The organism is Butyrivibrio hungatei, assembly GCF_900101605.1.
GTDB lineage: Bacteria > Bacillota > Clostridia > Lachnospirales > Lachnospiraceae > Butyrivibrio > Butyrivibrio hungatei_B.
The window spans coordinates 57,672-115,342 of sequence record NZ_FMUR01000010.1 but is presented as its reverse complement, the minus strand read 5'-3'; the positions used below and the strand labels follow the sequence as shown (position 1 = coordinate 115,342).

The 57,671-nt window shown below is 42.4% G+C and carries 43 protein-coding genes and 1 riboswitch (1 of these 44 only partly in view); of the genes, 13 read left to right on the top strand and 30 right to left on the bottom strand.

What is annotated here, in order from left to right:
• The 9 genes from BLP87_RS09130 to pfkA all read right to left on the bottom strand — a co-directional run.
• Nucleotides 1–1,118, bottom strand: partial view of a cell wall hydrolase gene (locus BLP87_RS09130; RefSeq protein WP_074462424.1) — the 5' portion only. The gene continues 43 nt to the left of window position 1, outside the view; 1,118 of the gene's 1,161 nt are visible here — the first part of the coding sequence; it begins with the start codon at nucleotides 1,116–1,118; its stop codon lies beyond the left edge, outside the window.
• Nucleotides 1,119–1,267: 149 nt separating this feature from the next.
• On the bottom strand, nucleotides 1,268–2,062 hold the full coding sequence (proC, locus tag BLP87_RS09125; RefSeq protein WP_074462423.1) for a pyrroline-5-carboxylate reductase: 795 nt from the start codon (nucleotides 2,060–2,062) through the stop codon (nucleotides 1,268–1,270).
• Nucleotides 2,063–2,067: 5 nt separating this feature from the next.
• Nucleotides 2,068–2,868, bottom strand: a complete 801-nt coding sequence (locus BLP87_RS09120) for a TrmH family RNA methyltransferase (protein WP_074462422.1) — start codon at nucleotides 2,866–2,868, stop codon at nucleotides 2,068–2,070.
• Nucleotides 2,869–2,943: 75 nt separating this feature from the next.
• Nucleotides 2,944–4,248, bottom strand: a complete 1,305-nt coding sequence (locus BLP87_RS09115; RefSeq protein WP_074462421.1) for a sensor histidine kinase — start codon at nucleotides 4,246–4,248, stop codon at nucleotides 2,944–2,946.
• Nucleotides 4,245–4,961 carry a LytR/AlgR family response regulator transcription factor gene (locus BLP87_RS09110; RefSeq protein ID WP_074462420.1) on the bottom strand — a complete coding sequence of 239 codons (717 nt, stop codon included), beginning with the start codon at nucleotides 4,959–4,961 and terminating at the stop codon, nucleotides 4,245–4,247. The genes BLP87_RS09115 and BLP87_RS09110 overlap by 4 nt, the downstream gene beginning before the upstream one ends.
• Nucleotides 4,962–5,312: 351 nt before the next feature.
• Complete coding sequence (folK, locus tag BLP87_RS09105; RefSeq protein ID WP_074462419.1) at nucleotides 5,313–6,173, bottom strand: 2-amino-4-hydroxy-6-hydroxymethyldihydropteridine diphosphokinase; 861 nt, start codon at nucleotides 6,171–6,173, stop codon at nucleotides 5,313–5,315.
• Between the two features lie 20 nt (nucleotides 6,174–6,193).
• Complete coding sequence (gene folP / locus BLP87_RS09100) at nucleotides 6,194–7,024, bottom strand: dihydropteroate synthase (RefSeq protein ID WP_074462418.1); 831 nt, start codon at nucleotides 7,022–7,024, stop codon at nucleotides 6,194–6,196.
• 21 nt (nucleotides 7,025–7,045) lie between these two features.
• Nucleotides 7,046–7,600: a GTP cyclohydrolase I FolE gene (gene folE / locus BLP87_RS09095; protein WP_074462417.1), complete on the bottom strand. Its 555-nt coding sequence runs from the start codon at nucleotides 7,598–7,600 to the stop codon at nucleotides 7,046–7,048.
• A 199-nt stretch (nucleotides 7,601–7,799) separates the two neighbouring features.
• A complete protein-coding gene (gene pfkA, locus BLP87_RS09090; protein WP_026656114.1) occupies nucleotides 7,800–8,768 on the bottom strand; it encodes a 6-phosphofructokinase in 969 nt (322 codons plus the stop codon).
• Between the two features lie 225 nt (nucleotides 8,769–8,993).
• Here pfkA and BLP87_RS09085 point away from each other — a divergent pair, with 225 nt between their 5' ends.
• Nucleotides 8,994–12,533: a DNA polymerase III subunit alpha gene (locus tag BLP87_RS09085; protein WP_074462416.1), complete on the top strand. Its 3,540-nt coding sequence runs from the start codon at nucleotides 8,994–8,996 to the stop codon at nucleotides 12,531–12,533.
• A gap of 172 nt (nucleotides 12,534–12,705) precedes the next feature.
• On the opposite strand, the gene metK is transcribed toward BLP87_RS09085, so the two are convergent.
• From metK to BLP87_RS09060, 5 genes are all read right to left on the bottom strand, one after another.
• Nucleotides 12,706–13,896 (bottom strand): methionine adenosyltransferase, encoded by a 1,191-nt coding sequence (gene metK, locus BLP87_RS09080; protein WP_026513558.1) that lies wholly within the window; start codon nucleotides 13,894–13,896, stop codon nucleotides 12,706–12,708.
• A 210-nt stretch (nucleotides 13,897–14,106) separates the two neighbouring features.
• Nucleotides 14,107–14,227, bottom strand: a riboswitch (SAM riboswitch).
• A 148-nt stretch (nucleotides 14,228–14,375) separates the two neighbouring features.
• Nucleotides 14,376–15,554, bottom strand: coding sequence for a CapA family protein (locus BLP87_RS09075; protein ID WP_074462415.1), 1,179 nt, complete (start codon nucleotides 15,552–15,554; stop codon nucleotides 14,376–14,378).
• A gap of 282 nt (nucleotides 15,555–15,836) precedes the next feature.
• A complete protein-coding gene (gene xylB / locus BLP87_RS09070; protein ID WP_074462414.1) occupies nucleotides 15,837–17,306 on the bottom strand; it encodes a xylulokinase in 1,470 nt (489 codons plus the stop codon).
• 383 nt (nucleotides 17,307–17,689) lie between these two features.
• Entirely contained in the window at nucleotides 17,690–18,532 is an 843-nt protein-coding gene (locus BLP87_RS09065; RefSeq protein ID WP_074462413.1) for a hypothetical protein, read from the bottom strand.
• Between the two features lie 695 nt (nucleotides 18,533–19,227).
• Nucleotides 19,228–22,023: a Tex family protein gene (locus BLP87_RS09060; RefSeq protein ID WP_074462412.1), complete on the bottom strand. Its 2,796-nt coding sequence runs from the start codon at nucleotides 22,021–22,023 to the stop codon at nucleotides 19,228–19,230.
• A 217-nt stretch (nucleotides 22,024–22,240) separates the two neighbouring features.
• Here BLP87_RS09060 and BLP87_RS09055 point away from each other — a divergent pair, with 217 nt between their 5' ends.
• The 6 genes from BLP87_RS09055 (at nucleotide 22,241) to clpX (ending at nucleotide 28,435) form a co-directional block, all read left to right on the top strand.
• Nucleotides 22,241–22,639: a hypothetical protein gene (locus BLP87_RS09055; protein WP_074462411.1), complete on the top strand. Its 399-nt coding sequence runs from the start codon at nucleotides 22,241–22,243 to the stop codon at nucleotides 22,637–22,639.
• A gap of 9 nt (nucleotides 22,640–22,648) precedes the next feature.
• Nucleotides 22,649–23,143, top strand: a complete 495-nt coding sequence (locus BLP87_RS09050; protein WP_074462410.1) for a hypothetical protein — start codon at nucleotides 22,649–22,651, stop codon at nucleotides 23,141–23,143.
• Between the two features lie 17 nt (nucleotides 23,144–23,160).
• A complete protein-coding gene (locus BLP87_RS09045; protein ID WP_074462409.1) occupies nucleotides 23,161–23,901 on the top strand; it encodes a DUF975 family protein in 741 nt (246 codons plus the stop codon).
• Nucleotides 23,888–25,810: a glycoside hydrolase family 2 protein gene (locus tag BLP87_RS09040; protein ID WP_074462408.1), complete on the top strand. Its 1,923-nt coding sequence runs from the start codon at nucleotides 23,888–23,890 to the stop codon at nucleotides 25,808–25,810. The genes BLP87_RS09045 and BLP87_RS09040 overlap by 14 nt, the downstream gene beginning before the upstream one ends.
• Nucleotides 25,811–25,897: 87 nt before the next feature.
• Complete coding sequence (arcC, locus tag BLP87_RS09035; RefSeq protein ID WP_074462407.1) at nucleotides 25,898–26,836, top strand: carbamate kinase; 939 nt, start codon at nucleotides 25,898–25,900, stop codon at nucleotides 26,834–26,836.
• A 24-nt stretch (nucleotides 26,837–26,860) separates the two neighbouring features.
• Nucleotides 26,861–28,435: an ATP-dependent Clp protease ATP-binding subunit ClpX gene (gene clpX, locus BLP87_RS09030; RefSeq protein ID WP_074462406.1), complete on the top strand. Its 1,575-nt coding sequence runs from the start codon at nucleotides 26,861–26,863 to the stop codon at nucleotides 28,433–28,435.
• An 81-nt stretch (nucleotides 28,436–28,516) separates the two neighbouring features.
• Here clpX and BLP87_RS09025 read toward each other — a convergent pair whose 3' ends face one another.
• From BLP87_RS09025 to BLP87_RS09005, 5 genes are all read right to left on the bottom strand, one after another.
• Nucleotides 28,517–30,040 (bottom strand): S1C family serine protease, encoded by a 1,524-nt coding sequence (locus BLP87_RS09025; RefSeq protein WP_074462405.1) that lies wholly within the window; start codon nucleotides 30,038–30,040, stop codon nucleotides 28,517–28,519.
• Between the two features lie 99 nt (nucleotides 30,041–30,139).
• Nucleotides 30,140–30,409 (bottom strand): hypothetical protein, encoded by a 270-nt coding sequence (locus BLP87_RS09020; protein WP_074462404.1) that lies wholly within the window; start codon nucleotides 30,407–30,409, stop codon nucleotides 30,140–30,142.
• 81 nt (nucleotides 30,410–30,490) lie between these two features.
• Nucleotides 30,491–31,507, bottom strand: coding sequence for a UDP-glucose 4-epimerase GalE (galE, locus tag BLP87_RS09015; protein ID WP_026667862.1), 1,017 nt, complete (start codon nucleotides 31,505–31,507; stop codon nucleotides 30,491–30,493).
• A gap of 39 nt (nucleotides 31,508–31,546) precedes the next feature.
• On the bottom strand, nucleotides 31,547–32,776 hold the full coding sequence (locus BLP87_RS09010; RefSeq protein ID WP_074462403.1) for a UTP--glucose-1-phosphate uridylyltransferase: 1,230 nt from the start codon (nucleotides 32,774–32,776) through the stop codon (nucleotides 31,547–31,549).
• A 79-nt stretch (nucleotides 32,777–32,855) separates the two neighbouring features.
• On the bottom strand, nucleotides 32,856–34,607 hold the full coding sequence (locus tag BLP87_RS09005; protein ID WP_074462402.1) for a GH25 family lysozyme: 1,752 nt from the start codon (nucleotides 34,605–34,607) through the stop codon (nucleotides 32,856–32,858).
• A 422-nt stretch (nucleotides 34,608–35,029) separates the two neighbouring features.
• On the opposite strand from BLP87_RS09005, the gene BLP87_RS09000 reads away from it, so the two are divergent.
• From BLP87_RS09000 to BLP87_RS08990, 3 genes are all read left to right on the top strand, one after another.
• Nucleotides 35,030–36,775: a S41 family peptidase gene (locus tag BLP87_RS09000; protein WP_074462401.1), complete on the top strand. Its 1,746-nt coding sequence runs from the start codon at nucleotides 35,030–35,032 to the stop codon at nucleotides 36,773–36,775.
• 29 nt (nucleotides 36,776–36,804) lie between these two features.
• Nucleotides 36,805–38,442 (top strand): hypothetical protein, encoded by a 1,638-nt coding sequence (locus BLP87_RS08995; protein WP_074462400.1) that lies wholly within the window; start codon nucleotides 36,805–36,807, stop codon nucleotides 38,440–38,442.
• An 86-nt stretch (nucleotides 38,443–38,528) separates the two neighbouring features.
• Nucleotides 38,529–39,467 (top strand): alpha/beta fold hydrolase, encoded by a 939-nt coding sequence (locus BLP87_RS08990; protein ID WP_074462399.1) that lies wholly within the window; start codon nucleotides 38,529–38,531, stop codon nucleotides 39,465–39,467.
• 87 nt (nucleotides 39,468–39,554) lie between these two features.
• Here BLP87_RS08990 and BLP87_RS08985 read toward each other — a convergent pair whose 3' ends face one another.
• Entirely contained in the window at nucleotides 39,555–39,764 is a 210-nt protein-coding gene (locus tag BLP87_RS08985; RefSeq protein ID WP_026656145.1) for a hypothetical protein, read from the bottom strand.
• Nucleotides 39,765–39,932: 168 nt separating this feature from the next.
• Between BLP87_RS08985 and BLP87_RS08980 the strand changes: the two genes are divergently transcribed.
• Nucleotides 39,933–40,481, top strand: a complete 549-nt coding sequence (locus tag BLP87_RS08980) for a histidine phosphatase family protein (RefSeq protein WP_074462398.1) — start codon at nucleotides 39,933–39,935, stop codon at nucleotides 40,479–40,481.
• Between the two features lie 116 nt (nucleotides 40,482–40,597).
• Complete coding sequence (gene xylA / locus BLP87_RS08975; protein WP_074462397.1) at nucleotides 40,598–41,920, top strand: xylose isomerase; 1,323 nt, start codon at nucleotides 40,598–40,600, stop codon at nucleotides 41,918–41,920.
• Between the two features lie 156 nt (nucleotides 41,921–42,076).
• Here the strand turns inward: xylA and tnpC are convergent, their stop codons facing one another.
• The 9 genes from tnpC to BLP87_RS08930 form a co-directional block, all read right to left on the bottom strand.
• Nucleotides 42,077–43,723, bottom strand: coding sequence for an IS66 family transposase (gene tnpC, locus BLP87_RS08970; protein ID WP_074462396.1), 1,647 nt, complete (start codon nucleotides 43,721–43,723; stop codon nucleotides 42,077–42,079).
• A 150-nt stretch (nucleotides 43,724–43,873) separates the two neighbouring features.
• A complete protein-coding gene (gene tnpB / locus BLP87_RS08965; protein ID WP_022750595.1) occupies nucleotides 43,874–44,218 on the bottom strand; it encodes an IS66 family insertion sequence element accessory protein TnpB in 345 nt (114 codons plus the stop codon).
• The gene (gene tnpA, locus BLP87_RS08960; protein ID WP_074462395.1) at nucleotides 44,215–44,631 is read right to left on the bottom strand and encodes an IS66 family insertion sequence element accessory protein TnpA; all 417 of its coding nucleotides are present in this window, start codon (nucleotides 44,629–44,631) and stop codon (nucleotides 44,215–44,217) included. The genes tnpB and tnpA overlap by 4 nt, the downstream gene beginning before the upstream one ends.
• Before the next feature lie 252 nt (nucleotides 44,632–44,883).
• A complete protein-coding gene (locus tag BLP87_RS08955; protein ID WP_074462394.1) occupies nucleotides 44,884–46,362 on the bottom strand; it encodes an L-fucose/L-arabinose isomerase family protein in 1,479 nt (492 codons plus the stop codon).
• A gap of 167 nt (nucleotides 46,363–46,529) precedes the next feature.
• Nucleotides 46,530–48,650, bottom strand: a complete 2,121-nt coding sequence (locus BLP87_RS08950) for a glycoside hydrolase family 3 C-terminal domain-containing protein (RefSeq protein ID WP_074462393.1) — start codon at nucleotides 48,648–48,650, stop codon at nucleotides 46,530–46,532.
• Nucleotides 48,651–48,869: 219 nt separating this feature from the next.
• Nucleotides 48,870–50,537, bottom strand: coding sequence for a type 2 periplasmic-binding domain-containing protein (locus BLP87_RS08945; protein ID WP_074462392.1), 1,668 nt, complete (start codon nucleotides 50,535–50,537; stop codon nucleotides 48,870–48,872).
• Nucleotides 50,538–50,565: 28 nt separating this feature from the next.
• The gene (locus tag BLP87_RS08940) at nucleotides 50,566–51,441 is read right to left on the bottom strand and encodes a carbohydrate ABC transporter permease (RefSeq protein WP_074462391.1); all 876 of its coding nucleotides are present in this window, start codon (nucleotides 51,439–51,441) and stop codon (nucleotides 50,566–50,568) included.
• 17 nt (nucleotides 51,442–51,458) lie between these two features.
• Nucleotides 51,459–52,406, bottom strand: coding sequence for an ABC transporter permease (locus BLP87_RS08935; protein WP_074462390.1), 948 nt, complete (start codon nucleotides 52,404–52,406; stop codon nucleotides 51,459–51,461).
• A 286-nt stretch (nucleotides 52,407–52,692) separates the two neighbouring features.
• A complete protein-coding gene (locus tag BLP87_RS08930; RefSeq protein ID WP_242871841.1) occupies nucleotides 52,693–54,693 on the bottom strand; it encodes an alpha-glucuronidase in 2,001 nt (666 codons plus the stop codon).
• A gap of 86 nt (nucleotides 54,694–54,779) precedes the next feature.
• On the opposite strand from BLP87_RS08930, the gene BLP87_RS08925 reads away from it, so the two are divergent.
• Complete coding sequence (locus tag BLP87_RS08925) at nucleotides 54,780–55,694, top strand: AraC family transcriptional regulator (RefSeq protein WP_074462389.1); 915 nt, start codon at nucleotides 54,780–54,782, stop codon at nucleotides 55,692–55,694.
• Between the two features lie 57 nt (nucleotides 55,695–55,751).
• On the opposite strand, the gene BLP87_RS08920 is transcribed toward BLP87_RS08925, so the two are convergent.
• Nucleotides 55,752–57,638 (bottom strand): sialate O-acetylesterase, encoded by a 1,887-nt coding sequence (locus BLP87_RS08920; RefSeq protein WP_074462388.1) that lies wholly within the window; start codon nucleotides 57,636–57,638, stop codon nucleotides 55,752–55,754.
• Nucleotides 57,639–57,671 lie beyond the last annotated feature (33 nt).

The following is a 57,671-nucleotide window of genomic DNA, read 5'->3' as shown; positions in this document are numbered from 1 at the left end:
TTGACTCTTCTAAAGTGAAGTGCCGATCCGACTGTTGTTTCACCGTTAAGCGCTGCCTGGGCAGCCTGATAATTCATATCATAAATTTTATCGCTGTCGTAAACCTTTGCAACCGTTCCGTTAAGTGCCGGTGTGAACTGTCCTGAAGCATAAATAACATTATAGATGCTGTTAGGATAGGCTCCGCTCTTAACTCTGTTCATAACGACTGCTCCGACCGCAACTCTGCCGTCATATGGCTGGTTACCGGCCTCACACTGGATAAGTGCGGCAAGAAGTTTAAGCTCATCAGCACTTGCATCCACAGCGCCTCTGTTCTCTCGAAGAGACGGCTCCTTGGCTGCCTGCCTGCCCTTCTTGTCGACTTCGCGCATCTTGATCGCTGCCATCGACTTACCCTGGTCAATCTTAAAGTCTGTACTCACATACTCAGACTGAACAAATCCTTTATGATCGTTGTAATCCACAGCTATCCATCCGTTGCCCAGGTCCTCGATCATGTCCACGAAAGACTTTTCACCAAGAACGCCGATAACTTTGGCATCATCTGAATCATCTGCTCTTACTTTAAGCGCACTGCTATGATTGGTTACGATCTGCTTTCCGACTTCGGATGCAAGCTTCTGTGCGTCATCGTCGAACAAAAGATTATCATCTTTGGCCCATCCGATCACATCACCTGAACTAAGCTTGGTCCAGCCGTCTTTTCTTTCTAAGATTTTGCCGCCACAGTCCTTGTAAAGAACACCAACTTTGTTGCCATCTTCTTCCGACATGCTGTCAGGCGATGCCAGAATATACATAGCTTCTGCTCCTTTAGACATTACAAGCTTGCTTTCTTCACTGCTTGAGCTTGAAGACGACGCGCTCATTGCTTCGGAGGATTTGCTGCTATTTCCAAGTACCCTTGCTTCCGTTGAAGTTTTGTCAACACCAAGAGGCGTTACCGGACTGACAATATCTGATATTCCTGCTGAGAGATCCGCACAAGGTTTAGCTCTGTACGAACTTCTCTTAGCCTCTGCTGTTATTCCCTGAGATATAAAAAGTACAATGATCAAAGCCCATGTAAATAGCTGCTTCGAAACCTCCAAGAATAACTTCATAACTCTATTCATTCCGTTTGCTTCCTATAAATTCCTACTAAATAATATTACATTTATGTTTCGACTTGTTAACGTTAGCAAAACACTGTAGTAGAGATATTAGCAAATATATCTTTTTTTGTCAAATTTTATACTTTATCATGTCTGTAAATGCAGATATTTCAAAGGCTTCTGCTCTTTTCTATGCACGCGGTTACCGCGTTCATGACAGTACCTCTGAATCCGTTTTCTTCAAGAACGTGAACTGCATCGATCGTCGTTCCCGCAGGTGAGCATACCATGTCTTTCAATTCACCTGGATGCTTTCCTGTCTCAAGTACCATCTTGGCACTTCCAAGAACCGACTGAGCAGCGAACTCATATGCCTGTTTTCTCGGCATTCCGCCCTCTACAGCCGCATCTGCCATAGCTTCGATAAACATAAATACGTAAGCAGGTGATGAACCGCTTACTCCGACAACGACATCCATGAGAGATTCAGGAACCGTGTAGGCTTTTCCAAAGCTTCCGAGAAGCTCTTTTACAAACTTATAATTGTCGTCATCCACAAGATCGTTTCTGCAGACCGCCGAACATCCCTCAAGTACAAGAGCCGGTGTGTTTGGCATTACTCTTACGATCTTAACCTGCTTCTCAAATTCATTCTGAAGCCAATTTATTGTCTTTCCGGCGGCAATGCTTACGATTACCTTGCTGTCATCGACATTGTCCATGATATCTGCGATAACAACCTTTAAATACTGAGGCTTAACGGCAAGAATTATGATGTCAGCCTCCTTTGCCACGGCAGCATTTGAGCTGAGTGTCTGAATTCCGTATTTTTTGGCAACTTTAGCGCATGTCTCTTCGGTAGCCGCAGTTCCTATGATATCATCCGGTCCCATAAGTCCTTTGGCAATAATTCCGCCGATCATCGCCTTTGCCATGTTTCCAAGTCCGATAAATCCTAATTTCATTTTCTTTATTTCCTCCTCTGTCTGGATGCTTCAAATGTAAGTATAGCCGCTGAAGTCGCAGCATTCATTGATTCAACCTGCCCTTTCATCGGTATCATCACATATTCCGATGCCGCATCAGCCGTCTCTTTGGACAATCCGTTACCTTCATTTCCAATGAGAAAAGCAGTTGGCTTCGTATAATCAAATTTGTCGTAATTTCTTTTTCCCTTAAGATGTGCAGCGTATGTCTTTATCCCTCTTTCCGAAAGTTTTTCCACAAAAGCGGGAAGGTTATCCACATACATAAATGGCATTCTGAATATAGATCCCATGGTTGAGCGAATTACCTTGGGATTATAAACGTCGGCAGAGCCCTTACTCAGTATAACCCCCGTTACACCCGCGCCCTCCGACGATCTCAACATGGTTCCCAGATTTCCGGGATCCTGAATATTCTCAAGTATGAGTAAAAGAGGTTTCTCTATCCCCATCTCTTTATACCCATCCAGTACCTCTTCCTCCGAGTATTGATACATGCTCACAACCGCCAAAACCCCTTGCGGTGTGCGAGTATCCGCCATTTTCTTCATAACTTCGTCCGTCACCGTTTCAGCCCCGTATCTCCAAAGGATCTCTTTGTCTTCCTCCGAAGCACCGTCCAGAAATTTCTCTGTCACGTACGCCTCTCTGACCTGAAGAACAGGCGCTTCCCTAAGCATCTTCATACCTTCTATAACAAATACGTTGCTTTCTTTTCTGGCCTTACTTTTTTGTATATAGCTTACAACCTTACGTACACGTTCGTTGCTTAGACTCTTTATCATATATACCTCTTTCGGTCACTGATTTCACGCTATGTTTATGCGACGTGTATGTATATTATATCACAGTAAAAGAACTTATATCACGATTGTCACTATATAACGTGAGTCAGCGATACGTGCTTCATAGATTCCGTTATGTTTTTGGACGACATCCTTGATATTCTGGATGCCGAATCCATGATTATTCTTATCTTTTTTAGTAGTAAAACGTCTTTCCTTTTCAGTCGGGATTTTATCAAGAAGTGTGTTGTTGCTTATGAGAATGCCCGACTTATCGCCGACATTCTTAACCTCAACACTGACCTCTCTAAGCCCCTCTTCCAAGGCTTTGGATGCCTCTATGGCATTCTGAAGAACGTTGTAAAAAATCGTGCAGAAATCAAAATCCTGAACATCGTCTCTTTCTCGTAATATGCCCTCATATTCGAATCTGATCTTAGATTCTTCCATGTTTTTTACAAGCTCATTTATGACTGCATCTACCGCCCTGTTTCCCGTATAGCTGTTAACTCTTGTATGTGCAAGTTTGCAATCTACGGAACTCAGATAATCAAGGATCTTTTCATTCTTACATTCCGAGGCAAGTTCTGTAATCGCCATCACATGAGCCTTCAGATCGTGCCTGAATTTTCTTATCTCATCATAATCTTTTAAAAGAGCTTCAAAATAAGCCGCCTGGCTCTTAACAACGCAGCGATATCTTATCTCACGTTCTCTCATTCTGAGATTTTTCTTCATAATGTAGCTCTGCCATAGCATTACTCCGATGAAAAGTAACAGAACAAGCATCAGAGAAACGCACATATTCATATACTCTCCGGATGAAAGTATCTCTCCTTCACTCATTCTCTCAAGCGGAGGAACGATCAGCGTAAGTCCCAAAAAGCAAACAAGAATCACAACCCACTGAGAAAAGTGAATCGTGTAGCTTACCTTCTTTCTGATCAGATAATTTACCACGCCGTTATAAACAAAAATAACTAAGATCGTGCAGATCTTGGCGCTCATCGTTTTCCATGCCATTCTGTCGGACAAAAAGATATGTCCAAAACCTGCCATAACCGCGAGCATCCTGATAAGTTCCGTAATCGTGTCCATTATCAGCCATGAAAGAACAACATACAATAATCCCTTAAGTCTTGTTCCTTTTCGGAGCATAAAGGCGATCAGCAGTATACCCAAATTGGGGATAAAAAAGCAAATATCCGCATCTGCAGTCAACATGTAGCATAATCCGCTTGTCAAAGATGTAAATATAAACAGCGCAAAAACAAAACACTTTCTGCATGTCACACGTATATCAAATACATACAACAAACAAAAGTAATATTTAAGCATATCCAATCCACAATAAACTACTGCATTTACGCTCTCATTCATCTTTTCAGCTCACCCAACAGATAATCATTGTATCCTTTTCTTACTTTTTCTCTGTAACTCCTGCCTATCCTTATCGCAGAACCATCCTTAAAGCATACTGTTTCCCCGGTAATATTCTTTATATGATCAAGATTTACTATATATGACCTGTGAACCCTTAAAAAAGGTATTCCACCAAGTTTTTTTTCACATTCTTTCAAAGTGCATGTAATTATCTTTTCGTTGCTTCCGAGGTATAACACCGCATAATTTGAGTCTGACTTAACATAGACAATTTCTGACTTTTTATAAAAAACTGAACCAGTGTAATTTGGAAAATCTATAAAAGAATCATTTTTCTTAATCTCATAAGCCTGATCGAGATATCTGCATATCTTTTTTTCGTCAACAGGTTTAGGAAGAAATCCCTTTGTCTTATAACCAAAAGAATCCCAAACCGCTTCAGAATGTGCGGAAACAAAGACAATGCTATGAATATTCGGCATCTCTTCAGCCTTATGCATAACTTTAAGCCCGTCGATCCCCTCCATCTCAACGTCAAGAAAAAGCAAATCGATGTGATTGTCGTGCTCATTTATCACTTCTTCGCCCGAGTAATAAGAATGAAAATCGCAGGCGCCACCGTTATCGGCAAAATGCTTTTCGCATATTTCCATGATCCTGCGATGACATTTCGGATCGTCGTCGCATATACCAACACTTAAATTCACCATATTGCCACCCCCCAAATTTACTTGAGAAAGCTCATTGGTACAATATTATCATATCGTAAACAGCCTAACAACGTGCATATCCAAAATTATTGACCATTGGTTTTATGTCGTTCACACAAAAAATGTGTCATTTACTAACTCATTCTTTTCATTTTTTCGACAATATTATAATCTAAAATTTAGGAAAAAGTAAATTCTTTGGGGAAAGGAAAGAGGCTAGATAAGACCACAATGAAACATTTAATGGATATCTGGGATTGGATCAGTGGTCACTGATCGTCCCAAAACGCTTGAAGCGCCTGTAAGAACAATCTTACAGGCGCTTCAAGCGTTTTGTTTATTAAATATTTCCTATGCCAGACGCTCACGCGCAGAAGAATCGCAGTTAACTATCTGCTCTGCCTGCACTTCTGTAAGCATCTGCCCGACCGTCTTCCCAAATACAGGATGAACAAGCTGTTCATTTATCTCAGCAAGCGGTTTTAAAACAAATTTTCTGTTATGCATATCAGCATGCGGAATCGTCAGTCTCTCGCTGTTCATTACAAGGCTGTCGTACATGATTATATCGATATCAAGCGTTCGAGGTCCCCAATGAACATCTCTTACTCTTCCAAACATCTTTTCAACATCATGTATCTTATCCAGCAGTTCTTCCGGCGTATAAAGAGTTTTTATCTCAATAGCACCGTTGACAAAGTCGTCCTGCTCCTCATATCCGTAAGGCTTGGTCTCACACAGTTTTGACTTCTTGACAATCCTTATCAGCATATCTTTTGAAAGCTCATCCATAGCTCCATTTAAATTCTTTTCTTTATCACCCATGTTGGAGCCAACCGACAGATATGCCGTATGCCAGCCTCTTGAAATATTCACCGACACATAGCTGAGCGGAAGTCCTATAGGCGCCCATGGTTTCTTTACTTCTATATCAACTTTTTCCAAAAGCGGAAAACTTAACAGTATCTCCTCAGCAAGCTCTTCGCTTACAGTCTCTATTAAGTTATAGGTATTTCCTTTTACATAATCATATATAAGATGACAAACTTCGTTATAATCCACAGAAAATTCCATTACATCGCAGATTCCGGCTCTTCTCGTATCCAAATACAGATTCGCCGAAATAAGAAATTTCTGTCCCAGTGCGTTTTCTTCTCTCAAAAGGCCGTGATTTCCAAAAATCTCGAGATCAACAATCTTAATGCAATCCATATTTCCCCCTCCTGTTCGTATTATCCACAGATACTGTCTGCAACAACAAGTGCTCGTTTGTTCGCCAAAACGTCATGCACTCTGAATATCTTGCCTCCAAATTCTCTTCCCAATACGTTAAGTGCTATTGTCCCCTCTTTTCTCTGATCCACTTCAAGCCCTGTGATGTTTCCTATGAGAGACTTATTCGATATTCCAAGAAGTACGGGATAACCAAGCTTTTTAAGCTGACTTATAAGAGATATACACCACATATTCTCCTCAAAGTTCTTGGCAAATCCGACTCCCGGATCGAGGATAATATTCCAATCATAAATACCGTTATCTTCGGCTATTTTTATCCTCTTTTTCATATCTTCAATAATTTCTCTCTCAAAAGAAATTCTGTCCATGCTTATGATCCTGTCTGCCTTATTGTGCATTATACAGACCGGAATTTCCGCAGCTGCGACTACTTTCGCCATTTTGTGTTCTTTATCTTCGTAATAATCAAGACCCCATATGTCATTGATCATATCTGCGCCGCTTTCGATCACTGCTTCCGCAACTTCCCACTTATACGTATCAACAGAAACAGGTACATCAAATCTCTCTTTTATTGCCTTTACAACCGGATTAATTCTTGCTATCTCGTCCCAACATGAAATCTTCGTATAGCCGGGGCGTGTCGATTCACCTCCCACATCAATTATGTCTGCTCCGTCTCTTATCATCTTTTCCGCCTGAAAGAGAGCACTGTCAACATCTAAGTATTTCCCTCCGTCCGAAAAAGAGTCGGGTGTAACGTTCAAAATTCCCATGATAAGTGATCTGTCCGAATCTAGATCAAAATATTTTTTCCCTATCTTCATCTCTTCTCACCGCCCTCATTTTTAACTGATTAGTTTAAAAAAAGTTTCTCTCAAATTCTGATCGTTCTCAAAGCAGCCTCTTGTCGCGATGGTCACGGTTTTACTTCCGCCTTTCTTTATGCCGCGCATTGAGACGCACATATGCTCAGCTTCGACAAGTACCATAACGCCCTTGGTCTTAAGATTTTTTGCGATGGCATCGGCAATCTGTCCCGTCATCCGTTCCTGAATCTGAAGCCTTCTTGCAAATACCTCTACCGTCCTTGCAAGCTTACTGATGCCAACGACTTCATCTACCGGAATATAGGCGATATGTGCCTTACCAAAAAATGGAAGAAGATGATGTTCACACAATGAATAAAATTGGATATCCTTCTCCAGGATCATTTCGCTTTCCGTGACAGGGAAAGTCTTTTCAAGATGTCTTTCGGCGCTGTCATCATACCCCGAAAGTATCTCCTCATACATTCTGGCCACTCTTTCGGGAGTCTCGATAAGTCCCGGTCTTGTGGCATCTTCCCCAATACCTTCAAGCAAAAGCTTAATAGCTTTCTCAATCTTTTCCTTGTTGATCATCTCTCCACCCGCAAATATATTTTTTAAAAATATAACCACAAACAAGGCTATTACATTACGCTTTAGCGGTCAATCACAATCGAGTAAACAACAGATTTTTTTCGTGAACGGAGCATTTGTTACTTTTTTGCATACAAGAAACCCCTTACCGAATTAACCGGTAAGGGGTAAAGTTTAATTTTCCATTTTATTTTTCAGATTAAAGAATACGAGCGATCTCATACATGTATTCATTGATGTTCTTCTTCATAGCAAGAGCTTCATCGATATCATAATCGACAAACTGTCCGTTTCTGTAACCAACAACTCTGTTAGTCTTGCCGGCAGCGAGGATGTCTGCGGCATAGCAACCCATCATAGATGCATATACACGGTCCTTACATGTAGGGCTTCCGCCTCTCTGCATGTATCCGAGGATTGTTGCTCTTGTCTCAAGTCCTGTTGCAGCCTCAATACGACGGGCCATTGATGTTGAATGACCGATACCCTCAGCATTTACGATGATGTGGTGTGTCTTACCTTTCTTACGATTATCAATGATGTTGTCAATAATGCGCTGCTCATTGTAATCATATTTTTCAGGAAGAAGTATGTCATCCGCGCCGTTGGCAATCGAGCACCAGAGGGCAATATATCCCGCATGACGTCCCATAACCTCAACAACGCTGACTCTCTCGTGAGAAGATGATGTATCTCTGATCTTATCTATAGCACTCATAGCGGTATTGATAGCGGTATCAAAACCTATTGTGTAATCTGTGCATGAAATATCAAGGTCGATTGTTCCGGGAATACCTACAGTATTGATGCCCTGCTGAGAAAGCTTCTGAGCTCCACGATAAGATCCGTCACCTCCGATAACGACAATGCCGTCGATGCCATGCTTTCTGCATATTTCAGCACCCTTTGCCTGTCCCTCGGGAGTTGTAAATTCCATACAACGGGCTGTTCCAAGGATAGTTCCGCCGCGCTGAATAATATCAGACACGCTTCTTCTGTCCATATCCTCAATCTCTTCATTGAGCAGTCCCATGTAACCTTTTTTAATTCCCTTTACCTTGAGACCGTTAGCAAGTGACTTACGTACAACCGCTCTGATAGCTGCGTTCATGCCCGGTGCATCGCCGCCACTGGTAAGTACACCGATTGTTTTGATCTGCTTTGCCATAATTATTTCCTCGATTCTATAGATTAAAACCCTTAAAATCGTCAAACGCTTATATTTGACAATTTATTGACATACTCTTTTCATATATTAGAGCAATTTTTTTTAAAATGCAATGATTGACGAAGCGTTTTCAAAATTTTTTTGATTTTTATTATGGTAGGATATTTTAAATGAATTTGCCTTATATGATATAATTTTTTCATCTGAAAAACAGGGAGTATTTATATGGCTTTTTCGCATCTTCACGTCCATACGGAGTACAGTCTTTTGGACGGTTCCAATAAAATAAAAGAATATGTCAAGCGTTTGAAAGAACTTGGCATGACTTCGGGCGCAATCACCGATCACGGCGTCATGTACGGAGTCATTGACTTCTACAAGGCATGTAAGGAAGCGGGCATCAATCCGATACTCGGCTGTGAAGTGTACGTTGCTCCCGGCTCAAGATTTGACAAAGAAACAGGCAGTATGGACGAGCGCTATTACCATCTCGTTCTGCTTGCCGAGAACAATACGGGATACGCCAATCTGTCGCACATCGTAAGCCGCGGTTTTACCGAAGGTTACTACTACAAGCCGCGAGTTGATATGGAGCTCTTGGAGCAATATCACGAGGGACTTATCTGCCTCAGTGCTTGTCTTGCGGGCGAGATACCGCGCAATATTATTAAAGGCACTCCCGGTAAGGCAAAAGAGGCCGCTTTAAGGCTTGATAAAATATTCGGACACGGTAATTTTTTCTTAGAGCTTCAAGATCACGGAATTCCCGCTCAGAGAACAGTGAACAGTGCCCTACTATCTCTTTCGCAGGAGCTTGATATTCCTCTTGTCGCAACAAACGATTGCCACTACACCTACGAAGATGACGCCGAGGCACACGACCTCCTTCTTTGTATCCAGACGGGTAAAAAAGTCTCCGATGAAGACCGTATGCGCTATGAAGGCGGTCAATACTACGTAAAAAGCGAAGAGGAAATGAGAGCTCTTTTCCCATATGCGCAGCAGGCAATTGATAATACGGCGAAAATCGCTGAAAGATGCCATGTTGAGATTGAATTCGGCGTTACCAAACTGCCTCACTTCGAGGTACCTGAGGGTTACGACTCGTGGACATACCTTAATAAGCTGTGTCTTGACGGACTTAATAAGCGCTACCCCGACGATGACGGCACTCTTAAGAAAAAGCTCGACTATGAGCTTGGCGTCATCAAGCGCATGGGATATGTTGATTACTTCCTTATCGTATGGGATTATATCAACTATTGTCGTGAGAATGGTATCGCGGTCGGTCCGGGAAGAGGCTCGGCTGCGGGAAGTATCGTATCTTACTGCATGCACATCACAAATATAGATCCTATCAAGTACGATCTTCTCTTCGAGCGTTTCCTTAATCCGGAACGTGTATCCATGCCCGATATAGACGTGGATTTCGAGTACGAACGAAGGCAGGACGTAATTGATTATGTCACTGAGAAATACGGTGCCGACAAGGTTGTTCAGATCATAACCTTCGGAACGCTTGCCGCAAAGGGCGTTATAAGAGACGTTGCCAGGGTAATGGACCTTCCTTACAGCTACGGCGATCAGATTTCCAAGATGATACCTAACGAGCTCAACATGACGCTCAACAGAGCTCTTGAGATGAATCCCGAGCTTCGTACGAGTTACGAGACTGACGCGACTGTCCACAAGCTGATCGATATGTGCAAAAAGCTTGAGGGACTTCCGAGACACACTTCAATTCACGCAGCCGGCGTCGTTATATGTCAGGCTCCCGCGGAAGACCTTGTTCCTCTGTCTCGTTCGGCAGAAGGAAATATAACCACTCAGTTTACTATGACGACCATAGAAGAACTGGGCCTTCTTAAGATGGACTTTTTGGGACTGCGCACTCTTACGGTGATAAAAGATGCCGTCTCTTTTGCAAATAAATCGATCGGCGCCTCTAAAGGCGACGCGAACTATATAGATATAGACAAGATAGACTACAACGATCCCGCGGTTCTTGCTCTCATAGGAAGCGGCAAGTGCGACGGTATATTCCAGCTTGAATCAGGCGGAATGCAGGCTTTCATGAAAGAGCTCAAGCCCAAGTCACTGGAAGACATCATAGCCGGGATCTCATTGTACCGTCCCGGTCCGATGGACTTTATTCCAAAGTACATCTCAGGTAAGAACGACGCGGGTTCTATAAGCTACTTAACTCCTGAGCTTGAGCCGATTCTTAAGCCGACTTACGGCTGTATCGTCTATCAGGAGCAGGTTATGCAGATAGTTCAGCAGCTCGGCGGCTATACTCTCGGTCGTGCCGACCTTGTTCGTCGTGCCATGAGTAAAAAGAAGCAGCACGTAATGGAAGTTGAGAGAGCAAACTTTGTAAACGGAAATTCCGAGGAGAATGTTCCGGGCTGTGCTTCAAAAGGTATCTCTCCGGAAATTGCCAATGCGATCTATGATTCCATGATGGACTTTGCAAAGTATGCCTTTAACAAGTCACACGCTGCATGTTATGCGGTTGTCGCACTGCAGACGGCATGGCTTAAATGCTATTATCCCGTGGAATTTATGGCAGCTCTTATGACATCTGTCATTGATAATCCGGGCAAAGTTTCGGGATATATTATGAGCTGTCGAAACATGAATATAACGCTGCTTCCTCCCGACATCAACGAAGGTTTCGAGTGGTTTTCCGTTACCGAGATTGATGACAAGGAAAATAGCAACGCTGTTCCGGCGCCAATTACCGCCGCATCACCCGGAAAGAAAAAGGCAATCCACTACGCTCTTACCGCAATTAAGGGCGTCGGTCATCCGGCTATCGCCGCTATTGTAAAAGAGCGATCTCTGCGCGGAAAGTTTAAGGATATAAACGACTTCCTCTCCCGTATGCAGGGAAAAGATACCGACGTAAACAAAAGAGCCATCGAAAACTTTATAAAAGCAGGCGCTTTTGACTGTTTCCCCGGAACAAGAAAGCAGCTTATGACGGTCTATGCTCAGATTATGGATAGACTTCACAATGCGGGAAGAAACTCGATGGCGGGACAGATGACTCTTTTTGACATCGTAAGTGAAGACGACAAGAAGCAATACGAAATTCCCCTTCCCGATGTCGGAGAATTCCCCGGAGATCTACTTCTTGAATTTGAAAAGGATGTACTTGGTATCTATGTTTCAGGTCATCCCCTCGATGATTATATCGGAATGTGGAAAAAGAGAATCTCCAACACTACTGCGGATTTCTATCTCGACGATGAAACCGGCAAGCCTGCGGTAAAAGACAATGAAAAAGCAATCATCGGCGGTATCATAAGCGATAAGAAGATAAAGTATACAAAGAACGATCAGATCATGGCGTTTCTTACCGTTGAAGACCTTGTGGGAAGCATCGAAGTAATTGTATTTCCCAAAACCTATGAAGCTAATGCCGCAAGGCTTGATGCTGACGCCAAAGTTTTCATTGAAGGTCGTGTTTCCGTTGAGGACGACCGCGACGCCAAGCTCATCGCACAGAAAGTTACTCTTTTTGATGAGATACCAAGGACTGTGTGGCTAAGATTTGACAACAAGAATGCTTATGAAGAAAAAGATCCGGAACTTAAGCGCATCATCGCAGACTCCGACGGACGCGATGAAATCGCGATATTCCTTAAAGACACCAAGCAGATCAAGAAACTCGGGCGCTCCGCTACGGTAAAAGCGGATAAAATGATGATTGAGCGCTTGGAAGAGCTCGCAGGAAAAGACAATGTACAGGTAGTGTAAATAATTAAGGGAATGCCGATTTCAGCATTCCCTTTTTACATCTGATAATATTATTCAGCTACAATAATGGTATAACTCTTCCCTTAAATACAAAAGGAGTCAAGACAGTTATCGCAAAAAACAACTGCTGTCTTGGCCCCTTTATTAGAAAAATATTAAATTCTCTTCTTAATTACTGTACTGCTGCCTTAAGCTCATCAACCTTGTTTGTCTGCTCCCAAGGAAGATTAAGGTCGTTACGTCCGAAGTGGCCGTAAGCTGCCGTCTGCTTGTAGATAGGACGACGAAGGTCGAGCATCTTGATGATTCCTGCCGGACGAAGATCGAATACCTTACGAACTGCCTCTGTAAGCTTCTCATCTGAAACCTTACCTGTTCCGAATGTATCAACAAGGATTGATGTAGGCTGTGCTACACCGATAGCATATGAAAGCTGGATCTCTGCTCTGTCTGCAAGTCCTGCTGCAACGATGTTCTTTGCAACGTATCTTGCTGCATAAGCTGCTGAACGGTCAACCTTTGTGCAGTCTTTTCCTGAGAATGCACCGCCGCCGTGACGAGCTGCTCCGCCGTATGTGTCAACGATGATCTTACGTCCTGTAAGTCCTGCGTCACCCTGAGGTCCGCCGATTACGAAACGTCCTGTAGGATTGATGTAGATCTTTGTGTTGTCATCAACCATCTTAGGATCAACGATAGCGTCGATAACCTGCTTTCTGATGTCCTCGTGAATCTGCTCCTGTGTAACCTTCTCATCATGCTGAGTTGAGATTACGATAGCTTCGAGACGGATAGGCTTTCCGTTCTCATCATACTCTACAGAAACCTGGCTCTTACCGTCTGCCCTGAGGTAAGGAAGAGTTCCGTTCTTTCTAACTTCTGTAAGCTTCTTTGTAAGCTTGTGAGCAAGGCTTACTGCGTAAGGCATATACTCTTCTGTCTCGTTTGTAGCATATCCGAACATCATACCCTGATCGCCGGCACCGATTGCTTCGATCTGCTCATCTGTCATCTGATTCTCTCTAGCCTCAAGAGCCTTATCAACACCCATAGCGATGTCTGCTGACTGCTGATCGAGAGCTACGAATACAGCACATGTATTTCCGTCGAATCCTTTTGCTGAATCATCATAACCGATCTCTTTGATTGTCTCTCTTGCGATCTTAGCATAATCAACGTTAGCCTTTGTTGTGATCTCACCTGTGATAAGAACGAAACCTGTGCAAGTAGCTGTCTCACATGCAACACGGCTCATAGGATCCTCTGCCATGCAAGCATCAAGGATTGCATCTGAGATGTTATCGCAGATTTTATCGGGATGTCCCTCTGTTACTGACTCTGAAGTAAAAATAAATTTATCCATTCTGTTTCCTTTCCTGCGCTCATTGCGCCATCAAATAGTGTATAAATAGAATTTCGCTCGCGAAATTCTCGCGCGAGGCGCGGATGCCTTAGCATCATCTACATATCGCGCCGATGCGCATCCTCGCGGAGCGTTTTTCATGGTGAAACCATGAAAAAACCGCTTGTTTTGCGTGCACAAACAAGCGGAACTGAATAACTGTCTCAGATCCTCTTATTGCTCGTCGTCCGTTAAAACGGAAATGCACGCTCAGGTTGGCACCTTCCTGAATAAATCAAGGGGTTGCCGTGGCTTCACAGGTCCTATGTACCTCCACCACTCTGAATAAGAGAACGTCTTATAAAAATTTAAAACGAACCCATCACTATAATAGATTCGTTTATGATAATACATTATTAGTTTTATAAAAGCAATAGTCCAATTGATAATTGTTATCTAAACTTCATAAACTATTTGTCTTTTTCTCCAATTTTACACTATCATTCCCAACTCTCTCCCCAAATCCTGTTACACAGATCAATACAATATTGCCTAGAAAAAGAGCTGTCATTTAATCTTATCTCATTTTCATTTGCAAAGTCTTCCGAATACTCTGAAAGCGGATAAACAGTAACACCATGTTCTTCGCTGTGATTATGACATACGAGTGCCCTGACCGAGTTATCTTTGATGATAACTTCACCTTCGGGATTTCGCGTAAGAGTAACCTTCGCCATCCCTCCAACGCTTCTGTCCGCTACACCCGATCCTGTTGAAGACGTCCAGCTTACAAAATTCCCGATCGAATAGTATACGAGCATATCTCCGCCAACGTGGTTGTTAGTTATTTCTGCATTTTCGTCTTCTATCATTTCAATAGGTTCGATCACATGCGGATGTGCTCCTATAACAAGATCTGCACCGTTTTCTCTGAATAACTCAGTCCATTTCTTCTGATATTTATCAACACCATGATTGTATTCGGTTCCCCAATGCGGGCAAACAACCGTAAAATCAGCATTTTCTTCCGCATTCTTAAGGTCTTTTACCACCTTTTCCTCATCAAGCATATCAATGGCATGTGGCATATCTTTTGGAAAAGATATCCCATTTGTCCCATATGTGTAATTAAGAAATGCAATTTTAATTCCATTTTTTTCGATTATATCTATATCTTCGTAATCTCTTTCCGTTCTATTTATTCCAAGAACACTTATCTGCGGATAGCGTTGTTTCCAAAATTCATAACAATTTACAACTCCGCTTTTACCTTTATCAAGCGCATGATTTGTTGCGTGACAAACCACATCAAAACCTGTTTCCGCAAGTGCATCGCCCACTTCATATGGCGCATTAAATTCAGGATAACCGGATATCCCAAGTTCTTGTCCACCGATAATGACTTCCTGATTAACTATGGCAATATCTGCCTTTTCTATCTCAGGCTTCATATTCTCGAATATAAATTTATAATTGTAATTACCGTCTGAATCTTTCGCGACTTGCTCAATCCGATCATGAAGAAGAATGTCACCCGCCATTACCAAAGTGACATCTGAAGAACTCTGTGGCTTTTCTGCTTCCAAAGCATACTGTGAAGGTGTAACATACCCACCGAATACCTCCGTTGTCGGCGCCGAATCTACTTCGGGAATATCCGCCCCGGATGCCTCCGACATTCCTTCATCCTCTCGAAAGCCGCATCCACCTATGTACAATATGCATATTATCGAAATAATAAAAGATGTCTGTCTTTTCATACTTATATACCGATAAAAGCAATCACTATTCTACAAACACCATAAAACGACAATTTGTCATAATCCCCAGATTAAAGAAATGAGGGTACTTCTTTCAATTAAGATAAAGGGATGATGCATAATCTCCCCATCCATATCGCCAGATTCATGTTCTGACTTTTGGAAAAAAGCATAAGTGCAACATCCCTTTTTATTTATATATCAGATTATCTTATCAAATGTCTCAGCAAGTGCAGGATAGATAGTCTTGAACTGCTGATATCTTGCTTCGTACTTTGCAACAAGCTCAGGATCGGGCTTCTCAGTCTTATCTACCTTAACGATAGCTGCTGCAGCCTCTTCTACACTCTTGTATGCTCCGCATGCAACCATTGCAAGCATAGCACCGCCCATTCCGGGGCCTTCCTCGCATGAAGGAACATCAACTTCTACATTGAGGATGTTCGCGATCATTCTTCTCCAAAGAGGGCTCTTTGCTCCACCACCGCAGATCATTGTTCTCTTGGGAGCTACACCGATGCTCTTAGCAACTTCGTACATATCTCTTGTAGCAAATGCAACGCCTTCAAGAACTGCCTGTGTCATATCTTCTCTTGTTGTATCCATTGTGATACCTGTGAAAGTAGCACGAGCGTTAGGATTGTTCCAAGGAGATCTCTCACCCATAAGATAAGGAAGGAAGAATACATGGTTCTCACCAAGCTTATCAATTCCCTTCTGCTCATCAGCGTAGTCCTTAGTCTTAAGGATTTCATCCATCCACCACTTGTTGCAGCTTGCTGCACTGAGCATACATCCCATAAGATGGAAATGTCCGTCAGCGTGATCAAATGAATGAAGAGCGTTATTGCTGTCTACAGCAAAGCTGTCTGAAGACATAAAGATTGTTCCGCTTGTTCCAAGTGAAATGTTGCACTTGTTGTTTCCTACTGTTCCTGTTCCAACAGCTGCTGCCGCATTGTCGCCGGCACCTGCAGCGATAACAACACCGTCTCTGAGACCGAGTTCTGCAGCAAGGTCATGCTTTAACTCGCCAACTTTCTCAAAACTGTCAAAGAGCTTGGGAAGCATATCTTCTGTGATTCCGCAGATATCACACATCTCTTTTGACCATTTACGATTCTTAACATCCAAAAGAAGCATTCCTGAAGCATCAGAATAGTCTGTGCAGAATGTTCCTGATAACTTATATGCAAGATAGTCCTTTGGAAGCATGATTTTCTTGATCTTCTTGAAGTTCTCAGGCTCATTCTCTTTTACCCAAAGAATCTTGGGAGCTGTAAATCCTGCAAATGCGATGTTTGCAGTGTATTTTGAAAGAGTTTCTTTTCCAATCTCATTATTGAGATAATCAACCTGTTTCTGAGTTCTTCCGTCATTCCAAAGAATTGCGGGACGGATAACTTCATCGTTCTCATCAAGGATTACAAGTCCGTGCATCTGTCCGCCAAAGCTGATACCTGCAACCTCTGACTTATCAACATCCTTAAGAAGATCCTTAAGTCCTGCAATAGCCTCATTGTACCAGTCAGCAGGATTCTGCTCTGACCAACCGGGCTGAGGGAAGTAAAGTTTATACTCCCTTGATGTTGTTCCGTGAATCTTACCTGTCTCATCCATAAGCACGAGCTTAACCGATGACGTTCCCAAATCTACTCCAATATAAAGCATATGTAACCTCCTATTAAATATATAGCGTTCCGAATATGGTACCAACTGACTTACGATCATTTATCCATCACATCTTGCAACCGATGTGATGTCTCGCCGGCTTTCGATCAATACCGCCGCCGGATCAAACCACGTCAAAGCACTCCATTTGCGGACGCTGACATATTATTTACACTATATGATGCCTTTGAAAAAAAGATTTTTCTTTTACGGCATTATACAAATCAATTATACCCGTTTCCCCCTTACTAATCACGCCATTTTTTGCTGATATCTAATTAAATATTGTTATGCCGAATAATAACCTCTGTTTGCTGATATTTCACTTATAATTTCTAAAGCAATTCTTTTTCCATACTCGAATTTGATAACGGTATTTTCCCCTATTTACAAAACATCCATCTGACACACTTTTCAATTTCTCGTATGTTAAGCGGACATCCGCTTGATTCATAAGTTATAAAAAGATTCTTCCCGGCAAATATCCCGCTTTTCCTGTACTCTTCTATTTTCTGAAGATTATGCATTCTATATTCTTTGTCATCGATAAGCCCCATATGTTCATGATAAATTTCCTGTCTGCTTGCCACATCAAGAACAGTAAAATCAGGATAAGTTATCCTTCCGTTTTTAAGCCGAAGCTCCGCTTCATATCGATAAGGAATCCCCAGCTCATAATACATGTTTGCCAGCATGACTTCAGATTTTGATCTGACCATATCCCCCTTCTTGGTAGAATAGACCTTTTCCTCAGATTTAAAGTTATTATTCTTATATTCCTCTTTTTCCCATTTAGCGGCATATTCATAATTACTCATTAGCATAGGCACAACCAGCTCTTTCTTATCTGCGCTCATCCCGGAATAAACCATGTCGGATTGATATAAGATATCTTTTTTGCTTGATTCCATGACCACAACCTTTCCCAATGCCTTTATTATTCTTTTTATTTCTTCCTTTTCTTCTTTCGCACATTTTATCTGCTTATCAATATATTCTCTCTGAGCAAGATTTCTTATAAGTTCTTTATCACTCTTCCTCAAATATTTTCCACAGGTGTCATTCTTCTCGGTTATCCGATAATACTCAACCACGCCTCTGTTGTGATTTATCCTAAGCCTTCCTTGCGGTAGCTCCTTCTCAACCTTTTTTCCATTGCATATGACTCTTTCGAGCTCTTTTTGCCTTTTCTCCAATGTGTACATTATATCTTGAATCTGTAACATAATTCTCCTCACCTTCCGGAGCCCAGGTTCGCTCCTATCAATTCATCTGAAATATAGTATTTTTTTGGCGCTAAAGTATTCTGCAAACCTTGCCTTTTTCACCTGCAAAAATAGTCATACAGATAAGGCGCCAACATCATTAGTGATTTATCTGTGTTTTTAGCGCTTTTTTAGGGCATTTTCAGCCAAAATCCCAGATAAAAGAACAATATATGCTTGTTCTATCTGTGTTTTTTCTAAAATTCATCGCAAATTCACAGATAATTGCACCCGCTTTTATAATTTCTATCTGTGAATCCTCCTGTTTTCTCTCGTAGAATGAAATTTAAAACTCGTAAATTTAAGCCTCGAAATCTTACACTATCTATGAAATATCCCAAAATCCCATTTTTAAAACATCAAAAGAAATCATGCCGGAGCCGGCAAGATGTACACTTGAAATTGAATCAATCAACTCAAGTTGCAACAAGAAAAGCAAGTAACACAACCTTATTCTGCCGTGTCTGCTCTATAACACGTTTGAAAAACGTCTGAAAAGCATTATATTTCCAACAGGACTCATTGGCAAGTTCAAAATTATAAAAATGTCAGCAAAAAGTCATTTCTTGCCATAAAAACTCCCGACCGGGCAAATCCGGTCGGGAACCATCTAATCAGCACACATGTCTCAAACAAAACGGTGCTTACGTATTTTTTCAATCATTTGCGTTGCCTTTAAAAATGACAATGCCCTTCTTCTTGAATTTCTTTACAGGTGCTGCGCCATCTGCAGATGACGATACCGTAGCGCTAGAAGTAGCCGTCTTAGAACCCTCCGTTTTCGTAACAGTCGCCTTCTTAGCACCCTCCGCCTTCGCAACAGTCGCCTTCTTAGTAACTGTCCTCTTAACGGGAGAAGCGGCTTTTGCTGCCTTCTTGGTTGCTTTAGCTTCTTCATCCTTTGCTTTTGCCTGAGCTGCCTTGGCGGCATTCTGCGCACCGCGCGCTGCTCTTTGAGCTTCAGCCTCAGCCGCAACCTGCGCAGCGTCTCTGATCTTCATTGAAAGAGAGATTCTCTTCTTATCAACTTCGACATCAAGAACCTGAACATCCACGATATCTCCTACGCTCACAGCTTCAAGCGGATGCTTGATAAATCTGTCGGTGATATGTGAAATATGAACAAGTCCGTCCTGATGAACTCCGATATCTACGAAACATCCAAAGTCAATTACATTACGGACAGTTCCCTTAAGCACCATGCCGGGCTTTAAGTCCTTCATATCAAGAACATCACTTCTAAGTATCGGTGCAGGCATGTTTTCACGAGGATCTCTTGAAGGCTTTTCAAGCTCGCTCAAGATATCGGTAAGAGTGATCTCTCCTACGCCAAGTTCCTCTGCAAGCTTTTTCTTGTCACTTTCAGAAATCTTGTGAGAAAGAGAACCTGAGAAATTGCCCTGCGCGCCTGTATCAGAGCCGGCTCCATTCACACCGTTGCCATCTCCGAAAGCCCCGGCGCCTTTGCCACCATTCTTTCCTGCTTCGCTTCCGACATTTGCAGAACCGCCTTTGGCTCCTGAGTTTTTACTCTTAGGATCATCTTCCACAACAGCCAGGTTGCTTCCCGCAAGTGCTGCTGCAAGAGCAGCACCCATAGCTGTATTGGTGTTCTTGATAACAACCTGCTTGGGCTTTTTCTTGGGTGCGGGTTTATTCTCGGGACGTGCTGCGGGCTTTTCAAGAACAGCTTTTGCTGCGTTCTTCTGAGCCGCACGAACATCATCAAATGTTATTCCAAGCTTATCCATAAGCTTGAGTGTTGCATCATATGACTCGGGATGCACACTTGTAGCATCAAGAGGATTCTCTCCGTCGGCAATCCTTAAGAATCCCGCGCACTGCTCATATGCCTTTGGTCCGAGCTTCGGAACTTTGAGAAGTTCTGCTCTGCTCTTAAACTTACCGTTTTCTTCCCTGTAATCAACGATATTCTTGGCAATAGCCTTGGAAATACCCGAAATATACTGAAGTAGCGGCGCAGATGCGGTATTGAGATCAACACCTACTTTATTAACACAGTCCTCGACAACACCTTCAAGTGTCTCTCCGAGTTTCTTCTGATTCATATCATGCTGATACTGACCGACACCGATTGACTTGGGATCGATCTTAACCAATTCTGCAAGTGGATCTTGAAGTCGTCTTGCTATGGATGCCGCGCTTCTCTGACCAACATCGAATTGTGGGAACTCCTCGGTTGCAAGTTTACTTGCAGAATAAACAGAGGCACCCGCCTCATTTACGATCACATACTGAACCGGTCTATCAAGTTCTTTTATAAGCTCAACGATGACCTGTTCCGACTCTCTTGAAGCCGTACCGTTTCCTACAGAAATAAGGTCAACATTGTATTTATCGATAAGTTTCTTGAGGTCAGCCTTGGCTTCCTCAACTTTATTCTGAGGCGCTGTGGGATAAATAACCTTTGTATCAAGTACTTTTCCGGTAGCATCAACTATCGCAAGCTTACATCCCGTCCTGAATGCGGGGTCCCAACCAAGTACGGTCTTTCCGACAATAGGAGGTGCCATAAGTAGCTGAGTCAGGTTCTTTCCAAATACGGTGATCGCGCCATCTTCAGCATTTTCTGTAAGCTCGTTTCTTATATCTCTTTCAATAGCAGGTGCTATCAATCTCTCATATGCATCCCTTGTAATCTCTTCGATGACCGGAGTAGTCACAGGGTTATCTTTTGTAATTATCTTAGTATTAAGATATCTTAATATATCCTCTTCGGGAGCCTGTATCTTAACCACAAGGAACTTCTCGGCCTCACCTCTGTTAAGCGCAAGAACTCTGTGTCCGAGAACTTTTTTCACAGGTTCATCGTAGTTATAATACATCTCATAAACGCTCTGAGCCTTCTCATCCTTAGCTCTTCCAACAAGGATACCGTTCTCCATTGTTGCTTCTCTTATATACTTACGATAGTCGGCATTGTCGGAAATATCTTCGGCAATAATATCCATTGCTCCGCTAATGGCCTCATTCTCGTCATTTACACCTTTTTCGGCGTCAACGAAAGCTTTTGCGGCATCTTCCAGCGAACCTGTGATCTCCTGCGCGAGAATGATCTCGGATAATCCTTCAAGTCCTTTCTCTCTGGCAATACTCGCCCTTGTCTTTCTCTTGGGACGATAAGGAAGATAAAGATCCTCGATTGCAACCATAGTTTCAGCCGCAACGATCTTAGCCTTAAGCTCATCCGTCATCTTGCCCTGCTCTTCGATTGAAGCAAGAACCTGCTCTCTTCTCTCCTCAAGACCTCTTAAATACTTAAGTCTCTCATCAAGATTACGAAGCTGCTCGTCGTTTAATGAGCCCGTTACTTCCTTTCTGTAACGTGAGATAAAGGGAATGGTGTTACCTTCATCAATAAGCTTAATAGCGGCCTCCACCTGCCACTTTTCTACTTTAAGCTCCTCTTTAATCTTTAATACTATATCCATACCTACCTCGCAGTATATATATGCTTTGCGTGCAATAATTATGATAAAAAGAATAATTTTTGATTATATTTTCATAAACCGCACACTTCTGTATTATACCAAGCCTTGCGGCCGTATTTCAAGAGTCCGTGAAATGTCGAAGCATTGTAAAATACGGGGTTTTATACTAAAATTTAAGTAATTAACCACAAAAACACAAGGAGTAACTATTTTATATATGCCCGAAAACAACGACGAAAATTACTATTACAACAACTATAACTACAACAAAGCGCATAACGAGCTGGACAGCCACGTAGCACTTGCTACTTTCGCCAGAATCCTAGGGATGTTTTCAATCCCGCTTTGTCTTATCTTTTATACAGGTATTATTCTCGGAGGCGTAGCGATTGTTCTGGCTATTTTGTCCAAAGGAATTGCAAAGACATTTCTTCCGCAGGCCAAAAAAGCTATCATACTCGGAAGTGTCGGTGTAGTTCTCGGATATTTCATGATGATCACCAGTATTCACACGGTACTTAACGATCCCGAGCAGCGCCAGCAGCTCAACATAATGTCCGAGCAGATGTACGGAACCAGTTTCGACGAGATGTTAAATGATATAAAATTGAGGTAATTTGAAGTTATGAGTATTATCGGTGCGATCGGCAGCGGATATTCACCAAACAGATCAGCCGCCGTCGGCACAAGTGCTGTAGCCGGAACCAAACCAATATTAAATCCCAATGCCTCCACCGCGAAGGCTCCGGGAAGGGTATCATCTCCCGCAGAGTGCAAAACCTGCAAGAACCGCAAGTATCAGGACGGTTCGGACGAGATGGTTTCCTTTAAGAGCGCTCAGCACATCAGTCCGCAGTCCGCTCCTGCGAGAGTACGCGGTCACGAGGCTGAACACGTAAGCAATGCCTACAAGGACGCCGCAATGAATAACGGCAAAGTTCTTCAAGCCTCGGTTTCACTAAAGACCGCAGTTTGTCCCGAATGTGGCAGAACCTACGTCTGTGGCGGCGAAACGACCACCAAGATAAAGTACGAAAACGAAAGTAACCCTTATGAAAAAGAAAGAAAAGCAATGCACCGTCAGGGACTTGTCGGCGCAAATATAGACCTTATGGGTTAAGTTGGGAGCAATTTTTAATGACTAATCTTAAGACAGCGGCAGAATTAAAGGCAATCGCCAAAGAAAGATCACTTGATAAATACGGAATTTTAATACTTGCCAATATTATAATTTTCGTTCTTCAGATGGCTATCTCGAGCATTGTGACAATTTCAGACTCGGGTAGCCTTGTTATATTTACAATAAATGAAATAATCATCCTTATAGTTCAGATATTATTGGGAATTTTGGTCTCGGGAAAAGCTTATCTGTACATGAACCTGATCTATTCACAGACAGTTTCAACAAGCGACATTTTCTTCGGACTAAAACAGCACCCGAACAAAGCGGTCATGATTCAGTCACTCTTTGTACTGGCGGACTTTCTCGCAAGTCTCCCCGCTTCAATCATTTTGTTTATACTGACACCCGATTCACCTTTTTCCCTTCGAATCGCGCTCTTTGTCGCCGTAGCGATCGGAATTGTCGTGAATATCTACGTGTCACTTACATATTCGCAGGCTTTTTATTTATTACATGATTATCCTGACAGATCGGCAAAAGAGCTCCTTGCATACAGCAAATCTCTCATGCAGGGTAACAGGTTAAAGCTCTTTTATCTTCATATAAGCTTCATTCCGCTTATCATATTTGGATGCTTGACCTTTTTCATTCCGCTTTTGTGGATTTCTGTCTACAGATATGCAACACTGACAGCGTTCTATCAAAATCTCATCGCTGCCGGAAATACAGGAAAGGTTGAAAATGGACTTAATTGATGCAATAAAAGCAATCGACAAACCTCACGAGGACGATGTGCTTAACAGATTATACACGGTATGGGGCGAGAACCTTGACAAAGACAACGTTCTTCCGGAATATCCCAGACCACGCTTTGTAAGAGACGAATTTATAAATTTAAACGGTACATGGGAATACAAGATTGTTCAGGATATATCTGCAAACGTTCTCCCCGCAGACATGAACGGCGAGATCCTCGTACCTTTTTCCCCCGAAAGCTTTTTATCGGGTGTTGAAAAAAGACTTCTTCCCGATCAGATTCTCTGGTATAAAAAGGTACTTCCACCACTTAAAAGGAAACATGCAAACTCAAGATTTCTTCTGCATTTCGGCGCTGTCGATCAGTTTGCCGAGATATATGTGAACTCTTCTTTTGTAGGCTCGCACGTCGGCGGATACCTTCCTTTTACACTGGACATAACGGATCATCTCAAGTTTACAGACAATGAAAGTACCGCTCTTAACACTCTTATTCATGTTAAAGTCAGGGATACCAGCGACAGCTCTTACCACAGCAGAGGTAAGCAGACGCTCAGACGAGGCGGAATGTATTACACAGCCCAGAGCGGAATCTGGCAGACCGTCTGGATTGAAGAGGTCCCCGAGACATATATAAGAGAACTTATCGTCACACCCTCACAGGATCTTAAAAGCTTGACCGTCGAGGTTTCTACAAACAAGCCTTGCGACATCAATGTCAGTATTCCGGGATGTGAAACAAAAGAGCCTCAAAAATCCGTAAAACATTTTAACTCCGAGCGCGAAAATCTCTTTTCGTCAGACACATATCCTTCCAACGAAGCCGGCGCAAAAGAATTTGCTCCTTCGGGATATAAATTTTCTTTTACTATAGAAGATGCACATCTGTGGAGCCCCGAAGATCCTTATCTGTATCCGCTTCTCATTGAAGCAGGCGATGACAAGGTTGAGTCCTACTTTGCCATGAGATCTTTCACCATCGAAGAAGATGATGCGGGAACAAAGCGTTTCTATCTTAACCGCAAACCCTACTTCCTCATGGGGGTTCTGGATCAGGGTTATTGGCCGGACGGACTCTACACCGCTCCTTCTGACGAGGCGCTTATATTCGATATAACTGAAATGAAAAGACTTCATTTCAATATGATGAGAAAACACGTAAAGATCGAGGCTGCGCGCTGGTACTACCACTGTGACAGACTCGGAATGATAGTATGGCAGGACATGGTGAGCGGCGGTTCATCCTACGCAAAGCCCATGGTCTCCTATCTCCCGACTCTTTTCCCAAAAGTATTCGGAAGAATGTCGGACGGCCCCGCGTATTACAAGACCTTCTCAAGGCACTCGGCAGAAGGCCGCAGAGAGTGGCTTAACGAGATGCAGAACACGATAAGATACCTCTACAGCGTACCTTCAATAGCAACATGGGTTCTGTTCAACGAAGGCTGGGGACAGTTTAACGCCGCAGGTGCTACCGTTATGGCAAAAGAGCTCGATAAGACGAGGCCTATCGATCAGGCCAGCGGCTGGTTTGATGAAGGAAGCGGTGACTTTAGAAGTGTTCACAACTACTTCAGACCGCTTGCAGTGGAAAAAGATCCAAAGAACAGAGCTTTTGTAATCTCCGAGTACGGCGGATTCACCTGCCACATAGACGGGCATTCAAGTGTCGACAGGGTATTTGGCTACAAGAAATATGACAACCTTGAAGCACTCGGCGTTGCGTATTACAACGTAATAAACGCAAACATTATACCGCTCATCTCAAAAGGACTGTCGGGTGCGGTATATACACAGGTCAGCGACGTTGAAGAAGAAGTAAACGGACTTATGACCTATGACAGAAAGATAACCAAAGTAAACCCCGATCTCGATCCCAACGTATATGCAAGGCTGCACCGTGATTGACGGTGTTTCACTTCCAAAAAAGGCGCAGTTATTGTAAAATAAATTATTATCTTATTAAGCACAGATATGTGCAGAAATGAGGCCAACATGAAAAACAACATAGCAGTAGTTTCTCTCGGACACGAAGCGCTCGGAGTGACTACACACGAACAAAAAAATGCAATGAAGCATACGGCAACGGTACTCGCCGACCTTATAGAAGCAGGCTATCAGCTTGTTATAACTCACAGTAACGGACCTCAGGTCAGCATGATCCACAAAGCAATGACTGAGCTTCACAGAATGTATATCGACTACACCTCCGCTCCTATGTGCGTATGTAATGCAATGAGCCAGGGCTACATAGCCTATGACATTCAGAGTTCTCTTAAAACGGAGCTCTCAAGCAGAGGACTTTCCAAACCTGTAGCTTCAATCCTTACACAGGTTACGGTAGACCCCTATGACGAAGCTTTCTACTCACCGACTAAGGCAATCGGACGCTATATGTCCAAAGAAGATGCCGACATGGAGGTCAAGAAGGGAAACTTTGTAGAGGAAGATCCGGAAAAAGGCTACAGAAGAATTGTTGCCGCTCCTACCCCCATCAAGATTGTTGAGCTTGATTCCATCAAGACTCTTTTAGATGCGGGACAGGAAGTTATCGCATGCGGCGGCGGCGGAATCCCGGTAATCGAGCAGGGGCACGTACTTAAAGGCGCTTCAGCGGTAATCGAAAAAGATGCCATCGCAGGACTACTCGCTTCAGAACTTAGTTCTGACAGACTTATCATTCTCACATCGGTTCCTAATGTATATAAGAATTTCGGCAAGGATGATCAGGAACCCATCCTTAAAATGAACGTTAAAGAAGCAAAAGAGTACATCGAAGCAGGCGAATTCGGTGAAGTTAATATGCTTCCCAAGATCAAGGCTGCAATGAAATTTCTTGAATCAAACCATAACGGTTCGGTTCTTATCACTTCTATTTCATCTGCATCCGATGCACTCAAAGGAAAAGCCGGAACATTCATTACTTTTGAATGATCGGATTTCCTTAATGGAGAAAATATGGTAGATAACAGAGACGATAACTTCGATTTCAGAGAAGTTAAAGATGAAGAATTAAACAATAACGATACTAAAGACACAAACGATAGTCTTTCAGGCGCGTCGGACAATTCGGAGACTGAAAAAAAAGAAACCGATAACAACAACGACAAACCTGAATTTGAAGACGTTTGTTTCGTGTGCAGAAGACCTGAAAGTAAGGCGGGCAAGATGTTCCACCTTCCCAACAACATCTGCATCTGTGAAGACTGTATGCACAAGACAATGGAAACGGTCACACAGTTTGATTATCAAAATCTTCTGAACAACCCCAATCTTATGAATGAACTCAATAAGAATATGGGAACATTTCCGAATGTGAGCTTTTTCAACTTAGGTGATATACCCGGTGATTTCAACATGGGCGGTATCCCTAACTCACAGAGGATCAAGAAAAAAAGCGAAGCAAAATCAAAGCCCGTTATAGACATAAGGAATATTCCCGCTCCTCACAAGATCAAGGCCAAACTTGATGAATTTGTGATTGGACAGGACAAGGCCAAAAAAGTCATGTCTGTTGCGGTTTACAACCACTATAAGAGGGTTGCCACAGACACCATGGATGAGATTGAGATTGAAAAATCAAATATTCTTCTCCTTGGTCCCACAGGTAGCGGTAAGACTTATCTTGTTAAGACTCTTGCCAAACTCCTCGATGTTCCGCTTGCCATCGCAGATGCAACATCACTTACAGAGGCCGGCTACATCGGAGATGATATCGAAAGCGTTGTAAGCAAGCTCCTTGCAGCTTCAGGCAACGATGTTGAAAAGACAGAACACGGCATTATCTTTATCGATGAAATAGATAAGATTGCCAAAAAGAAAAATACAACAGCAAGAGATGTAAGCGGCGAGTCCGTTCAGCAGGGAATGTTAAAGCTACTTGAAGGCTCAAATGTCGAAGTCCCTGTAGGTGCGGGAAGCAAAAATGCCATGGTACCTCTTGCCACAGTTAATACAAGAAATATCCTGTTTATATGCGGCGGTGCTTTCCCCGATCTTGAGGATATCATAACGCAAAGGCTTAATAAACAGACATCAATCGGTTTTGATGCCGATCTTAAGGATAAATATGCAGACGATCCCAACATTCTCTCAAATGTAACTGTTGAGGATCTTAAGAAGTTCGGTATGATACCCGAATTTCTGGGAAGACTTCCCATCATCTGCACATTGCAGGCTCTTACAAAAGAAATGCTTATCAAGATTCTCAAAGAGCCCAAGAATGCCATCCTTAAGCAGTATCAGAAGCTCCTTGCTCTGGACGAGGTCGATCTTAGATTTGACGACAGTGCTCTCGAGGCAATTGCCGAGAAAGCCTTGGAAAAAGAAACAGGTGCACGTGCCCTCAGAGCCATCATCGAAGATTTCATGCTTGATATCATGTATGAGATTCCTAAGGATGACAACATCGGTCGTGTGACCATCACAAGAGAATACATTGAAGGAAAATCCTCACCTCTCATCGAGATACGAGGTGAAGGAATACATCCGCAGATTCCTGTATTTAACAAGGAACAGGCAACTCTAGTATAAAAATTTTAAGGCAGTTCAAAATGAATTTCCATTTTGAACTGCCTTTTTGATTGATTAAATACATTTTCGATTATCTTAATATCAGCCGCCTGTGCCTTCCTTCTCATCATCTGAAGCACTGTCGGATTCGGCATGCGAATCATCATCTTCCGATGAACCTATATTCTTATTTGACAGCTGCACCTTAACATCTATCGTATCGTACTGATTTCCGTTCGGTCTGAGTATTGTTATATTGACCGAAGTTCCAACAGCATAATATCTAAGCTTTGAATGAAGCTCTTCCATGGATCCGATCTCGGTTCCGTCAAACTTTACGATGACATCACCTTTTTCAATGCCGGCCTTTTCTGCTCCGCCTCCGGAAATAGTCTCATAAACATATACTCCCTGAGGAATTCCGTACTTCATTGTATCTTCGGCCGAAACACTTATTCCTTGGATTCCAATAACTCCCTGCTCCTCTTCTTTTACTTTCTTCTTGGTCTCCTGGTTCATAAGCTCTTCAATCTTAGGTTTTGCAAGTGAGATAGGAATCGCATATCCCATACCTTCGACTGCCGCTTCACCAATCTTGATAGAGTTAATACCGATTACTTCACCTTTGATATTAAGAAGCGCACCGCCCGAGTTACCGGGGTTAATAGCCGCATCAGTCTGAATATATACCTTGGATGAGCCCTCGCCCATATCAAACTTTCTGTTGATTGCTGAGATAACACCTGTTGATACGGACTGTCCGTATCCGAGAGCATTACCGATCGCGATAGCAGGCTCACCAAGTGTAAGCGCGTTACTGTCACCAAGTGTTGCAACTTTAATCTTTGAAGCTGTATCGGCAGGAATATCCTTAAGAGATACAGCGATTACAGCAAGATCCATCTCGGGGTCGGGACCCTTTAAATCTGCCTGGACAGCTTTTTTAGCCGCCTCTTCATCGGACGATCCATCGGAAAAGATAACTTCGATTGAATCAGCTCCGTCTACTACGTGGAAGTTTGTTGCAATCAAAAGCTCTGAATCATTCTTGCCGACAATAATTCCGCTTCCAGATGCGTAAAGTCCCTCAGATTCCTGACCGTATCCAAAAAAGCTTGATGACTTGATACGGTTGTTATGAATAATAACCATCGAGGGCATAACTTCCTGAACAACTCCGGTCACATCAGTTACAGTAGCTTTTCCGATGTTTGATACCGTCGTAGTAGCTATATTGTCTGATTTTGCACCGGTATCCTCTTCCGCTTTATCAGTATTGAAAGAGAATAACGGCTTGTCCTTACCGTATGTGCGGTATAAATATCCGCCTGCGCCTATACCGCCGAAAATCGCAAGCACCACAATAATTGAAACTAAAATCTGCAGACCTCTCTTCTTAGCAGGTCTTTCCATATTACTCATAGCATTCCCCATTACATTTCCCGCATTGGAATACTGATAGGCTCCGTAATTATTTCCTCCGCTACCATATCCATATGCGCCATTTCCAGTCAAATCTCCGTTATATGTCTTATCATCGGAATAATTATAGTTAGTGTAGTTATAACTGTTGTATGAGTTAGACGAATTTACACCATTTTTCTCCCGGTTTACATCATCATACATAGTATCTACCTTCTTCCTTTTTCTATTTGTTAAAATAAGTATAGTTTCATTATGTGTCGAAATTGTGTTTATTTTATTATAAAAAAATAACGTAAATTTTTAATAGTCTTCTTCGATAACTTGTATCTCCATATAATCAAAATCGATCTGCTCCACAAACGCATCCTTGTTGAATCTGCACTTCGCGTGAAGCTGAAAATCTTTTACTATATTATCAAGCCAAATAGGTTTGGAAAGATCTAACTCATAGCACGCCTTCTCAATGGCGTTCATAACTTTATGTGTTCTTGTGTCATTTGATTCGTCGCAAACGACCATATCTTTTACAAGGTGGTTGTCATCCACCAATCTTACCCATAATCTAAACATTTTATCTCCTGCTGATGCGATATTAAAAACCGGTCGCATGTTCACAATAGAGCATACGACCGACATATTTTTACATCTTAATTATTCATCATATCCGTTAGGATTCTGACTCTGCCACTTCCATGAATCTGCGCACATCTCTTTTATTCCGTACTGCGCATGCCATCCAAGCTCTTTTGCCGCTTTATCCGCATTAGAGTAACACGTAGCAATATCACCTGCGCGTCTGGGCTTGATCTCATAAGGGATCTTAACTCCCGTTGCTTCCTCAAAGTTCTTGACTATATCAAGAACGCTGTATCCAACACCTGTGCCAAGATTATAGATATTAAGTCCGCTTCCGGGCTCAAATTTCTTAAGCGCCTTAACATGTCCGAGTGCAAGATCCACAACGTGGATGTAATCGCGCACACCGGTTCCGTCATGTGTGTCATAATCGTTACCGAATACATTGAGCTGAGGGAGCTTTCCTACAGCAACCTGTGTGATATAAGGCATAAGGTTGTTAGGGATTCCATTCGGATTCTCTCCCATTGTTCCGCTCTTATGTGCTCCGATAGGATTGAAGTAACGAAGAAGAACAACGTTCCACTCGTTATCAGCCTTATAAATATCGGAAAGTACCTGCTCAAGCATTGATTTTGTCCATCCGTAAGGATTTGTGCATGTTCCCTTAGGACATTCTTCTGTGATCGGAACAAAAGCGGGATCTCCGTATACGGTTGCAGATGAAGAGAAAATAATGTTCTTGCAGTTATGTTTTCTCATAACATCAACAAGGGTGAGTGTTCCCGAGATATTGTTCTCATAGTATTCCCAAGGTTTTTCAACGGATTCTCCGACCGCCTTAAGTCCTGCAAAATGGATGACTCCATCAATTTTTTCTTTTGAAAAAATCTCTTCCAGACCTTCACGATCTCTGATGTCTGTCTCATAGAAAGGTACTTTTTTGCCTGTGATCGCTTCAATTCTTCCGATTACTTTTTTGCTCGCATTGGCAAGGTTATCCATTACAACAACGTCATATCCGGCATTTTGAAGTTCAACAACAGTATGTGAGCCGATATAACCTGCTCCTCCTGTTACCAATATAGTCATATTATTACCTTCTTTCAGCAAATATTTTTCTGTCTGTTATCAAAGCTCGATTCCGTTCTTCTTGCAAAGTTCTCTTGCAGATTCAACCGAATCAACACCTGTCTTATTTTTGATAGGTGCAAACTCATGCTCTCTTACAACCTCATAAGGAAGACATGTATCAAGCATGTGGATCATATCGAGAACGAGCTGCTCAAACTTGCATCCGTTCGGAGTCTCGGGCTTAACGAGATTGGCATTCTCGTCTATGTAAGGAATCTTTTTCTCAACAACATGAAGAGGAAGTTCCTTCTGAGCAATTTCATAAAGAGCTTTCTCATTGAACATATAGTTGAGAATAACTCCGTAGTTATAAGCGGGATCGCCGTTTTCGTCCTTGGCATCCATCATCTCCTGTGAGAGCTCATAGTACTCTACGATTGAAGGCTTGCCGTCTTCAAGACACATAACGCCTACCTTCTCATCGGGTGCGTTCTTTCTAACAACTTTGGCTCCGCAAGAAACCTTAGCTGCAACTGTAGCGCCAACGAAACAAGGATCTGCGATTCTCTGAAGGACATTATCAACAGCAAAAATGTCTATCCATTCGATGCCCTCTTTTACGATGACATCACGAAGACCCGCTTTAAGAAGTGATGAATACCAGCCTGCGTTACCATTGGGAGAAGTTGAAATTCTTGACTTGCTCTCCATGTATACCTTTCCGTCATAATCGGATGCCGGTGCCATCTCCTGCTTAAAGAATGTGATCTTATCTTCAGGATAACCGAAGAAGTTTTTCTCCTTAAGGAAATTAACAGTAGCATCATTGTTCTTTTCACTTGTCATGATAAAAAGACGGATGTATGTGCCATCTGCCTGCTTAACTGTATCAAGTAGATTCTCGATTATTCTCTGAAAGATATAAACAGGCTTGGTTATACCGATGTCATACATTCCCTTCGGATTGTCCGATCCAAGTCTTGTTCCCATTCCACCTGCAAGAAGAACTGCAGCAACTTTGCCTGCCTTGATCGTCTCAACGCCAAGCTTTGTAAACTCATCTTTCCTCTTCTCGATCTCTGATACCTGAAGAGCCGCCAAAGGTGCAAACTCTCCTCTTTTGTCAGCATGTCCAAGATTCTTACAATTGGCAAGTACCGCAAAATCCGTGTCCTCAACCTGCGCAAGAAGCTCCTGCTTCTCTGAATCGCTAAGTTCGGAATAGTACTTAAGTACATGCTCCTGCCCGTACTTCTGTAATTTCTCTTTTGCTTCTTCGATGTTCATTTTTAAATTTCCCTCCGTTTATAAACATTTTTGGACGCTCCGCGCTTTGGCACTGAGCGTCCAACCCCTCATTATTATATTAATTAGCCGGTGCCGCGGGAGCTGTCTGTGCTGAAGCTCCTGCTGAAGCAGCGGGTGTTGAGGCTCCTGTTGATGCAGCCGCACCTGCGTCAGGTGCCGGAGCCGGAAGTGGTGTTCCGGGTGTCCAACCTGCAGGATCTGCAAGGAGACCGTTCTTATCAAATGTGCATGACACATTCTCAAGTACTGCAGTTGTCTTTACAAGCATCTTACCTGTGTTGCCGTCAAAGTAACGCCATCCGTCAGGCTGCTGAACCCATCCTACAGTTCTGTGTCCGTCCTTAGGCTCAAGATAGTATACTCCGTCAGGAAGTGAAGCCATTCCTACAACCATCTTACCGTCTGCACCGAAGTAATATCTCTGTCCTTCGATATCGCTCCATCCTGTAACCATTTTTCCGTCAGGTCCGAAGTAATATCTTCCTGTAGCAATCTCTCCTGACCAACCTGTCTGCATTACGCCTTCAGGATTGAAGAGGTAGTTAGCCTTTTCAATAGTCTGATTACCTGTAACCGCAACATGATCCTGGTTAAAGAAGAACTTCTGTCCCTGCTCGTTTGAATACCATCCCTTGATAGCTGCGCCGTCTGAACCAAACATATACTTGCCTGTCTCAAGTGCAACCATACCGGTCTGCATTACACCCTGAGGATTGAACATGTAGAGCTTATCTCCAACCTGTGTAAGACCTGTGTGCATCTTATACTCATCATCAAAGTAGTGAACGCCGTCTTCAAGAGGTACAAGACCTTTCTGGCATACACCGTCTGCATTTGCGTAGTAAACAGTTCCTCCGAGGTTGAGAAGTCCTGTTCTCTTTACGCCTGCTTCATCAAAGTAATAGCGCTTGCCTTCGATATCGGCAAATCCTGTCTTGGCAAGTCCGCCTGCTGTAGGATCGAGATAGTAGATTCCACTCTCGTCCTGGAACCAGCCTGTCTGGATATATCCGTTAGGATCGGCATGGTATTTCTTGTTTTCAAGATTAATCCATCCGAACTGCTTACGGAAGTTGTGATAATAGAATGTATGTCCGCCCCAGCTGTTAAAACCTTCAGGAATAATTCTTGTGAAATAATCCGAGTAAAGGTGATCGACATCAACTCTTCCTGGAATTCCGGGATATGTTGCATGGCTGCTTGACTGCCACATTACGTAATCACCCGGATAATCACAGGCAACATCGTACTGTGCAACCCACTTAGGTGCAGATACTGAAGGCATCCTCTGCATGAACCAGTTTCTGTTTGCATATACCAATGTCTCATATCCTGCACCACTGAGAATATTGCAGAATGTATCTGCAATAGCCTGAAGCTGTGCAGCATTAAGACCTTTCTGAACGTTATCTTCTATATCAATCGCAACCGGAAATGTTACCGCATAAGGTGCAATCCACGCAAGAACCTGATTTGCCTCCACAGCTGCTGCCTCCGGAGTTGTTGCATAAGAATAGATATAAATACCTGTTCTGATGCCTGCTGCATTTGCGCCATTAATATTGTTGACGAACTGTTCATCCAGTCCCTTTTTCATTGTACCTACACGTATCATGGCGAATCTGATACCTGCTGCCTTAACCTGTTGCCAATTGATTCCACCCTGAAACTTGGATACGTCGATACCTGTAGCCAATTCAGGCCCTACCGCACGTGCACTCGCACTTACGCCGGCAATAGGAGTAAAGAATAAGGCAGCTGACATACCGACAACCCCCAGTGATGTAAAAATCTTCGAAACTTTTTTCATTATAATACCTCGCTCCCATTTTTTTATCGCATTTAATCTCACATTCAACGTTCTAATTATATTAGTAAACGTTTACGTAGGTCAATGGAGAATTGGCATATTTACACTTTATTAACAACTTACCTGAAACTAACGTTATCAGAACAGTTCCGATACGTAAAAAAGTTTTTTCAGCGAAATGTTGACAACACAGTTTTCATATGTTACTATGCCTATCGTAGTACTACAGTCGTACCATGACAGGCATAGCATATGTCGATACTCTTTTATCGAAATATCGCAACAGAAGAGATATGGCATAAAAAACAAAGCATTTAAGGCAACATAGCGGCTATGCATTCTTTTGATATTGCTGATAGTATTTATTTCATCAGCAATAGAACTACTAACCGGAAAATGACATATAGGAAAGGATTGTAACAATGAAGACATTACTCGGCTCCCTTTACCAGGTCATATACACCATGGACAAAACTCACCTTATCTGGTTCGCAGTTTTTGCACTGATCGCATTGACCCTCGGAATACTCCATACCCGAATAAAGGGCGATGAAAACAAACTCAAGTTGTGGAAAAAAGCAAGCTTTGTCCCAATATTTCTCGCTTTGATCCACATTATTATTTATGTTATTGCCGGCAAAGAAAGCATTATTTCTTTCCTCCCAATCTACGCATTGGCTCTTATGACACTGATAGCTACTTTATTGGGAAAAAGAAAAATCGGTTACAAAGTAGTTACCGTCATTACCTTCCTTCTTTCAATTGCCTGCTTTATAGCATTATTATTCATGCTTCCGTCAAATACATATAACTTTTCAGAAAAGAGTTATACAGAATCATTTCACCTGATGGCTCAGGCAATGGATAAAACATACATATTAAAAGAATGGAAAGATGTAGATTTTTCAGCACTTGAAGAAAAATATATGCCTATGGTTGAAGAAGCTGAAAACGAGAAGAATCTGACCAAATACTACGACGCGGTGAAGATGTTCTGTAACGAGCTTCATGACGGGCACGTAGGTGTAGAACTTGATTCGAATGAAGAAACCAACAATTCCATATTTAAAAATAACGAATATGGCCTTTGTATGGTTCATCTTGATAACGATGAAGTTATTGCAGTAAACACACTTCCCGAAGTCAACCAACTTGGGATCGAAGACGGAACCGTTATTACAAAGTGGGACGGTAAGCCGATCAAAGCTGCTGCCGAAAGTATCCCTGACATGGGCGTCCCGGTAAAAGAAAATGCTGAATTCCTTTCATATATTTATTTATCAGCTTACGGGAATGAAACAGTCGACGTATCTTTCATTAATAAAGAAGGCACCGAGCAGACTGTTTCTCTGCAAAATATCGGAGAAAACACAACCTGTATAAAAACACTTACAACATACTCACACAGGCCGAATGCTAAATCAATTGAAGAAGCCTTACCGTGGTTTAACGAAAACTTTAGCACAAAAATGCTTACCGACAATGTCGGATACCTGCGTTTAAACAGTGAAATGCTCTCTGTTCAATCGATCGAACCCGGTGACATATTCGGTATGCTCACCGGCAATCACAAGGAATCCAAAGAAATATTCCGTAAAGGACTTACCGAACTCAAGGCTCAGGGCATGGAATACCTTGTTATAGATCTCAGAGGAAATACGGGTGGCTTAGACGAAATAGGCTGTGCACTTGCAAGTCTCCTCACAAATGATTACTACTTCGGTCAGGGACTCGGTATTCGCAAGAACGGAAAATACATCGATGTTTCTCCCGATCATGCTGTACATGGAACAGGCGAATTTGCTGACATTAAAGCAGTTGCTCTCACAAATTTTGCATGTGTAAGCGCAGGAGACGGAACATCGCTTTATCTTTCAAAGCTTCCAAATGTAACCCTTGCAGGAATCACCAATCCCAATGGTTCAAACCAGGCTGTAGGCGGAGCAATAACTCTGGCAAATGACAAAATCAAGGTCAGTTATCCGGTCAGCCTTATCTTGAACGAAAATGACGAGCCCAATATTGATGTAAAGGCAGACCGCATCAGCCGTAACCCTGTAGAGGTTCACATTCCTTTTGATAAAAACGCCGCACTTGAAATATTCCACACCGGCGAGGATTACGAACTTAATTGGGCTATAAATTACCTTACCCAAAGCAATACTTAGTTTTACCCGACATAAGAAAAGAGACAGCAATGAATTACTTGAAGAATTATTTTAAGACAATATATCAGAGAATTAAGAGCATGTGTTTATGGGAAATAGCAGCGATGATACTTTTTACGGTTAATCTCTCAAGTATCTTCTACTTTAACCTTTCAGATCTTCGCCTTTCGCTGGATCCCGATTTTGCAACCGTTGTATATCATCTTAGAGAGATTGTAAATAAAGGAAGTCTCATTCTTCCAAACTGGGTAGCAACCACCAGCATGGAGTTTGACTCCACTCTCATATTTGCAGTTCCGTTTTTTGCGATCACAGGCAATGAGTTTTTGTCTGTGGGCTTATCCGATCTTTTGATCGTTTTCATATATATTTACGCAATATGGAACATTTTAATGGCGCTCCATGTGCGGATCGGCGTTAGATTTCTTTCGCTTGCCGTCATCATAACACCTTATAACTATGACTGGCTTGATTACTTCAAGATGCTGTTCTTTGCGCACGCCAATTACAGCATTAAGGCTCTTGTTCCGATCATGCTTGTGCTATGCCTTATAGCATTTGATGATGGTGAGTTCGCCGATTGTTTCAGCAAGAGAAAAAGAATCATATTCTTATTTACATATCTGTCACTGCTTTTTGTGACATGCGCTTCTACAGGAATTTACACAATTGTCTGCGGAGTCACACCAATCTTTTTTGCATCTCTGTTCTCTTTGTGGAAAAAGAGATATCCCTTCAAGGAAAGTGTGGTTCCGGTCTGGGCAATGACAGGCATCTTTGCCTCAATAGGTGTGTTTACCTATAACCTGATCTACACAGGTCATTCTCCCGACACATCCCCGGTAAAGATATCAGAGTTTTGGGATAACCTGAAGTACGTTTTTGCAGGAGTTTTCCAGGCCTTTGGTATTATGGGACACGAAACTGTTCCTGTATTTTCCAAGATGTGGTTTTTCATCTTGCTAAAAACACTTTTTGTTTTATTGATTTTTATTGTCACAGCGCTCGTTATCTATAAGTGGATGCGCGGCGCCGCAAACTATAATTACTATCTGCCGTTCTTTTCGGTAATCCTGTTTAATATGCTGATCCTGATAGTCGGTGATATGCGTGCCGGAAATAATTTTATTCCTTACAGATACCTTTTCGTGGGAATACCGATTCTTTTAACGGGAATGGGAATCATGCTTAACAGATACATTGCAACTCACAGAAACAAACAGATCATGCCCGTGATGACGATCATTATGCTTGCGTCTGCATATATGCTTGTCGGTAACTTCAAAGTTACAAACGACAATCTCATGGACAAAGATTACATCGTCGATATGACCGACTATTTTGATACGCTTGACGTTGACACCGTCTTCATTGCAGATGATAAAGACACTGCGCTCATGTGCAAGGCCGTTGACGACAGCAAGAAGTATGCCTGCTACAACAGCGAAAGCGAGAGCATAACGCTTGAGATCAACTACTACCGTGATGAAAAGAATTTTAATTATTACGGGGATAAAAATGTGATCGCTATTCCAAACTTCAATAAGTTAACCGATTACGTCTCCGAAGACATTGCAAACGAATACGAATATGTCGGTGAAACGAGATGGCTTGCATGCTATAAATCCGACACCAATTATTTCAAACAGGAAAATAAGAACAGTTAACCATTCACCACAATGAATCAGTATATTTAAGACAAGATAAAGTGTATTTGAAACAAGGACCCCCTTTTAGATAAGTGAGGTATACTATGAAAAAATTTTTAAAGATACTCGGAAGAATCTTTTCAGTTATTTTAATAATCGTCCTGCTTTTTACAACAGTCGCATTTATCTACAATCGCGTTCAACTGAAAAAAGAAGAAGCAATCTGGCAAAATCCTCCCGGACAATATGTCGAAGTAGACGGTCACAAAATGCACATCTACACGGAAGGCGAAGGCGACCACACAATCGTACTTATGTCAGGCTGGGGCGACACAAGTCCATACGTCAATTTTCTTCCTCTTTGCAAAGACTTAAGCACCGATGCAAAGGTGGTCATCATTGAAAGATTCGGATACGGCTTGAGCGACGTTGTAAAAGAAGAAAGAACCTTCGATAAGATCGTCGAAAATGACAGAGAATGCCTTTCCAAAGCCGGCATAGAAGGCCCCTTCGTATTATGTCCTCATTCAATCGCAGGAGTTGAAGCAACTCTCTGGGCTCAGAAATATCCCACAGAGGTAGAGGGAATCGTTGGAATGGATATATCAATCCCCGGTTTAGATGATCAATATAAGGAAGAGTTTGACGCCGCCAAAAAGCAATTTCCAATTATGAGATGTCTCATTGATTCAGGAATTATGCGAGTTCTGAGCGGACATTCAGATGAAGCCGATGAGCTTGCTAAAATGGAAACAGCCATTGGATACAGAAACGACGTAAATAACTGCAAGCTGGACGAAGGTTTTAATTGCATAGAAGCCCTACATGAAATCAGTAGCAATCCTCTCCCTACAGCTCCGACGATCCAGTACATCTCATCGCAGACTACCGAACTGACTCCCGGATGGCTTGAAGGCCACCAGGCCCTCGTCGATGCATCTTCTAACGGAAAACTTGTAAAACTCGACTGCACGCACTATGTGTACAAATTTGAAGAAGAACGAATTGTAAAAGATATAAAAGAATTTTTGAAGACATTGTAACTAACAAAATGAAGGCTGTAACACTTTCTTGTGCTACAGCCTTTTCTATATTGTACACATATTATGCATTTATCATATTATATTACATTACTCTGCTGCGGGTTCTTCAGCTTCTGCATCAGCTGAAACATCAGTGTCTACAATGCTGTTGTCTTCTGTAAGACCACCCTGCTCCATGCTAACCTCTTCCTCTACAGCCTCATCTGCTTCGAAATCTCCGCCTGTAGCTCCGCCACATCCTGTAGCAAGTACAACTGCTGTCATAACCCCAATAAAACTTACCATTCTCTTTTTCATACTAACATCCTTTCCTATATATTTTCATATATAACTGTTAATTTTTGTGTTACATCATAATTGAATTATACCGAAATATGCTGAAATGTCAAATTTTAAATGTTAACTTTTTATTGTCTTTTATTATGCTATAATATGTTTTATCAATTATTTCAAGAGGTAAGATAAATGCTTTACATAATGCGACACGGCAAGACAGAATGGAACAAAATCGAAAAATTGCAAGGAAGCGTAGACATTCCACTTAACGAAGAAGGAGTCCTCGTTGCTCAAAAAGCGCATGATAAATACAAGGAAATAGAGTTTGACATCTGTTATTGCTCCCCACTTATCAGAGCAAAAAAGACAGCAGAGATATTTTTGGAAGGAAAAGACACTCCGATCGTGATAGACGATAGGCTAAAAGAGATGTCTTTTGGAGAATTTGAAGGATCTGTAGGTTACTTTAACAATCCGGAAAATCCCATAAGTAAACTATTTACAGATCCCGAAAGTTATACTTCAGTCGGAGGATCGGAAAGCCTTGATCACCTTGCTGAGAGAACACTCTCTTTTCTAAACGAGATTGCCTATCCGCTGCATAAAGAAGGCAAGTCCGTACTCATAGTCTGCCACGGTGCGCTGGGATGCAGTATCATCTCACATATCAAAAATACTCCCGTTTCTGACTTCTGGGACAATCTCATGGGAAATTGCGAATTGGTGAAGCTATTGTAAATCCGTTACCTATATCTAACATTTTTTGATAATAAAATAGCATTAACTGAACTAGACCATTCTGTTTAGTTAGTGTATGCTAACAGTATAAAAATGTTTTTATAGGAGGTTACGAAATGAGCGAAATATTTAAGGACATTCCCGAAATTAAATTCGAGGGAAAAGACAGCAAAAACAAATTTGCATTCAAATACTACGATCCCAAGAGGGTAATTATGGGCAAGACAATGGAAGAACACCTTCCTTTTGCAATGGCATGGTGGCACAATCTCGGTGCAAACGGCGTTGATATGTTCGGAAGGGGAACTGCCGATAAATCCTTCGGCGCTTCTGAAGAAGGAACAATGGAACATGCAAAAGCCAAGGTTGATGCAGGTTTTGAGTTTATGAAAAAGCTCGGAATCAAATACTTCTGCTTCCATGATGTCGATCTCGTTCCCGAAGCAGATGACATTAACGAGACAAATCGCCGTCTTGATGAGATCTCAGATTATATCCTTGAGAAGATGAAAGGTACAGACATCAAGTGTCTGTGGGGAACAGCCAATATGTTTAGTAATCCCCGCTTCATGTGCGGTGCAGGCAGCACTAACTCAGCCGATGTGTTCTGCTTCGCAGCAGCGCAGGTCAAAAAAGCTCTCGATATAACCGTAAAGCTTGGCGGACGAGGCTATGTATTCTGGGGCGGACGTGAAGGATACGAAACACTTCTTAATACCGATGTTAAATTCGAACAGGAAAACATCGCCAAACTTATGCACATGGCTGTTGATTACGGTAGAAGCATCGGATTTAAGGGTGATTTCTATATCGAGCCCAAGCCGAAGGAGCCCATGAAGCATCAGTATGACTTTGATGCAGCTACAGCTATCGGATTCCTTCGTCAGTACGGTCTTGATAAAGATTTCAAGATGAACATCGAAGCAAACCACGCAACACTTGCTCAGCACACATTCCAGCATGAGCTCAGGATCAGTGCGATCAACGGTATGCTTGGTTCCGTTGATGCCAACCAGGGTGATCCGCTTCTTGGATGGGATACAGACGAATTCCCTTGCAATGTATATGACACAACAATGGCTATGTACGAAGTGCTCAAAGCCGGCGGTCTTACAGGCGGATTTAACTTTGACTCAAAGAACAGACGTCCCAGCTATACATTTGAAGACATGTTCTATGCATTCATACTCGGAATGGATACATTTGCACTTGGACTTATCAAGGCTGCAGAGCTTATTGAAGACGGTCGCATTGACGACTTTATCAAGGAGCGTTATCAGAGCTTTGAATCCGGAATCGGTAAAAAGATCCGTGATAACAGTGTAGATCTCAAGGAACTCTCAGACTATGCTCTTAACATGAAAGCTCCTAAGCTTCCTATTTCCGGAAGACAGGAATACCTTGAAAGCGTCGTAAACAATGTTCTCTTTAAAGGATGATGTTGTAAAAAAATCGCGAATAGCAGTAAGCGCGCAATAATCCGGTGGGTTGTAAAATACCCCCCATTGTTATCAGTTACAATGGCTTTTGCCCATAAAATATACCCCGAGTTCTTATGAACCCGGAGCACCTTGACAATTCACATATGATAAAGATTACATTGCATCAAAGATAGCATCTTGATGTTTCCTGAACAGCTCATCAAGAGCTTCTTTGCATTCTGGATTCCATGGAGATAGCTTTTCAAGCTCCTCGTCACTCATCTGAGATGATGGACATTTGATCAACAGATACTTGAGGTAGTAGTAAACATCTACTCCACAGACTTTTGCTGTCTCGACCATGGAATAAGTAAGTGCACTTGCGTCAGCACCTTTAGTGCTGTCGGAAAACAGCCAGTTCTTTCGGCCTGTAACAAATGCTTTACAGCTTCTTTCGCTGGTATTGTTGTTGAAGCTACATCCGCCATCCTCGAGATACGTTTCAAGGAACTGTCTACGATTCTGTATGTATACAAGAGCTTTGTATAGTCTTGAGTTCTTGATCGCGGTCTGACAGTCAAGCCATTTCCAGAATCCTTCAAGAACAGGCTTTTCTTTTTTAAGGCGATATTCCTTTATGGCATCAAAATTTAAGCTCTTCTTCTCATGAATCTTCCGTTCCATATCGAAGAGCTTATCTACGTATGCAAGTCCTTGAACCGCAGGCTGCGTGTGATCGTATTCCTTACCTTTGGGAATGGCATCGATAAGGTAACGTCTTACATGTGCCCAACACGATGTTCTCGTGCAGTCCTTGAGCTTGTTATAACCACCATATCCATCAGTCATGAGATAACCATGGAATCCCTCAAGGAACTCTTTGGCAGTCTGTCCTGCTCGTGTTGGGGAGTAGTGGAACAGAACTATCTGCTCCGAATCATACTCACCTGAGCGGAACACCCACATGTATGACTTTGTTTCAGCCCTGCGCCCCGGTTCTTTGAGCACCTGTACAGGTGTCTCATCAGCCATGATATATTTTCCGGAAACAAGTTTCCTTTGGAAGTATTCATGCATAGGTCTGAAGAAGTCTTCAGCATTATTGATTATCCAGTTGGCTATAGTTCCTCTGCAGATCTCAGCTCCGTACATCTTGAAATCTTTTTCCTGTCTGTATAAAGGAAGACAATTGACGTACTTTTGGTACATCACCCAGGCAACTGTTCCTGCAGATGCCATACCATGGAGCATATGCTTTTGATCATCACGTCCTTTTACGATGTGTGGTACTTCGGCATCTTCTTTGCATTTGGGGCATCCATAACTTACGCTGTAATACTCGATAATCTTAAGGCTTGGCTTTATGAGCTCGATTTCTCTTCGAACGAATTCTTCTCCGATTCTTTCAAGAGGCGTACCACAGATATCACAGATGCGTTCATCTTCGGGTACATCAAGAAGAACCTTCTGAACCGGAAGGTTTGCAAACTTATCTGTCATCTTGATTTTCTTCTTGCGGGTATGTTTCTCGACGGTAGTGAATTCCTGTTCCTCCGGATCAGGCTCAGCCATTAGAGTTTCGGCTTCATTGAAGAGATTTAACTGGCCTTCAAAATCATCTCGCTTCTCACTGGACTTTCCAAAGAGCTTCTTTGTAAGGTATTCGATCTGCTCTTGCAGAACCTTTTCTTTTTCTAGATGTTCTGCTTCACGTTTGTTGGCAGCTTCTATGAGAGCGTTAAGATTTTTTATGGTAGTATTCAGTTCCTTTACGGTATCCTTCAGCTCAATAAGCTGTTGTTCCCTGGAATCTCTTGCCACGATAGCCTCCTTATATCTGATATATAGATTTTATCAGACATTCAGGACGATTAATATCGGCAAATGTGCCAAAGTGCTCAAAACAAAGCCTCATTATTAATCCGATTCAGAGAGTTTTAAGAAAAGTGCACAAAAGCTGAGCTGCTATCGTTAAGAGGCTCTGATAGCCTTAGGCTGCTCAATATCGATGCCTGAAAGAAGCCAGTCAAGCTCACGCCATGAAAGACTTCTGACTTCATCCTTATTTCTTGGCCAACGATATCTTCCCTGAGCAACAGAAAGCCTTTTGTATAGCAATACAAAGCCATCCTGTTCCCACATGAGGATTTTAAGACGATCAGCACGCCTGCCGCAGAAAAGAAAAATAGCCCGAGATCTAGGATCCATGTGTAGCTTATCTTCAACAATGGCGCACAGGCCATCTATGGATTTGCGCATATCGGTATAGCCACAGACAATGTATATGTCATCTGCAACTGTGATATCCCCGATCATGTCAGGCCTCCTAAGATCTTTAAGGTTTCTGATAGAACTACCGGATCTACTGTGTTGCTGATGCGGATATTTGCTCTTCCGAGATTTATCTCTATCGTATGTGAATTGTCAAGGTGCGGCGCCACAGAAGGAATATATTCCTTTGGCGGCTGGATATCATCAATGATATCCACCTGAACGACGTCCTGCTTAGGGAGCGTCAGGTCATGTATTTCATCATGCGAGTTTCGCATCGGCTTTGGTACAGCATAAGCCTTTTGGCGAAGTCGCTTGATGGCACTGTATAAAGAATACTTTTTGATGCCGTTACATAAGCACCACTGTTCATCACTAAGACCGCTCTGGCGGCATTGAGTTATGAGTTTGTACCACTCATCAAGTGTTCTACGTTGTTCTTTGCTTGAATCTGACATAATAAACCTCCGGGATGTGACACCAAAGTGTTGTCTATTAGTCTTAATACATAGACTACTTAAGTGACACCAAAATGTAGTTTATAGTTCAGATTCATTATGAAGGATTAACAGATGGTTTTATATCCGTCGAAATATTTTGCGCTTACGAATAGCAAATAACCAAAAATAAGAAGCCTTAGCTCCGATTAAAGAGCTAAGGCTTCTATTTATACACCCGCTTACGCGAGCGCCTTATTCAATCTCTGCAGATTAAGCGAAAGGATTCTCTGTAGGATAAGGAAGAGATGCAGGCTGGTTGTAGCCGATTGTCTCTGCTCCAATGTACTTAAATACCTCATAGAGAGCCTTTCCGAAGTGACCGAATGCTACAGCACCGTGGTGAGGGAAGTTGCCCTCGATAAGTACGTGTCTGTAGAATCTGCCCATCTCAGGAATAGCGAATACACCGATTCCACCGAATGATCTTGTTGCAACAGGAAGAACTTCTCCCTCAGCAACATATGTGCGAAGGTGGTTGTCTGATGTGCTCTGAAGTCTGAAGAATGTGATATTTCCGGGCATGATGTCACCTTCAAGAGTTCCCTGTGTAACTTCTTCAGGAAGGTTTCTAGCCATAATTCTCTGGAACTTCATCTCGCAGCTTGAAAGCTTGCCTGTGCATGTATTTCCGCAATGGAATCCCATGAAAGTATCTGTGTGCTTGTAATCGAACTTGCCCTTGATGCTCTCATTGTACATATCCTCAGGAACTGAGTTGTTGATATCAAGAAGAGTAACTGAATCGTTACTTACGCAAGTTCCGATGAACTCACTGATTGCTCCGTAGATATCTACCTCACAAGATACAGGAATTCCGCGTCCTGTAAGTCTTGAGTTTACGTAGCAAGGAACGAAACCAAACTGAGTCTGGAATGCAGGCCAGCACTTTCCGGCGATAGCTACATACTTCTTGTAGCCTCTGTGCTCCTCAACCCAGTCAAGAAGTGTAAGCTCATACTGAGCAAGCTTCTCAAGGATTTCAGGCTTCTTGTTACCTGCGCCAAGATCCTTCTCCATATCCTTAACAACATCAGGAATTCTCTTGTCGCCTGCGTGCTTGTTGAAGCTCTCGAAGAGGTCAAGCTCTGAGTTCTCTTCAATCTCTGCACCAAGGTTGTAGATCTGCTGAATAGGTGCGTTACAAGCAAGGAAGTTCATAGGTCTGGGACCAAAGCTGATGATCTTGAGATCACGAAGTCCTGCGATTGCTCTTGCGATAGGCACGAACTCGTTGATCATCTTAGCGCATCCTTCTGCTGTTCCAACAGGATACTCAGGAATATATGCTTTTACATTACGAAGGTGGAGGTTGTAGCTTGCGTTAAGCATTCCGCAGTAAGCATCTCCTCTTCCGTCGATAAGATCATTCTGTGACTCCTCTGCTGCTGCACAGAACATGATAGGTCCATCAAAGTGCTTAGCAAGAAGTGTCTCTGAAATTTCAGGTCCGAAGTTTCCAAGATATACGCAAAGTGCGTTACATCCTGCCTTCTTGATATCCTCCAGAGCATTTACCATATCGATTTCGCTCTCGATGATACAGATAGGACACTCATAAACGTCCTTATCGTTAAAGTTCTTTTTGTAAGCCTCCATTACGGCTTTTCTTCTGTTCACTGCAAGAGATGCAGGGAAACAGTCACGGCTGACTGCAACCAGTCCGATTTTTACCTCTGGTATGTTAATCATAGAAATCCCCTTTCTTTGCGCTTAAGCGCTATACCTTCATTTTCTTTATTTCAAGGTGAACCGCTCATAAAAATTTGCCGTTTTTTATTAACGAGTCGGTTCCCATAAAGAACTGCCATTTCATTATACACTTTTACGGGCTATTAGTATAATAAACAATTTATGAATCAGAGTGCGATCTCTTTCGAAATGCACTTATGTCCCGTAAGTTCTTCCGAACGGCTGTCAGGCTGCATTGTTCCTGCAAAAAGATCAAACTTCTTAGAGAAGATCTTTCTGTTTCCGTCGTTATCAACTGATGTAAATGCCTTTGCATTAACAGAAATTGTTACTTTCTGCTCGCTGCCTGCTTCTACATGAACTCTCTTGTATCCGCAAAGACAAGCATTGGGAATTGCAAGCTCAAATTCCTTATCCTTAATGTAAAGCTGTACAACATCGTCTGTTGCTGCTTTGCCGCTGTTAGAAACGGTAACCGTAACCTCAGCACCTTCAAGTTCACCGTTAGCGGCCTTCTTAACGTCTACATTCATGTCTGTAACAACGCAGTCGCCATATGTAAGACCATATCCGAAAGGATAAAGAGGTGTTCCCTCAAAATATCTGTATGTTCTGTTCTTCATTGAGTAGTCCCTGAAATCGGGAAGCTCTTCTGAAGAATAATAGAATGTAACAGGAAGTTTTCCTGAAGGAGAAACATCACCAAAGAGAATATCAGCAACGTCTTTTCCTCCGAGAGCTCCGGGATACCATGCCTGAATAACGGCGTTGGCATCATCATCTGCTCTCTTAAGGTTAATTGCACTACCTGACATATTTATTACAATAGTGGGCTTACCACACTCAAGTACTGAGCTGATAAGCTGTCTCTGAGGCATGGGAAGATTAAGATTGAGCTTATCTCCCGAAGCGAACTGGTTACCTGTATCACCCTCTTCGCCCTCAAGTGTCTCATCAAGACCTACTACAACAACTACTACATCTGAATAATCAGCAACTGCCTGAGCCTCAGCAATTCTGTCCGATCCGTTGGGATCTGAAAGTGCGCTGGCATTTGCCTGCCAAAGGTGGCTACCCTCTGAGTAAAGAACTCTCACGTCATCTCCGACTTTGTCCTGAATTCCTTCAAGAACAGTGATGTATCTTGATGATACACCGTGATAATTTCCGATAAGTGAAGATCTTGAATCAGCATTAGGTCCAACTACACCGATTGTTTTGATCTTGCTCTTATCAAGAGGAAGAATTCCATCATTCTTAAGAAGTACAATACTCTCCTTTGCTGCCTTGTGTGCTGCTTCAAGATGTTCTTTGCACTCAACAACAGTGTAAGGAATCTCATCATATTCAGTCTTATCAAACATTCCGAGAAGGAATCTTGTTGTGAACAGTCTCTCGCAAGAAGTTGTGATCGTCTCCTCATCAATAAGTCCCGCTCTGTAAGCGTTCATAAGTTTCTGGTATGTACATCCGCAGTTAAGGTCACATCCAAGATCAAGTGCAAGTTTAACCGACTCTTCGGGGGTTCCCGTAACCTTGTGATTCTCATGGAAGTCTCTGACTGCCCAGCAATCGGAAACGAAATGTCCCTGGAATCCCCATTTACCTCTTAAGATATCAACCATAAGAGGCTTATTTGCACAGCAAGGCTCATCGTTTGTTCTGTTGTATGCGCCCATTACAGCTTCTACATCTGCCTCTTTTACGCAAGCTTCAAATGCGGGAAGATATGTCTCTTCGAGATCTTTTGCGGAAGCTTTTGCATTGAAATAATGTCTCTCTGCCTCAGGGCCTGAGTGAACCGCAAAGTGCTTGGCACATGCAGCAACTTTCATGTACTCTCCGTCGCCCTGCATTCCTTTGATGAAAGGAACAGCAAGAGAACTTGTAAGGAAGGGATCTTCACCGTATGTCTCGTGTCCGCGTCCCCATCTGGGATCTCTGAAGATATTTACATTGGGAGCCCAGAATGTAAGTCCCTTATAGATATCTCTGTCACCGCGCTTAGACTGTTCATTGTACTTGGCACGTCCTTCAATAGCGATTATCTCACCGATGCAGCCCATGAGTTCATCATCAAATGCCGCAGCAAGTCCGATTGCCTGAGGGAACATTGTTGCCGTGCCTGCACGTGCTACGCCGTGAAGCGCCTCATTCCACCAGTTGTAAGCAGGAACTCCAAGTCTTTCGATTGCGGGAGCGTCATAACGAAGCTGGCCTGCTTTCTCTTCAACGGTCATTTTCGCTACAAGCTCTTTGGCTCTTTTTCTTGCTTCTGTTCTATCCATTCACTCACCTCATATATTATTAGTCACATTTATATTTTTCCGATAATATGTATAAACATTGTACTTATCTTCCATACACTATTCCTATCATATAGTGCTTTTTTTATCTTGAAATTTGCTTAAAACAATTTACATAAAAGTAAAAGAGAGACAGGCTACGCAGTTATACGTATCCTGTCTCTGATTTTATCAGTTATTGCTATTTGATTTTTTTAATTATCAGTCAAGGTTTTCCTTGTCGCCGTGGATTGACTCCCATTTAGCTTTTCTTTCATCAATGATAGCCTGTCCGCCTGCTGCAAGATATTCCTGCATTCCCTGATCGAAAATCTTGTCAAAATCTGCTACGGGAGCAACGATTGACTGATCGAGGATCTGGTCTCTCTTCTGGTTAAGAGGATCGCCCATTCCTGTCTCTGCATCGATAGCACCGATGTGATATGACTTTGCTGCACGGTTGTCTGTCTTTGCGATCTTATCAGCATCTGCTACAAGCTGAGGATCGATTCCTGCATAGCTGTATGCAAGTGACTTCTCTGTAAGTGCAGGATCTACAAGCTTAAGTCCGTTTGTTGTAATTGTGTAGTCAATGTTCATTCCTGAGTTCTGAATGTCATTTCCTGTAGCTGCAATGATTGAGATCTCGCCACCTTCGCCTACTTCATGTGTAACACCTTCATCACCGATCTGGAGATACTCGATATTCTCAGGTGTGCTGATCCAATCAAGGTAAAGAAGTGATGCAAGGATATCATCGTTTGTTGAAGGGAAGAAGATCTTACGGTCAACAGGACCTGAGATCCACTTTGTATGTGTTCCGTTCTTATCCTCGAAAGGATCGATAGCGATGAACTTAGCATCTTCGCCGCCAAACTTCTTGATGTTTGCGTCGATAGAGTTCTCACCGTCTCTGAAAGGATAATCCCAGTTATGTGTGAATGCTCCTACATAACCTGCCTTGATAAGGTCATCCTCTGTCTTGTCTCCTGCTCCGTAAAGAGCGAAATCCTTCCAGATAAGGCCTTCGTTGTACCACTTATTGAGAAGCTTAACGCCTTCTTTGATTCCGGGAATTGTGAATCCTCTGTCATCAAAGCTGTTGATGTAGAATTCCTTATCTGTCATGTTAGGATCTGCAAATGAATAGTTAAGAGTTTTTGCTCTGTAACCTGCATCAAAGCTGATTGAATAAGGAATCAACTTAGAAGCATCTGCTCCGAGGAGCTTGTCAGCATTGTCTCTGAATGCGCAGAGAACATTGTAGAATTCCTCTTTTGTTGTAGGAACTTCAAGGCCAAGTTTCTTGAGCCAGTCTTCTCTGATGAATGTGTTAACATCGTTCTGGTTCTCTCTTACAGCCTCGATATCCCAGATTGTCTTTGTATCAGGATGCTGATCCCAGTAAATATTTGTTTCACCAAGATGCTTCCAAAGGTTAGGAAGGATATCCTTGTTTGTCTCAAGTGCATCCTTCATATCAACGATACCACCCATGTTTCCGTAAGTCTCGATTGTTGCAATATCATATGTAACGCATACATCAGGTGCATTATTTGCAGCAAGAAGGTTACTGATCTGCTCAACCTCTGTCCAACGGGGAACAGCTACGAACTCAACTTCTACGTTGTACTTATCGAGCATTCCCTTCTTGATATAATCTGTGTACTTGTTATTTACAGGATCGGATCCACCGTCATTTCCACGGTCATAAACCTCAACTGTAATGTGGTGAGTCTCTGCAAACTTTCCGTCTTCACCAAGTGCTGAAGCGTCTGCTGCCGCACCGCCTCCGTTTGCTGCGCTACCGGCTTTATCGCCCTTGCCGCAGCCTACTGCCACTACCATCATCATAGCAGCAAGCATAAGTGATACCACTCTCTTTTTCATACTAACCCTCCTTATATTGTGTATGAGTTTATTCTTTTACTGCGCCGACCATGACTCCGGACATAAAGTACTTCTGAAGTCTTGGGTACACACACAGTATTGGAACCGTTGAGAACATAACAATAGCCGCTTTCAGAGCTTCTGAAAGACCTGGTGAAGAGAATCCTTCCTGAGTAGCAACTTCAACGCTGTTTACATTATTAAGAATGTTGTACAAAAGAAGCTGCAAAGGATACCATTTGCTTCCGCCGGGGCCGCTCAAATACATAAGAGCATCCGAATATCCGTTCCAACGACCTACCGCATAGAAAAGAGCAAGTGTTGCTATAACGGGCTTTGAAAGCGGAATATAAATACTTGAAAGTATCTTGAAGAATGATGCACCGTCAATCTGTGCAGACTCACGTAAGCTTTCAGGTATTCCATAGAAGAAACTTCTCATAATGATCATGTTATAAACTGACAAACATCCCGGAAGAATAAGTACCAGGGGTTTGTTCAAAAGTCCCAAACTCTGCATAAGGAGGTAGTTCGGGATAGTTCCTGCGTTAAAGAACATTGTGATCGTGATAAAGATATTGATCACGCTACGTCCCTTAAGCTCGGAGTAGATCAAAGGATATGCGCACGCTGCCGTCATAACCAGTGAAACTACAGTACAAATAATTGTAAGAATTACAGTCCAAATGAATGCTTTGATATACTTTGGATCTGTAAGTACCATCTGATAAGCACCGATATTGATATCAACAGGAAAAAGATATACTTCATGCTTGATAAGAGCATCAGTTGAACTGAGTGATCTTGCAAGCAGATTGATCATCGGTATGATACATATCAAACTTATTACTACACAAATTGCAGCGATGACATAATCGCTTATATAATGCTTAGGCTTATGCATTTACTTTCTCCTCTCTTTTACCAAATACCACGTTCTCCAAGCTTTCTGGAAATTGTATTAGCCAGAAGCAGGAAAATTACTCCCACAACAGACTGGAAGAATCCAACCGCAGTGGTAAGAGAGAACTGCAATCCCTTGATACCATGTGAATAAATATATGTAGGAAGAACCTCTGCCCATGAAATAACGAGGTTATTTCTGAGTGCGAAAGGTCTGTCAAATGTTCCGCCAAGAATGTTACCGATCTGCATGATAAGAAGCAAAACGATAGTTGATCTGATTCCGGGCAAAGTGATATGCCAGATCTTGCTGAGTCTGCCGGCACCGTCTACAGATGCAGCCTCGTAAAGCTCGTTGTTGATACCTGCAATGGCTGCGAGATAAACGATTGAATTCCAACCAAAGCTCTGCCATGCGCCCAGGAATATATATGTCCAGATCCAATGTCCCGGATCGTTAAGGAAAGGAACCGACTCTCCTCCGAGATTATTGATGACCATATTTACAAGACCTGTTGAAGGCGTGAACAACTGAAGCGCCAATCCATAGATAATAACCCATGAAAGAAAGTGAGGCATGTACGCAATAGTCTGAACTACTTTCTTGAATCTCTTAAAGCACAATTCATTAAGAAGAAGTGCAAAGATGATCGGAATCGGGAATCCGATTGCAAGATCGAGAAGATTCAATACCAAAGTATTCCTAAGCGCTCTGCGGAAATCACTATCGGAAAATGCCTGGATGAAATACTGGAATCCATGATTTCCTGCAAGTTTCTGCTTCCAGATACTCTCAACGATACTGTACTTTTTAAATGCGATCTGAATATATACCATAGGAATATACTTGAAGATAAGCAAGTACAGCATAGGAAGCGCCAGTAACAGATACAACTGCCAATAACGCTTAAAATAGATACTGACCGGATTACGACTCTCCGGCGCGTCACTTTTAATTTTGTTCATAAAACTCTCCCTAATTAATAAAAAAATTGCACAACTTGTATAATAATTCTACTTATCATATTGTGCTAATTCCTATCAAATAATGCTTTTTTCATCTCGATATTTGCGACAAAAACACTACTACACCCCGCTATTTCTCTAGGATTTTTGCAATTGACATAGTTGTTGTTTTTATTGCAAAACTTGCTGTTTTTTCAAATGCAATAAGCGAATATTTATGCATAAAAAATGCATAACGCGACTACTTTTATGCATAAATAGTAAAATCGCGTTATGCCTTATAATATCAATATATCTTTCTGCCTTTTTCATCCGCAATGTCGCTTTTTCTAAAGAAGTAAGAGTTAACCTGATCTCTCCACTCTTTTGCGTTGGCAACCTGAAGTTCAAAACGCTCCGCAACTCTTGCAAACACCTCAGAATCCACAACATCCTTTAATGAATTCCAGTCTGCCGCAAGCTGCTCAGCTTCGGCTTCACCCTCAAAATGAGAATCATAAATGTACTGGATAAGTGTCTGTCCGCTCTTAAGCTTCCATGTATAAGGAATGTGATGGAAGAAAAGAAGCAGCTCTTCCGGGCATTTCTCGGGATCGTTGTACGCTGATGCGTTTGGCTCATAGTACTGCTGAGCATATCCTGTTCCCTTATCCGATCTGTCCACGCCGATTCCCTTGTGATCGGCTCTGTGATATGTGCCCCATCTTGAGTATTCATATCCGTCAACACTTGGTCCGTAGTGCACATGAGGAGTTACCATCCAGCCAATTCCAAGAGGTGATGTATACTTTTCATAGATTTCTCTGGATTTTAAGAGCATATCTGTAAGTTTGTCCTCAGACGCCTTGTCCATATCAAATGTAAGAGCAACCCACTCTCTTGCGATCTCTTCAGAACTAAGTTCGGTATTGTATGCAAGACGGCCGAATCCATAAAGGTTTGCCGCAGCAAGATCGTTTCCTGTCCAGTTAAAGTCATTTCCCGTATTTATTACTGCTGCCATTCCCGCAAGCTTATTGCCCATTGTTCTTCCGCTTACGATATCGGCGACCGTATCATTCTCTTCACTGCAATATGTGCGGAAATCAAGAACCTCCTTAAACATAGGGATCAAATAGCAAAGATCGATCTGATGTCCCGTATATTCCTGTGCAATCTGAACTTCAAGAAGCTGGTTTGTCTTGGTAAGTCCACCAAGAAGAGGCGAAATAGGCTCTCTTATCTGGAAATCCATAGGTCCGTTCTTGATCTGAAGAATTACATTGTCATGATACTCTCCATCAAAATCCTTAAAGTAGTCATATCCCGCTCTTGCTCTGTCAGTCTTGTAATCTCTCCAGTCCTGAGTACAGTTATAAACAAAGCATCTCCAGATTATTATTCCGCCGTAAGGAGCAACCGCATCAGCGAGCATATTCGCACCGTCTGCCTGTGTTCTTCCATATGTGAACGGTCCGGGCCTTCCCTCTGAATCTGCCTTTACAAGATATCCACCAAATCCGGGGAGCTTCTCAAACACTTCTTTTGACTTAGCCTGCCACCATGCGATAACACCTTCATCAAGCGGATCGCATACTTCAAGGCCGCCAAGCTCGATGGGAGCCGCAAAGTTAATTGACAGATAGAGCTTAATTCCGTAATCTGCAAAGATATCCTGAAGCTCTTTTACCTTATCAAAAAATCTGTCTGTTATAAGATAAGTAGCCGCGCCCTTGACATTAACGTTATTGATCACAATTCCGTTTATTCCGACACTTGCCATGAAGCGCGCATAATCAACGGTTCTCTCATCTACATACATGTCGTCATTCTCAAAAAAGAATGATTCTCCCGAGTATCCTCTCTCAATACTTCCATCCATGTTATCCCAGTGGTTCATCATTCTAAGCGGATTGGAAGGAGCTGCTTTTTCACAGATGTCTTCAAGTCGGATTCTTGCTCCGAGCTTTCTAAGGATTGCAAAAACGCCGTAGATAACGCCGTTCTCATCAGATGCTCTTAGTGTGACTCCACTCTTTTCACCCTTTATGGAATAGCCTTCATTTGCAATACTTGTATCTTTTATAATCTCAAGAACATAGACATCACCGTCATCCTCTGTGATGCCGGCGCCGAAATATCCTTTGATACCTTTCGCAAATTCCGCTATCGCGCTATTAACAACGCGATCTTCCTTAGAAAAATCGTTGCAGATAACTTTCCAATTCTTGTTGTCTTTGGATACGCGGTGATATCCAAGCCACATCTGTGACCATTTTTGTGCCTTCATAAAAATGTTACCTTTCATTTAAAAATCTTTCTTCTATTTTTTATGGTAAAATGCTAAAATTAATCTCGTAGTATTTGTTATACCGTTTTTTAGGAGTTATCCATATGATACAAGACATAAATGAAAAGGCAAGAGAAGATATCATCTATGACACTCTTAAAGGTGTCCTTCTGTATCACAACACGCTTGCCAAATATCCTATACATTGGCACAACGACGTGGAGATTATTTTGCTCCTGTCGGGAACACTACGAATAAAATTTCATAATGACAAATCAACTATTGTAGACTGTGCGCCCGGTGACCTGATAATGATTGCTCCCGGAACGCTTCACGAGTATATTTCCGAATCTACAGGCGGAGAAAAGCTTATTCTTCTCTTCGATATCGGTGGTTATTCACAGATTTCCTCGCTTGTACCTCTTCTAAAGACTCTTCCGCCTTTTGTCCACATAAAACAGACGGAACATCCGATTGAGACTGCCAAACTCCAGAACTATTTCTGGGAAATAGACAGGCTCTACGGTGAAAGCGACGAATTTCTGAAAATATCCGTATACTCTCTTGTCACGCTTATCCTCGCGCAGATCGGAAGCATGCATCCCAATGAAAAAAGACAGGTGCCTGATTCCGCAGATCCTCAGCGAAAAAACATAGACAAGATAGTTTCTGTCACAAATTATATCGATTCACACAGATCCGACGATCTTACGGTTGAACAGCTCGCCGAACTTGCAGGTTTTTCAAAATTTCATTTTGAAAGACTCTTCAAAAACTATATGGGAATCTCCTGCTATCAGTACATCACGAAGCGAAGAATCCTCATGGCTCAGGAGCTGCTTGGCGATACCAATATGTCTATCATGGATATCGCGCTCCAGTCCGGCTTCTTTAGTCTTTCAACCTTTAACAGGGTGTTCAAAGACATGAATAACTGCTCTCCCACCGAGTTCAGAAAGCTTTATCGAACCGGTGCGGATCTTACCGGAAAAGATGCAGTTCCGGATAAAAAGAAATAATCTTTACAATTTAGGAAACGCCGTTTAAAGCGTTTCCTTTTTTATTTTCCAAAATATTTAATTTATCAGAAGCTTAAACGGACTCATCGGTATTCCCGAAACATTTGACACAAGTCCGCCTCTGTATGTATTTTCACAGCACCACAAGACTTTTCTGAATTTTGCCTTGTGCTCATCCTTGCAGCTGCAGATTATTGCATTGTCTTCGATAACCGCTTCAGTCTCATGTAATTTGCCGTCTTCGTCTTCAAGGAAGAAATCTTCTATTTCCGTGCCTTTGCCTGCGTCAACCACGCAGAGGCCGTCAGTATGTCCGAGAACGACTTTAACACTGTCACCGCTTGTTGCCGCAGCAAGTGCAACTGGGCCTGTGTACTCACCGTTATATCCATATTTTATGTGTGCCGCCCAAAGTGCAAGTCTCTCTCCTACAGGCTTTTTCGTAACGGGATGAAGGTCATTGTCTTCACCAAGTCCCATCGTTACCGCAAGTCCCGTTGAAGGGATTGAAAGAATCTTGTTCTGAATAAGTCTGAACTCTCCCCAATTCTCTTTTTCATCAAGATCGATCACAAAATTGGGAAGCTGAACAGCGATAAAAGGAAGATTCTCTTCTTTCCACAATTCTCTGTAACCCTTTACCATTCTCTCTGTAAGGTCTGCGTAATCCCATTTCTCATGAACATTACTCTCGCCCTGATACCAGATAACACCGTCAATCGGGAAATTATGGCAAGGTGCTGTCATACCATTAAACAGTCCCGATGAATTCCAGTTAATAAAATCTGTGGGAGGCTTGGGTTCGCACTTTGCACCGATCCTGTATTTCCACTCACCGTCAAGATTAACGGATGCCTCTTCATTAAATATCTTATATTCTTTGCCGGGGCCCGGAGTAACTCGTCCAAGACCAAGTTCGATGGTAAGTCTTATTGATATAACATTGTCTTTTTCCCTGGTAAGGCCTTCGGGAATGTCATATTTACGAGGCGGATACTGATAACCGGTCTCGCCGATAAGCTGTCCGTTTACGTATACCTTGTCTGAATCAACCATTGTTCCGAAAAAGAATCTCGCTTTTTTACCGGCAAGCTCTTTTGGAAGGTCGAATTTTCTTCTAAACCAGACAGATCCTATATGTCCTTCAAGTGGTGTGCCCGTAAACATTGTAGGGAGATTTATCGTATCCCAGTAGGAATCATAAACATCTTCCTTGTCCCAATGCCCCTCAATTCCCGCATCTGCTGCCGCAAGTTCGCTTGTCCACTTCTCATCCTTTGCGACATTATATTCCATGCGCTCTTTTCTGAAAGCTGCATCGTTATACTTATCAGTCTCTGCGATAAGTTCATCATATCCTTCAAGCATCTCTCTGCTCATCCATGATGAAGCTCTCGAACCGCCAAGACTTGCGTTGATAAGACCAACAGGCTGTCCCGTCATATTCTGCAGTTTATTTGCAAAAAAGTATGCTGTGGCGGAAAAATCCAAGATTGTATCTTTGCTTACATGCTTCCAGCTACCTGTATTATGTTCCTCGTAAGGCCCTGAAAAACTGGTCTCTTCAACTATCTTAAAAGTTGATATTCTCTTATTCTCTTCAACATCTATAAGCTCAGGATATTTGTCTTTTACCCTGTTTATGGGAAGTTCCATATTGGACTGTCCTGTGCAAAGCCAGACAATTCCCAGCATTACATCTTTGACAGTTATACTCTCTCCCTTATCGTCCGAAACAACAAGTTCGTAAGGTCCTCCGCTCTCTTTCGCAGAAAGATATACGTCAAACCTTCCTTTGTCGTTACACTTTCCTGTAACGGTTTCACCGGCGAGATTTACAGTGATCTCAGATCCTGCATCATCCCATCCCCAGATATGAATACTTTTTCTCCTCTGAATCACGCATCCGTCAGACAACAAACGCGGTAAAATAAGTCTAGCCATAGTATACCCCATCCTTTCATGCTAGATAGATTA

Excerpts from the sequence above, each read along its gene's own strand:
- proC (WP_074462423.1), bottom strand. The coding sequence starts at position 2,062 with ATGAAATTAGGATTTATCGGACTTGGAAACATGGCAAAGGCGATGATC.
- BLP87_RS09120 (WP_074462422.1), bottom strand. The coding sequence starts at position 2,868 with ATGATAAAGAGTCTAAGCAACGAACGTGTACGTAAGGTTGTAAGCTAT.
- BLP87_RS09115 (WP_074462421.1), bottom strand. The coding sequence starts at position 4,248 with ATGAATGAGAGCGTAAATGCAGTAGTTTATTGTGGATTGGATATGCTT.
- BLP87_RS09110 (WP_074462420.1), bottom strand. The coding sequence starts at position 4,961 with ATGGTGAATTTAAGTGTTGGTATATGCGACGACGATCCGAAATGTCAT.
- folK (WP_074462419.1), bottom strand. The coding sequence starts at position 6,173 with ATGGATTGCATTAAGATTGTTGATCTCGAGATTTTTGGAAATCACGGC.
- folP (WP_074462418.1), bottom strand. The coding sequence starts at position 7,024 with ATGAAGATAGGGAAAAAATATTTTGATCTAGATTCGGACAGATCACTT.
- folE (WP_074462417.1), bottom strand. The coding sequence starts at position 7,600 with ATGATCAACAAGGAAAAGATTGAGAAAGCTATTAAGCTTTTGCTTGAA.
- pfkA (WP_026656114.1), bottom strand. The coding sequence starts at position 8,768 with ATGGCAAAGCAGATCAAAACAATCGGTGTACTTACCAGTGGCGGCGAT.
- BLP87_RS09085 (WP_074462416.1), top strand. The coding sequence starts at position 8,994 with ATGGCTTTTTCGCATCTTCACGTCCATACGGAGTACAGTCTTTTGGAC.
- metK (WP_026513558.1), bottom strand. The coding sequence starts at position 13,896 with ATGGATAAATTTATTTTTACTTCAGAGTCAGTAACAGAGGGACATCCC.
- BLP87_RS09075 (WP_074462415.1), bottom strand. The coding sequence starts at position 15,554 with ATGTCGGAGGCATCCGGGGCGGATATTCCCGAAGTAGATTCGGCGCCG.
- xylB (WP_074462414.1), bottom strand. The coding sequence starts at position 17,306 with ATGCTTTATATTGGAGTAGATTTGGGAACGTCATCGGTTAAGCTCGTG.
- BLP87_RS09065 (WP_074462413.1), bottom strand. The coding sequence starts at position 18,532 with ATGTTACAGATTCAAGATATAATGTACACATTGGAGAAAAGGCAAAAA.
- BLP87_RS09060 (WP_074462412.1), bottom strand. The coding sequence starts at position 22,023 with ATGGATATAGTATTAAAGATTAAAGAGGAGCTTAAAGTAGAAAAGTGG.
- BLP87_RS09055 (WP_074462411.1), top strand. The coding sequence starts at position 22,241 with ATGCCCGAAAACAACGACGAAAATTACTATTACAACAACTATAACTAC.
- BLP87_RS09050 (WP_074462410.1), top strand. The coding sequence starts at position 22,649 with ATGAGTATTATCGGTGCGATCGGCAGCGGATATTCACCAAACAGATCA.
- BLP87_RS09045 (WP_074462409.1), top strand. The coding sequence starts at position 23,161 with ATGACTAATCTTAAGACAGCGGCAGAATTAAAGGCAATCGCCAAAGAA.
- BLP87_RS09040 (WP_074462408.1), top strand. The coding sequence starts at position 23,888 with ATGGACTTAATTGATGCAATAAAAGCAATCGACAAACCTCACGAGGAC.
- arcC (WP_074462407.1), top strand. The coding sequence starts at position 25,898 with ATGAAAAACAACATAGCAGTAGTTTCTCTCGGACACGAAGCGCTCGGA.
- clpX (WP_074462406.1), top strand. The coding sequence starts at position 26,861 with ATGGTAGATAACAGAGACGATAACTTCGATTTCAGAGAAGTTAAAGAT.
- BLP87_RS09025 (WP_074462405.1), bottom strand. The coding sequence starts at position 30,040 with ATGTATGATGATGTAAACCGGGAGAAAAATGGTGTAAATTCGTCTAAC.
- BLP87_RS09020 (WP_074462404.1), bottom strand. The coding sequence starts at position 30,409 with ATGTTTAGATTATGGGTAAGATTGGTGGATGACAACCACCTTGTAAAA.
- galE (WP_026667862.1), bottom strand. The coding sequence starts at position 31,507 with ATGACTATATTGGTAACAGGAGGAGCAGGTTATATCGGCTCACATACT.
- BLP87_RS09010 (WP_074462403.1), bottom strand. The coding sequence starts at position 32,776 with ATGAACATCGAAGAAGCAAAAGAGAAATTACAGAAGTACGGGCAGGAG.
- BLP87_RS09005 (WP_074462402.1), bottom strand. The coding sequence starts at position 34,607 with ATGAAAAAAGTTTCGAAGATTTTTACATCACTGGGGGTTGTCGGTATG.
- BLP87_RS09000 (WP_074462401.1), top strand. The coding sequence starts at position 35,030 with ATGAAGACATTACTCGGCTCCCTTTACCAGGTCATATACACCATGGAC.
- BLP87_RS08995 (WP_074462400.1), top strand. The coding sequence starts at position 36,805 with ATGAATTACTTGAAGAATTATTTTAAGACAATATATCAGAGAATTAAG.
- BLP87_RS08990 (WP_074462399.1), top strand. The coding sequence starts at position 38,529 with ATGAAAAAATTTTTAAAGATACTCGGAAGAATCTTTTCAGTTATTTTA.
- BLP87_RS08985 (WP_026656145.1), bottom strand. The coding sequence starts at position 39,764 with ATGAAAAAGAGAATGGTAAGTTTTATTGGGGTTATGACAGCAGTTGTA.
- BLP87_RS08980 (WP_074462398.1), top strand. The coding sequence starts at position 39,933 with ATGCTTTACATAATGCGACACGGCAAGACAGAATGGAACAAAATCGAA.
- xylA (WP_074462397.1), top strand. The coding sequence starts at position 40,598 with ATGAGCGAAATATTTAAGGACATTCCCGAAATTAAATTCGAGGGAAAA.
- tnpB (WP_022750595.1), bottom strand. The coding sequence starts at position 44,218 with ATGATCGGGGATATCACAGTTGCAGATGACATATACATTGTCTGTGGC.
- tnpA (WP_074462395.1), bottom strand. The coding sequence starts at position 44,631 with ATGTCAGATTCAAGCAAAGAACAACGTAGAACACTTGATGAGTGGTAC.
- BLP87_RS08955 (WP_074462394.1), bottom strand. The coding sequence starts at position 46,362 with ATGATTAACATACCAGAGGTAAAAATCGGACTGGTTGCAGTCAGCCGT.
- BLP87_RS08950 (WP_074462393.1), bottom strand. The coding sequence starts at position 48,650 with ATGGATAGAACAGAAGCAAGAAAAAGAGCCAAAGAGCTTGTAGCGAAA.
- BLP87_RS08945 (WP_074462392.1), bottom strand. The coding sequence starts at position 50,537 with ATGAAAAAGAGAGTGGTATCACTTATGCTTGCTGCTATGATGATGGTA.
- BLP87_RS08940 (WP_074462391.1), bottom strand. The coding sequence starts at position 51,441 with ATGCATAAGCCTAAGCATTATATAAGCGATTATGTCATCGCTGCAATT.
- BLP87_RS08935 (WP_074462390.1), bottom strand. The coding sequence starts at position 52,406 with ATGAACAAAATTAAAAGTGACGCGCCGGAGAGTCGTAATCCGGTCAGT.
- BLP87_RS08930 (WP_242871841.1), bottom strand. The coding sequence starts at position 54,693 with ATGAAAGGTAACATTTTTATGAAGGCACAAAAATGGTCACAGATGTGG.
- BLP87_RS08925 (WP_074462389.1), top strand. The coding sequence starts at position 54,780 with ATGATACAAGACATAAATGAAAAGGCAAGAGAAGATATCATCTATGAC.
- BLP87_RS08920 (WP_074462388.1), bottom strand. The coding sequence starts at position 57,638 with ATGGCTAGACTTATTTTACCGCGTTTGTTGTCTGACGGATGCGTGATT.